The sequence below is a fragment of the Pontibacter sp. GD13 genome, assembly GCF_058216355.1.
Genome location: NZ_JBYZMQ010000001.1, coordinates 807,402 through 859,002, shown reverse-complemented (window position 1 = coordinate 859,002; position 51,601 = coordinate 807,402). Strand labels below are relative to the sequence as shown.

The 51,601-nt window shown below is 50.7% G+C and carries 47 protein-coding genes and 1 tRNA gene (1 of these 48 running past the window's edge); 26 read left to right on the top strand and 22 right to left on the bottom strand.

Features of this window, described 5'->3' with window-relative positions:
• The first annotated feature begins 436 nt into the window (after positions 1–436).
• From AC4BAN_RS03540 to AC4BAN_RS03525, 4 genes are all read left to right on the top strand, one after another.
• A complete protein-coding gene (locus AC4BAN_RS03540) occupies positions 437–2,479 on the top strand; it encodes an OmpA family protein (protein WP_490562978.1) in 2,043 nt (680 codons plus the stop codon).
• 146 nt (positions 2,480–2,625) lie between these two features.
• Entirely contained in the window at positions 2,626–3,348 is a 723-nt protein-coding gene (gene ubiE / locus AC4BAN_RS03535; protein ID WP_490562977.1) for a bifunctional demethylmenaquinone methyltransferase/2-methoxy-6-polyprenyl-1,4-benzoquinol methylase UbiE, read from the top strand.
• Positions 3,297–4,064, top strand: a complete 768-nt coding sequence (porT, locus tag AC4BAN_RS03530; protein ID WP_490562976.1) for a type IX secretion/gliding motility protein PorT/SprT — start codon at positions 3,297–3,299, stop codon at positions 4,062–4,064. Before ubiE ends, porT begins: the two co-directional genes overlap by 52 nt.
• 3 nt (positions 4,065–4,067) lie before the next feature.
• Complete coding sequence (locus tag AC4BAN_RS03525) at positions 4,068–4,817, top strand: SDR family NAD(P)-dependent oxidoreductase (RefSeq protein WP_490562975.1); 750 nt, start codon at positions 4,068–4,070, stop codon at positions 4,815–4,817.
• Between the two features lie 36 nt (positions 4,818–4,853).
• Here AC4BAN_RS03525 and AC4BAN_RS03520 read toward each other — a convergent pair whose 3' ends face one another.
• From AC4BAN_RS03520 to AC4BAN_RS03500, 5 genes are all read right to left on the bottom strand, one after another.
• Positions 4,854–6,482: a hypothetical protein gene (locus tag AC4BAN_RS03520; protein ID WP_490562974.1), complete on the bottom strand. Its 1,629-nt coding sequence runs from the start codon at positions 6,480–6,482 to the stop codon at positions 4,854–4,856.
• 71 nt (positions 6,483–6,553) lie between these two features.
• Positions 6,554–7,540 (bottom strand): hypothetical protein, encoded by a 987-nt coding sequence (locus tag AC4BAN_RS03515; protein WP_490562973.1) that lies wholly within the window; start codon positions 7,538–7,540, stop codon positions 6,554–6,556.
• Entirely contained in the window at positions 7,476–8,147 is a 672-nt protein-coding gene (locus AC4BAN_RS03510) for a hypothetical protein (protein WP_490562972.1), read from the bottom strand. The genes AC4BAN_RS03515 and AC4BAN_RS03510 overlap by 65 nt, the downstream gene beginning before the upstream one ends.
• A 213-nt stretch (positions 8,148–8,360) precedes the next feature.
• On the bottom strand, positions 8,361–9,464 hold the full coding sequence (locus tag AC4BAN_RS03505) for a PepSY-associated TM helix domain-containing protein (RefSeq protein ID WP_490562971.1): 1,104 nt from the start codon (positions 9,462–9,464) through the stop codon (positions 8,361–8,363).
• Between the two features lie 4 nt (positions 9,465–9,468).
• On the bottom strand, positions 9,469–11,811 hold the full coding sequence (locus AC4BAN_RS03500) for a TonB-dependent receptor (protein WP_490562970.1): 2,343 nt from the start codon (positions 11,809–11,811) through the stop codon (positions 9,469–9,471).
• Between the two features lie 231 nt (positions 11,812–12,042).
• On the opposite strand from AC4BAN_RS03500, the gene AC4BAN_RS03495 reads away from it, so the two are divergent.
• On the top strand, positions 12,043–13,086 hold the full coding sequence (locus tag AC4BAN_RS03495; protein ID WP_490562969.1) for a hypothetical protein: 1,044 nt from the start codon (positions 12,043–12,045) through the stop codon (positions 13,084–13,086).
• Positions 13,087–13,229: 143 nt separating this feature from the next.
• On the opposite strand, the gene typA is transcribed toward AC4BAN_RS03495, so the two are convergent.
• Positions 13,230–15,035 carry a translational GTPase TypA gene (gene typA, locus AC4BAN_RS03490; RefSeq protein WP_490562968.1) on the bottom strand — a complete coding sequence of 602 codons (1,806 nt, stop codon included), beginning with the start codon at positions 15,033–15,035 and terminating at the stop codon, positions 13,230–13,232.
• 212 nt (positions 15,036–15,247) lie between these two features.
• Here typA and msrB point away from each other — a divergent pair, with 212 nt between their 5' ends.
• The 4 genes from msrB (at position 15,248) to AC4BAN_RS03470 (ending at position 17,481) form a co-directional block, all read left to right on the top strand.
• Positions 15,248–15,796 carry a peptide-methionine (R)-S-oxide reductase MsrB gene (gene msrB, locus AC4BAN_RS03485; protein WP_490562967.1) on the top strand — a complete coding sequence of 183 codons (549 nt, stop codon included), beginning with the start codon at positions 15,248–15,250 and terminating at the stop codon, positions 15,794–15,796.
• 93 nt (positions 15,797–15,889) lie between these two features.
• Positions 15,890–16,666: a DUF3050 domain-containing protein gene (locus AC4BAN_RS03480; protein WP_490562966.1), complete on the top strand. Its 777-nt coding sequence runs from the start codon at positions 15,890–15,892 to the stop codon at positions 16,664–16,666.
• A gap of 96 nt (positions 16,667–16,762) precedes the next feature.
• Positions 16,763–17,026 (top strand): hypothetical protein, encoded by a 264-nt coding sequence (locus AC4BAN_RS03475; protein ID WP_490562965.1) that lies wholly within the window; start codon positions 16,763–16,765, stop codon positions 17,024–17,026.
• Positions 17,027–17,139: 113 nt separating this feature from the next.
• Positions 17,140–17,481, top strand: a complete 342-nt coding sequence (locus AC4BAN_RS03470; protein ID WP_490562964.1) for a hypothetical protein — start codon at positions 17,140–17,142, stop codon at positions 17,479–17,481.
• A 57-nt stretch (positions 17,482–17,538) separates the two neighbouring features.
• On the opposite strand, the gene AC4BAN_RS03465 is transcribed toward AC4BAN_RS03470, so the two are convergent.
• Positions 17,539–17,757, bottom strand: coding sequence for a hypothetical protein (locus AC4BAN_RS03465; protein WP_490562963.1), 219 nt, complete (start codon positions 17,755–17,757; stop codon positions 17,539–17,541).
• 140 nt (positions 17,758–17,897) lie between these two features.
• Between AC4BAN_RS03465 and metG the strand changes: the two genes are divergently transcribed.
• Positions 17,898–19,937, top strand: coding sequence for a methionine--tRNA ligase (metG, locus tag AC4BAN_RS03460; protein ID WP_490562962.1), 2,040 nt, complete (start codon positions 17,898–17,900; stop codon positions 19,935–19,937).
• Between the two features lie 158 nt (positions 19,938–20,095).
• Here the strand turns inward: metG and AC4BAN_RS03455 are convergent, their stop codons facing one another.
• Complete coding sequence (locus AC4BAN_RS03455; RefSeq protein ID WP_490562961.1) at positions 20,096–21,280, bottom strand: Pycsar system effector family protein; 1,185 nt, start codon at positions 21,278–21,280, stop codon at positions 20,096–20,098.
• 308 nt (positions 21,281–21,588) lie between these two features.
• On the opposite strand from AC4BAN_RS03455, the gene AC4BAN_RS03450 reads away from it, so the two are divergent.
• Positions 21,589–23,577 (top strand): adenylate/guanylate cyclase domain-containing protein, encoded by a 1,989-nt coding sequence (locus tag AC4BAN_RS03450; protein WP_490562960.1) that lies wholly within the window; start codon positions 21,589–21,591, stop codon positions 23,575–23,577.
• 125 nt (positions 23,578–23,702) lie between these two features.
• Here AC4BAN_RS03450 and AC4BAN_RS03445 read toward each other — a convergent pair whose 3' ends face one another.
• The 6 genes from AC4BAN_RS03445 to purL form a co-directional block, all read right to left on the bottom strand.
• Entirely contained in the window at positions 23,703–24,965 is a 1,263-nt protein-coding gene (locus tag AC4BAN_RS03445; RefSeq protein ID WP_490562959.1) for an MDR family MFS transporter, read from the bottom strand.
• Positions 24,966–25,002: 37 nt separating this feature from the next.
• Positions 25,003–25,566, bottom strand: a complete 564-nt coding sequence (gene pth, locus AC4BAN_RS03440; RefSeq protein ID WP_490562990.1) for an aminoacyl-tRNA hydrolase — start codon at positions 25,564–25,566, stop codon at positions 25,003–25,005.
• A gap of 197 nt (positions 25,567–25,763) precedes the next feature.
• Positions 25,764–26,351, bottom strand: a complete 588-nt coding sequence (locus AC4BAN_RS03435) for a 50S ribosomal protein L25/general stress protein Ctc (protein WP_490562958.1) — start codon at positions 26,349–26,351, stop codon at positions 25,764–25,766.
• A 142-nt stretch (positions 26,352–26,493) separates the two neighbouring features.
• Complete coding sequence (locus AC4BAN_RS03430; protein ID WP_490562957.1) at positions 26,494–27,423, bottom strand: ribose-phosphate pyrophosphokinase; 930 nt, start codon at positions 27,421–27,423, stop codon at positions 26,494–26,496.
• 169 nt (positions 27,424–27,592) lie between these two features.
• Positions 27,593–27,665 (bottom strand) — tRNA-Gln (locus tag AC4BAN_RS03425).
• Positions 27,666–27,763: 98 nt separating this feature from the next.
• The gene (gene purL, locus AC4BAN_RS03420; RefSeq protein ID WP_490562956.1) at positions 27,764–29,989 is read right to left on the bottom strand and encodes a phosphoribosylformylglycinamidine synthase subunit PurL; all 2,226 of its coding nucleotides are present in this window, start codon (positions 29,987–29,989) and stop codon (positions 27,764–27,766) included.
• A 205-nt stretch (positions 29,990–30,194) separates the two neighbouring features.
• Here purL and AC4BAN_RS03415 point away from each other — a divergent pair, with 205 nt between their 5' ends.
• The 4 genes from AC4BAN_RS03415 (at position 30,195) to AC4BAN_RS03400 (ending at position 33,907) form a co-directional block, all read left to right on the top strand.
• The gene (locus tag AC4BAN_RS03415) at positions 30,195–30,425 is read left to right on the top strand and encodes a hypothetical protein (protein WP_490562955.1); all 231 of its coding nucleotides are present in this window, start codon (positions 30,195–30,197) and stop codon (positions 30,423–30,425) included.
• 341 nt (positions 30,426–30,766) lie between these two features.
• Positions 30,767–32,278, top strand: a complete 1,512-nt coding sequence (gene atpD, locus AC4BAN_RS03410) for a F0F1 ATP synthase subunit beta (RefSeq protein WP_490562954.1) — start codon at positions 30,767–30,769, stop codon at positions 32,276–32,278.
• Positions 32,279–32,371: 93 nt separating this feature from the next.
• Entirely contained in the window at positions 32,372–32,617 is a 246-nt protein-coding gene (gene atpC / locus AC4BAN_RS03405) for an ATP synthase F1 subunit epsilon (protein ID WP_490562953.1), read from the top strand.
• 159 nt (positions 32,618–32,776) lie between these two features.
• Positions 32,777–33,907 (top strand): trans-sulfuration enzyme family protein, encoded by a 1,131-nt coding sequence (locus AC4BAN_RS03400; protein WP_490562952.1) that lies wholly within the window; start codon positions 32,777–32,779, stop codon positions 33,905–33,907.
• Between the two features lie 176 nt (positions 33,908–34,083).
• Here AC4BAN_RS03400 and AC4BAN_RS03395 read toward each other — a convergent pair whose 3' ends face one another.
• A complete protein-coding gene (locus AC4BAN_RS03395; protein WP_490562951.1) occupies positions 34,084–35,217 on the bottom strand; it encodes a DegT/DnrJ/EryC1/StrS family aminotransferase in 1,134 nt (377 codons plus the stop codon).
• Positions 35,218–35,227: 10 nt separating this feature from the next.
• Positions 35,228–35,473, bottom strand: a complete 246-nt coding sequence (locus AC4BAN_RS03390) for a hypothetical protein (protein WP_490562950.1) — start codon at positions 35,471–35,473, stop codon at positions 35,228–35,230.
• On the opposite strand from AC4BAN_RS03390, the gene ispE reads away from it, so the two are divergent.
• On the top strand, positions 35,472–36,281 hold the full coding sequence (gene ispE, locus AC4BAN_RS03385; protein WP_490562949.1) for a 4-(cytidine 5'-diphospho)-2-C-methyl-D-erythritol kinase: 810 nt from the start codon (positions 35,472–35,474) through the stop codon (positions 36,279–36,281). The genes AC4BAN_RS03390 and ispE overlap by 2 nt on opposite strands.
• Here ispE and AC4BAN_RS03380 read toward each other — a convergent pair.
• The 3 genes from AC4BAN_RS03380 to tgt all read right to left on the bottom strand — a co-directional run bounded on the left by AC4BAN_RS03380 (position 36,237) and on the right by tgt (position 39,492).
• Positions 36,237–37,178, bottom strand: coding sequence for a DMT family transporter (locus AC4BAN_RS03380; RefSeq protein WP_490562948.1), 942 nt, complete (start codon positions 37,176–37,178; stop codon positions 36,237–36,239). The genes ispE and AC4BAN_RS03380 overlap by 45 nt on opposite strands.
• Before the next feature lie 2 nt (positions 37,179–37,180).
• Positions 37,181–38,257, bottom strand: coding sequence for an LptF/LptG family permease (locus AC4BAN_RS03375; RefSeq protein WP_490562947.1), 1,077 nt, complete (start codon positions 38,255–38,257; stop codon positions 37,181–37,183).
• A gap of 104 nt (positions 38,258–38,361) precedes the next feature.
• On the bottom strand, positions 38,362–39,492 hold the full coding sequence (tgt, locus tag AC4BAN_RS03370; RefSeq protein ID WP_490562946.1) for a tRNA guanosine(34) transglycosylase Tgt: 1,131 nt from the start codon (positions 39,490–39,492) through the stop codon (positions 38,362–38,364).
• 237 nt (positions 39,493–39,729) lie between these two features.
• On the opposite strand from tgt, the gene AC4BAN_RS03365 reads away from it, so the two are divergent.
• The 3 genes from AC4BAN_RS03365 to rsmG all read left to right on the top strand — a co-directional run bounded on the left by AC4BAN_RS03365 (position 39,730) and on the right by rsmG (position 42,497).
• On the top strand, positions 39,730–40,833 hold the full coding sequence (locus AC4BAN_RS03365; RefSeq protein ID WP_490562945.1) for a glycosyltransferase: 1,104 nt from the start codon (positions 39,730–39,732) through the stop codon (positions 40,831–40,833).
• On the top strand, positions 40,824–41,432 hold the full coding sequence (locus tag AC4BAN_RS03360; protein ID WP_115567331.1) for an RNA polymerase sigma factor: 609 nt from the start codon (positions 40,824–40,826) through the stop codon (positions 41,430–41,432). The genes AC4BAN_RS03365 and AC4BAN_RS03360 overlap by 10 nt, the downstream gene beginning before the upstream one ends.
• Positions 41,433–41,858: 426 nt before the next feature.
• Positions 41,859–42,497 carry a 16S rRNA (guanine(527)-N(7))-methyltransferase RsmG gene (gene rsmG / locus AC4BAN_RS03355; protein WP_490562944.1) on the top strand — a complete coding sequence of 213 codons (639 nt, stop codon included), beginning with the start codon at positions 41,859–41,861 and terminating at the stop codon, positions 42,495–42,497.
• 55 nt (positions 42,498–42,552) lie between these two features.
• Here the strand turns inward: rsmG and AC4BAN_RS03350 are convergent, their stop codons facing one another.
• On the bottom strand, positions 42,553–43,506 hold the full coding sequence (locus AC4BAN_RS03350) for a YheT family hydrolase (protein ID WP_490562943.1): 954 nt from the start codon (positions 43,504–43,506) through the stop codon (positions 42,553–42,555).
• 130 nt (positions 43,507–43,636) lie between these two features.
• Between AC4BAN_RS03350 and AC4BAN_RS03345 the strand changes: the two genes are divergently transcribed.
• On the top strand, positions 43,637–44,056 hold the full coding sequence (locus AC4BAN_RS03345) for a hypothetical protein (protein ID WP_490562942.1): 420 nt from the start codon (positions 43,637–43,639) through the stop codon (positions 44,054–44,056).
• A gap of 250 nt (positions 44,057–44,306) precedes the next feature.
• Positions 44,307–44,573: a 30S ribosomal protein S20 gene (gene rpsT / locus AC4BAN_RS03340; RefSeq protein WP_490562941.1), complete on the top strand. Its 267-nt coding sequence runs from the start codon at positions 44,307–44,309 to the stop codon at positions 44,571–44,573.
• Between the two features lie 196 nt (positions 44,574–44,769).
• Here rpsT and pyk read toward each other — a convergent pair whose 3' ends face one another.
• Positions 44,770–46,197 (bottom strand): pyruvate kinase, encoded by a 1,428-nt coding sequence (gene pyk / locus AC4BAN_RS03335; RefSeq protein WP_490562940.1) that lies wholly within the window; start codon positions 46,195–46,197, stop codon positions 44,770–44,772.
• Between the two features lie 2 nt (positions 46,198–46,199).
• Entirely contained in the window at positions 46,200–46,628 is a 429-nt protein-coding gene (locus AC4BAN_RS03330; RefSeq protein WP_490562939.1) for an IPExxxVDY family protein, read from the bottom strand.
• Positions 46,629–46,781: 153 nt separating this feature from the next.
• On the opposite strand from AC4BAN_RS03330, the gene AC4BAN_RS03325 reads away from it, so the two are divergent.
• The 5 genes from AC4BAN_RS03325 to lgt all read left to right on the top strand — a co-directional run.
• Positions 46,782–47,018: an acyl carrier protein gene (locus tag AC4BAN_RS03325; RefSeq protein WP_018477241.1), complete on the top strand. Its 237-nt coding sequence runs from the start codon at positions 46,782–46,784 to the stop codon at positions 47,016–47,018.
• Between the two features lie 53 nt (positions 47,019–47,071).
• Positions 47,072–48,325, top strand: a complete 1,254-nt coding sequence (gene fabF, locus AC4BAN_RS03320; RefSeq protein ID WP_490562938.1) for a beta-ketoacyl-ACP synthase II — start codon at positions 47,072–47,074, stop codon at positions 48,323–48,325.
• Entirely contained in the window at positions 48,325–49,065 is a 741-nt protein-coding gene (rnc, locus tag AC4BAN_RS03315) for a ribonuclease III (RefSeq protein ID WP_490562937.1), read from the top strand. The genes fabF and rnc overlap by 1 nt, the downstream gene beginning before the upstream one ends.
• A 156-nt stretch (positions 49,066–49,221) precedes the next feature.
• Positions 49,222–51,114, top strand: a complete 1,893-nt coding sequence (gene nadE, locus AC4BAN_RS03310; protein ID WP_490562936.1) for an NAD(+) synthase — start codon at positions 49,222–49,224, stop codon at positions 51,112–51,114.
• 87 nt (positions 51,115–51,201) lie between these two features.
• Positions 51,202–51,601 carry the 5' portion of a prolipoprotein diacylglyceryl transferase gene (gene lgt, locus AC4BAN_RS03305; protein ID WP_490562935.1) on the top strand. 461 nt of this gene lie beyond the right edge of the window, so 400 of the gene's 861 nt are visible here — the first part of the coding sequence; its start codon is at positions 51,202–51,204; its stop codon lies beyond the right edge, outside the window.

The following is a 51,601-nucleotide window of genomic DNA, read 5'->3' as shown; positions in this document are numbered from 1 at the left end:
TCTGTTCTGTCATGGCTGTTGCATTTTGAAAGTGTCCAAACTTTAAAACGTACACAGCCCATTGGCAGAACAGATTTTTTGTTTTACAACGTGTGAAGTATCACGCAACTTGAGTTAATTAGTGCTGCTGATAATGTGCCGCTATGGTATATTAACCTATGTTTATATTTAGGAATCAGAGGTTTATATCTAAAGCATGATGTGTTATACTGCACTTTTCCTATCTTTGCGGTTGCGTAAAAGTGTCCAATTCAATTTAGCGACCACATAAGTTTTTCTTATAGCCGGCATTTAGTGTTAGCGCCTGAAAAAAGCCATTGTTTGCCATAATGCATTCTGCGGTTTATAGCCTTGGGCTACTTGTTTGATTAATTTTGGATTAAAGTTTTTACCTTAGATGTTACCAGCATTCAGTATTAAAGAATCATTCTACCCCATGCCTTATCTCACCAGTTTACACTCCAGGGTTTGCCTGTTGCTTGTATTTCTTTGCCTGCTGGCTATGCCTGTTTCGGCGCAAAGTACCCGCACGCACTTACGAACCGCCACCAAATACTTTAATAAGGAAAACTACAGGGAGGCGATCCCTTATTTTGAAAAGGTGCTGGCCAGGGACCCGAAAAATAAAAAGGCCCTGTACAAAGCCGGTATCAGCTACATGGCTTTTGATAAGGAGAAGTCCATTGATTACCTGGATCGGGTAATGGAGCTGCACCCGAAAATAGACCGTGAACTCAACTTCTGGCTTGGCCGTGTGTACCATATCAACTACCGCTTCGATGAGGCAATTAATTATTTTAATACGTACAAGCAGTTGCTCTCCAAAAGAGAAGAGGACAGAAAAAGTCAGGTTGATAACCTGATTGAGCATGCACAGAATGCCAAGAAGGAAATTGCCAGTCCGAAGGATGTGTTTGTTAAAAACCTGGGTGGCACCATTAACACCGCTTACTCTGAGCATAGCCCGGTCATCTCTTCTGATTACAACTACCTTTTGTTTACCTCGCGCGGCGAGAAAGCGACTGGCGGAAAAGAAGCTGCCGACGGCGAGTTTTACGAGGATATTTTTGAGACCCATCGGATTGCCGGCGATGAGTGGGAGCCTACAGCGGTAGTGCGGGGAGCCCTGAACAGCTCAGGCCATGATGCCTCTATTCAACTGTTTGAGAACGATACTAAAATGCTCCTGTATCGGGATGATAAAAAGAACAACCGCGATATTATGGTGGCAGAGCGCCAGCCAGACGGCAGCTGGGGAGCGCCTAAAAGTATAGGCGATAAGGTGAACACCCACGATTTTGAATCGGATGCTTACATTACCCCAGACGGGAAAACGCTTTTTTTCTCCACCAATCATTATTCTAAGAAAGGAGACCTCGATATATATGTGTCGCATCGCGAGGAAAATGGCAGTTGGGGCACCCCCGAAAGCATCGGGAACGTTATTAACACGCTTTTTGACGATGACAGTCCCTTTTTGGCAAAGGACGGTACGCTTTTTTTCTCTTCCAGAGGGCATAACACGATGGGCGGCTATGACATATTCTCGGCAAAGTATGATTCGGTTTCACAAGAGTGGAGCACCCCGGTTAATTTAGGCACGCCGATCAACACCCCCGACGATGACACCTACTATAGGATAAGCCCGGATGGGAGCTACGCCTACTTGTCCTCGTATCGCATTGGAGGTTATGGGGAAAAAGATATTTACACGATCAATTACATCCGGGAGGTTGACGTGAAGGGACAAATTTTCGCGCAGGCAGACAGTGCCCTCCTTCCCAACGTGGAGTTGGTGTTTAGGTCGACGCAGGCCGATAGAACGCCTTTGGTTTACATGGATGAGTCGAGTGCTGATTCTGCCGCTTATAGCGTAAACGTGCTTTCAGGGCGCGTGTATGAGGTGGAGGTCATGCAGAATGGGCAATTGCTGGCCACCCTGGAGCTGGAAGTGCCGATGGTGCTGAATGACACCACCGTGCTGCGGCATAATTTTTACCTGCCCCTGGAAAACGACCTGATAGCTGCTGCAGAACCTGCGCCAAATGCTCCAGAGCCAGCGGATGTTTTAAGTGCGGCAGGGTTGGAACTGGAGAACCTGTACTTTAAAACCGACTCGTATGCGCTTCGGCCAGAGTCTATGGAGAAGCTGGATATAGTGGCCCGCATTCTAAAGGAGCGGCCAGAGATGAAGATCATCCTGGAAGGACACACCGATTCCCGTGCCAGCAGCGACTATAACCTGTCGCTGAGTAGAAACAGGACAAGCGCCGCCTACAAGTACCTGTTAAAGCAGGGTATTGCGGCCGAACGGATGAGCAAAGCAGGCTATGGCAAAGACAAGCCTGCCGTACCGAACACTACTATAGATAACCGAAAGCTCAACCGGAGGGTAGAAATAAAAGTTATCTTCCCCGACGACGCACAAGAGCAGCTTACATCTGATAAGCCGAACCAGGCCGGCGAAGCCAGGAATTAGCGGAAAGGTTGAGGGCCTGGGTTGAGGACATAGAAAGCTGGCCGAATGTATACATCCGGCCAGCTTTTTTATATTTCGGAACATAATCTGCGGATTATAGTTTTATGAACAGTATTTTTGCCCGGATAATAACATTCAGATAACCCATGGCGGTAGTACCCTACAAAGACCAGAACGGAGATAAAAAGTCGCAGGTGGCCACTATGTTTAACAACATAGCGGGCAAGTATGATTTCCTGAACCACTTTCTGAGTGCTGGCATCGATATCGTGTGGCGGAAGAAAGCCGTTAACCTGCTGGCTCCCGAGAACCCGAAATACGTGCTCGATATTGCCACGGGTACGGCTGATTTCGCTATCGAGACCCTGCGCCTGAACCCCGATAAAATTGTGGGAGTAGACATCTCGGAGGGCATGTTAGCCGTAGGACGTGAGAAGTTGTCGAAAAAAGGACTTACAGATAAAATTGAACTTCTGTATGGCGACTCGGAAGATCTCCCTTTTGAAGACAATACCTTCGATGCCATTACGGTGGCCTTTGGCGTGCGTAACTTTGAGAACCTCAAAAAAGGGTTAGCCGAGATGAACCGTGTGCTGAAGCCCGGCGGCATGGCCGTTGTGTTGGAGTTCTCCAAACCGCGGAGCTTCCCGATGAAGCAGCTGTATCAATTTTATTTCAAGAATATACTACCAGTGGTAGGTAAACTCGTTTCAAAAGACAATGCCGCTTATACGTATCTGCCAGAATCGGTGCAGGCCTTTCCGGACGGGGAGGAATTTATAAGCATTTTTAAGGAAGTTGGATTTAAAACCACTAAATGGTATTCGCTCACATTCGGAATCAGCTCTATCTATACAGGCAAAAAATAATTTTCCTGGGGGTAACCCTCCTGTCATTCTTTGGAACTACAGCGGAGGCGCAAAAGAAGATATCGGGCCTAAATAAACCGGGCTACGATGATAAAACCGTGCATTACGGGTTTTACCTGGCCATGCCCCTAACCAAGTATAACATAGAGCACTCACAGGATTATGCCGACCAGGTTGCCGCAGATCCAGGTGGCGCGATGGCGGTGAATGCCAAGGTATCGCCGGGCTTTTACACAGGCCTGGTACTGGATGTGCGCATTTTCGAGTACCTCAATGCGCGTTTTGTGCCAGGTGTAGGCTTTTATGGGCGCACCACCGAGTTTGCCAACGCGCCCCAGTCCACGGGCGAAAGGCAGGACGTGCTTAAAACGATCAGTTCGACAGTAATTGAGATGCCGGTTTTGTTAAAGTATAAAGCCAAGCGCCGCAACAACAACGTGCGCATGTACATGGTGGGCGGCATAAAGCCCGGCATTGATCTCGGGAACGCCAAAAGCGGGGATGATAATGAGAACGAGTTAGTGGTAAACACCTTTGACCTGGCCCTGGAGTATGGCTTTGGCGTGGATATATTTTACCCGTTCTTTAAGTTTGCCCCTGAGATCCGTTTCTCCCACGGCCTGCTCAATCAGCATGTGTCAAACCCAAGCGTTTACAACAACAGTATCCAAAAGCTGACCAATCATAATATTTCATTTATACTTCATTTTGAGTAAAAAATGGCCAGAATAGCGTTTGTAACAGGTGCCACCTCCGGCATAGGCCGGGCTACGGCAATTGAGCTAGCCAGCAAAGGGTTCCATATAATAGCCACAGGGCGCCGCCTCGAGCGCCTGGAAGAAGTGAAACAGCTCATTACCGATGTACCCGTTTACACCCTGGCCTTTGATGTGCGTGACAAAGCTGCCGTGCAGCAGGCCATCAGCTCCCTGCCCGCGGAGTGGCAGCAGGTAGAGGTGCTGGTAAACAACGCGGGCAACGCCCATGGCCTGGCGTCTTTTCAGAACGGAGACGTGGGTGATTGGGATGCCATGATCGACATTAATGTAAAAGGACTGCTTTACGTTAGCCATGCCGTGCTGCCGCTCATGCTCAGGCAGGGCAAAGGGCATATTGTTAACATCGGGTCTATTGCCGGCAAGGAGGTATACCCGAACGGTAATGTGTATTGTGCTTCCAAGCATGCCGTGGATGCCATCTCGAAGGCCATGCGAATTGATCTGGTGCAGGAAGGCATCAAAGTTTCGGAGGTAAACCCCGGCCTTGTGGAGACAGAGTTCTCGGAAGTGCGCTTTAAGGGTGACTCAGACCGGGCCGCATCCGTTTATGCCGGCTACAAGGCACTGCAGGCACAGGATATTGCCGAGCTGATCAGCTTTATAGTTACAAGGCCTGCACACGTAAACCTGGCAGAAGTGCTGGTGCTTCCTGCGGCGCAGGCATCTTCCACGCTTGTTGTAAAAGCATAAACAGTCATGCCCAGGGTATGTACTGGGTGTGGCTGCTTAGTCAAGGTAGTAGCGCAACAGCCACCCCTCAGCGTCAAAGTCCTGCGCGGCAATGTCGTTCTTTATCTTGACAGACACCTGCTTGCCAACATCATACGTGTTGGTGTACTGTGTGTCTTCAATGTAAATTTTGCCGCCAAGTTTGCCCTTCCCGGATTTCAGCGTGTACGTATCGGCCCCGGCTCCGCCCCAAATGCGGATTTTAATGTTAGAGGGCGTGTCTCCTTCTATTTCAAAACGATCGTTCCCGTTTAGCCCATACAGCTTTAGCACAGCTGTGTTGTCGGCAGTTACGGTTCGTGTATACATCAGTTCCTTTACTTTTCCCTCCTTACCCTGTTTGTACACCTTTACCTGAACTTTATCAGGTGTAAGCACTCGTATGGCGAATAATTCATGTTTATCCGTGCCCACCAAGGTTACTTCTTTGGCCAAAACGTTAAAGTAACGGCGCGAGATATCGGGTAAATGATCGCGTCTGTTCTTTAGTTTAGCAAGCGTTTCAGCACCGGTTAACTTGTATACAGGGTCAGGCATAGCGCTAAGGGCCTCCTTAAGTACTTGGTCCGTAAGCTCGGACTTCACGCTGTCGGTTACCTCTTTCCAATCCTGCCACTCCAGTTCCGCTAAAATAAGGTCATCCAGGTTGCGTCCGCTCAGGTTTAGCTTTTCAACGTTGGTGAGGTCTTTTCGGAATGTCTGAAAATGGGGCTTAAAGCCCAGGTGTTGCAAAGTCCAGGGTATGATGCCGTCGTCAAATTTATAATAAACATTGTCACGGTCGCGGGGTACGGCGCGGTATAGATGATCTTTGTTAGCATCCTCTGCCTCGGCCCAGCGCCAGTTATCTTCGTGCCGGCTCCAATCACCAACCAGCATGTCCAGGAGGCGTGCCCGAAGATAAAAACGGGCATCAAAGTGGTTGTCATTGTCCATAAGCCGTTCTGTAAGGGCAGTGCGGGTGCTCTTCACACTTGTGGCATAGCCAATGGAAGGGTTGTCGGATTGGTCACCGTCCGGACGTCTTTCCAGCAGGGCCAGGGTGCCGCCAATGCTGTCGCGGAAAACGCCCAGGCGCGGATCGTGGGGCACATATACCAGTTCGGGGTTAACATGGTAAATGTGGATAGCCTTCGCCATGCGCGGAATCGTCAGGGCGCCATAAGGGTTAGAGGCCGTAGTGGCGTCCCGTACAATGTATGCGAGGTAACTCCGCTGCAGTTTTTCGGAGAACACGCTGGCGGGCTCTTTATCCAACGACCTGACGACATACTCAATTCCCTCGGGATTCTCCATCCGCAGGCTTATCGTTTGCCGGCTTCCACCCATTTGTTTAGGGGTTAACCCTCCTTTAGCCGAGCCAATATCCAGTACCCGTGCCTGCACGGGTGCCTTCCATACATCGCGGTAGTGTTTGCCATACAAAATTTCGTGGAGCCAGTTGCTGCTGTAGTGCTCTCCTGCAGGCAGTACAATGGTGCTATCGGCGTAATTGGGGGGAGTGCTGGTTATAGGCGTGGCGTGGGGCACCTGCCGGACGGTGTGGCTAAAGCGGTTGCTACAACTGTTTGTCACCAGAAAGCAAAGTAACACCAGGCATGAGCTATATAATTTGTTCTTTTTCATAGGTATTTCATCCATTCAGGCTTTTAAGCCGCTTATTGTATGCATCAGCGCAATAGTCCATATGCTGTATTTCAAAATCCTTCCCGGTCAAACGCGTGTACGCGTACATCATTGGTTCTTTTGTCTTTGGTGGTTGGGCCAGCCTCTAACTTGGTGCCTCCCTTGGTATCGTAAACCCATGTCTTGTTACCCCCGCCACGCACATCCGAGGTATCCGTTATTTCATCCTCCCCGCGCCCGCCAACAATTTTTACCTTTATCCCTTTACGTACTTTTCCGCTTACCTCAAATTCGTCATCCTCTGCCAAACCGTACAGCGTGATCAGTTCGGTTTCGGAGCGGAAGAACACGCGGTGGTAAGTTACTTTATCATCGGATTTGCGCCTAACCGTTACCTCTGTCTCCTGATCGTTCAGTCGCCTTACGGTAAATTTGTCTTCCTTGTCGGTTCCCACCACGATGACTTCCTTTGCCAGGATCTCATAAAACCGGTTGGCTGCTTCATCCAACTTATCCCTTCTGGACATCAGCTTTTGGCGGGTACGCTCGCCCTCTAACTGATACACCGTATCCGGGAAACGATGTACAGCCTCCCGTATCACACTGTCTGTAATGGCCCGTTGCAATTCAATGGCAATCGAATCGAAATCTTGCCGGCTTAGTGCCGATAAGGCCCTTTTGTCGATGAACTCAGAATTAATGGCCAGCGCCTTCACGTCTTTAAAATCTTCTGTAAAAGACTGAAACTTGCGGATGCCCCATTTACGGCTGAAAAGCCAAGGCACGATGCCATCCTGAAAGCGAAAGAAGACGTTATCGCGGTCTTTGGGGATGGGGCGGTACATTTTTTCACCATTCCGTTTGTATACTGCCCACTCCCATTGTCCCTCGTGCCTGTCCCAGTCGTGCACTAGCAGGTCGAAGAGGCGGGCTTTGGCAAAGGCGCGCTGGTCAATAAAATGATCGTCGTCGCTGTAGCGGCTATTCAGCATTTTACCGGAACTCACGATGCCTTGGGCTTTGCCCAGGGAGGGGGGGGGCGGGGCCGTCGTCGTCAAATTTTTCCTCGATCATGAAAAGCCGGTCACTGAACCTTTGCATGTGTGGCCCGAAGTCATCATCGTGTGGGCGCACGTACACCAGCCTGGGGCTGGAATGGGGAATGTCTGCAGCGGCCGCCATGGGTGGCAGAACAAAGGCACCATAGGGGTTGATGGCAGAAGTCTGGTCGCGCAGAATGTTCAGCACAAACGTATCGCGCCAGATTTTCGGTAATACCTTTTCCGGGTCTTTGTCAATGGAGCGAAGTGCATAGAGGTAGCCATCCCGGTCTTTCAACGTCATGCTGGTTGTCTGAAAACCTCCTCCCAGCTTCACAAAGCTGAGTCCGCCAAGGGTAGAGTCCATGTCAAAAACGGGCACCTTTACGGGCGCGTTCCATATCGGTCGGTAGTGTTGCCCCCAAATGACGCGGTGAAGGGGGCCTCGCTTGTAGTGTTTTCCGGCCTTAACAGTCACACTGTCCACAGCCGCGGGCTGCTCCTGCAATGTTTGGTACACGACAGTGTCAACCACGGGTGTTTTGGCAAAGAAGTTTTTGCGGACGCATCCGGAGGTTAGGGCAAAGAGCGCAACAAGTGTAATGTGCCGTAGGCGAGTGTTCATAAAATGGGTTGTGCCGTTTTAGTCAGCTCTATCTAACGTAAAAATTGTAGAATGTTTTCAGGTGAACGGACCCAAACATTTAGGAAAGGGCCGGTTTGGCTTAGTAGGGGAAAAAGGAACTGTGAGCAGGCAGCACAGCCAACTACGCAAAAGCCTGTGGCAGTTACTGTTTTAGCAGCTGCCACAGGCTTTCGCATGGAATAAAATTCAAAATTACTGCTGCACCTTTCTTGCGATTACACGCGGGTGCTTCTCAGGTTTTACGCTGCGGTTGCGGTAATGCCATATCCAAAAGCCAGAAATGGCTAGTATACCCGGCATCAAACCAAAGAAGCAGTACAAAAACTGCACGAACACACCAGCGTAATCACCGAAGTGCAGGGGATGCAGCACTGTCAGCAAGCGATCCGGCCAGGGTTTGTCGCGCAGGAAGTCGGCAGTCTCGATAGCCCCTGTCTGATAGTTTGCCTGCACGCTGCTGTACAACCTGCCATAATAAGCCGGGTCGCTGCGGAGGTGGCCCAGAAACTGCAGCTTGCCTTCCTGGTTTTTTGGAAACCGGATGCACACGATCTCAAAGGCAGGATAGGTAGTTTGCACCTGCTGCAAGGCCGCATCCACAGATATTGCAGTAGGCGGAGCGTTGCTTAGCCCACTGCCACCTTTCAAAGCGCTGCTCACCACTGAAACCGCCAGGGTGATGCCGGTAACACTCATCAGCAGGTTAAACGCCAGGGCCCACACCCCTACTATCCGGTGCAAGCCGGAGAAAAAGCTTTTGCGGGTTTTAGTAGAGATTTTTTGCTTAAATGTCAGTACTTTAATGATAGACCTGCGGTAAAGTATAAAACCAGTTACAGTAAGCAGCAGCAGTGCCACTCCCACAAACAGCACCACGATTCTGCCAGGGGTGCCCGACAAAAGATTATAGTGCAGGTTTAGCAGGAAATAGGTAAACCGGTTGTGAGCCTGGGCAACAGTGGTTTTTTCTAAGCCGGTTGCAGGGTGCACAAACACCCACTTGCGCTTCTGGCCCTGCCGGAGTTCGTAATGTAACGCTTGCCGGGTCGTGGCAGGCAAAGCAGGTATCCGAATCTCCCAGCCGGGGTGCTGCTCTCTCACCCAGCCGTAAGACTTGTCTATCCGCAGCTGATGCACCGGCCTGTCCAGGGTAGACGCTGTAGCAAACACAGCACTGTCTATTTCATCATCGAACACAAGTATGGCGCCTGAGAAGCTGATAACCAGGATAAAGACCCCAGCTATCAGCCCGCACCAATGGTGTACAGAAAAGTAGCGTTTTACAGGCTTTTTCAACTTATTACCACTTAAAAGACGCGCCTAGCTGGAAACGTGCCCCGTTTGCTCTTGTAAAATTATCATCGCGGCCATACCAGTAAGCTTGGGGCAGGTAATACGCTCTGTCCAGCAGGTTCTCTACACCCATTTGCAGGCTTAGCTTGTCGGATACCAGGTAAGAGCCGGCCAGGTTAAAGATGCTGAAAGACTGCACCGGCCCTTCGCCCGCATTATAGCCTCCTTTGGAGTTACGGTCAAATTTATCCCTCTCTCCGGAATAGATCCATTGCAGGTTCAGGTGCAGCTTTGTTACGGGTTTGAAGTTAACGTAGGCTGTGGATTTGAAAGGAGGGATGCGTGTGCCATTCAGGAAGCGGTCTTCAGTGTCGCTGAATTTATCATTGGCGTTTAGGTCTATCTTGCCTTCTGTATAGGCGGCGTTCGCCCCCACAGTAAGTTTCTCTGATACAAAGAAGTCTGCTACTGCTTCAAAACCTTGTACATGCTCCGGAGCACGCTCAATGGAGTATACGCCTGCTTCATTTGCTTTTAGGTTGGCTCCCAGCTCTGAGGTGCTGATAAAGTAGGCGCCACTGAAGGAGAGTTTACCCACCTGGCTATGGAAACCCGCCTCGTAGTTGTTCACGATCACAGGGTCTAGGTTCATCTGTGAGAGGTAGTTTTCTTTTGCGCCACGCACATAGCGGCCCACATCTATCATGGAAAAGCCCTGCGAGAAGCTTACAAAAGGTTTGAAGGCTTTGATGGCAGTGTAGCGCAAACCGGCATTGTAAGTGTGAGCGCCGAACTTAAGCGTGCCACCCTGTACGTAGTTGCCTCCTGCTCCACTCGCCAGTACTAATTGCTGAAAATCATCTACCCGGATGTTCACATTATCATAGCGATACCCGGCTTTTAAAATGAAATCGTTGAACAGGTTAAGCTGAAGCTGCGCGTATGGGGCCAGGTTTTTCAGGTCCATCTCCGGCACCCAGGTACGCCCGTCCACTAAGGGCTGCGAGGTAACATCATTCATGTAGTCCACGCCATAGGTAATGCTGGGCTGCAGGTAGCTGCTAAGCACAAGGGGAGTATAAAAGTTTACCCTCACACCTTTCTTGTTTGAAAGTATGGTTGATTGACCGCCGTTCTCAAAGTATGGCGTCCAGCCGTAGACAGTGGAGAAGCGCTGCAGGTAAGCACTTAGGTCTAAATCCGTGTGCAGGAACACACTTTTACCCGTGTAGCGGATCTGTGCGTTGTGGTTGTAGCGCGTACCCTCATCTTCGCCTTTCGTCTCGCCTTTCACGCCTGTGCTTGGCGCCTCGGCATATTTGCCTGTCTGAAGTACATAGTCAGAATGCTGGCGGCTGCCGAAGAAGTTATACATGGCTTCGAGGCGATGTTGCGGCGTGATGTTATAGCCTGCTTTTGCGAAGCCATTGTACATCCTCGTTTCTCCGAGGCCGTAAACCGGGCTAATTACCTTGCCTTCGCCATCTTTATACACGCCTGTTTTCTCGAAAGTGCCACTGGCTACATAATCTAACTTATTTACTGTGCCCGAAAACTGCTGTGAGATGCGCCCTCCTAAAGTCTTATCGCTGTGAAACGGCATTCCGGAGCCGGTTACCGAGGTATAAGCACTGAAAGGGGTAGTGGCAAGTGGCTTTTTGGTGATATAGTTAATCAGGCCACCGTCAGCGCCATTGCCATACACTGCTGTGGCTCCTTTTACGATCTCCACGCGTTCTATAGCCGCCGGATCTATAGTACGTACATCACGACTGCCGTTGCGAAGGGGAGTGGACTGCGGGATGCCGTCCACCATAACCAACACGTTTCGACCGCGGAGCGTCTGGCCCACATTGCTGGTGGTGTTGCTGTTTAGTGCCAGGCCGGGCACTGTGTAGGCAAGTATGTTCGCTAAGTTGGGGCTTATCTGCGACTGCAGCTCCAGTGCACGGGAGTCAAGCAGGTAAACAGAGGCAGGCGTCTCGTGCAAAGACTCCAGTTTGCGGCTCGCGGATACTATTACTTCCCCGAGCGCTTGATTTGTTGTAGCAACCTCAAAGTCGAGTGTCAGGTTTTGGGCTGCACCCAGGCTAACAGGTTTCTGCACTGTGCCATACCCTATACTGCCAACCCGAAGTGTATATCTGCCCGGTTGGATGTTTTCGAGTATGTATCGGCCATTTTTATCGGTATAAGTGCCAAGGGTAGTGCCCTCTAGGGCAACGGTGACCATTTCGGCAGGCTGATCCAGTTCGTTTTTAACGGTGCCCTGAACTGAGGCCGGTTGATCTTGCGCCTGTGTGAGCGTTGCCGTTATCAGTAAAACGAATAGGAGTATCAATTTTCTCATTAGAGTGTATATTTTTATTTAGACTAATTCTATGAAGGCAAAAGTATAGCCCAAGCCCGATGTATGCAAGCTTTATTTATACTAATTCTAAATAGCGTGGCTGCAAGAGTAACATTAAGTGTGCCCTTTCGCATTCAAGTCGTGTATATGTGCTGTGGTTGTGTAGTTTATAACCTGTTAAGGAATCGTACCGTTTAAATAACATCTTTATAAAATTATAAAAATAAAACTATGAACGACGATTTACACAACGAAGAAAGTTACACGAGAACGTATGTTGATACCATGCCCCCTGTTGGTTTCAGTGCGCTGAAGCGAATATCCTGGGGCGCCGTTTTTGCAGGCCTGGTGGTAGCGCTGGTGTTTCAGTTAACCCTAAGCCTGCTGGGGCTGGGAATAGGTATAGGTTCCATCGATCCTGTGGAGGAGCAGAACCCGATGGCTGGCCTTGGCACAGGTACTTTGATCTGGTGGGTGATCAGCATGCTGCTCTCCCTTTTTGCCGGGGGCTGGGTGGCAGGTCGTCTGGCGGGCATGCCCACCGGGTTCGACAGCATCCTGCATGGCATCCTGACCTGGAGCCTTTTCACGCTGGTATCTTTTTATCTGCTGACCAGTGCAGTAGGCAGTGTGATCAGTGGTGTGGGCAACGTGGTTGGCCGCACGCTATCACTTGCCGGCCAAGGCATCTCTGCTGTAGCCCCGCAGGCAGCGGAGGCCATACAAGCCAGGATGGAGGAGAGCGGAATCAATTTTGAGTCTGTGAAGCAGGAGGCGCGCCAGATCCTGCAACAAACAGGCAAGCCTGAGTTGCAGCCCGAGAATATAGAACAGCAGGCCCGCCAGACAGGCAATGAGGTACAGGGGCGTGCCGGTGAGGCGGCCGCAAACCCACAGGCAGCCGGCTCTACCTTCGATCAGGTGATGAACATCCTCTACAGCAGGGGTGCTGACATTGCCAGTGAGGCAGACCGGGAAGCAGCTGTGAATGTGGTGATGGAGCGCACCGGTAAGAGCAGGGCAGAGGCCAACCAGGTGGTAGACAGCTGGATCGCCACCTACGAGCAAGCCAAGACACAGTACAAGGAAACCAGGGCCCAGGTAGGGCAGCGCGCCCAGCAAATTAGTGGCAATGTGGCCTCAGCCGTTTCAAAAGCAGCTATCTATGCGTTTTTCGGGTTGCTGCTAGGGGCTATCGCAGCGGCCGTAGGAGGCAGGCTGGGCGAACCCAAAGACCTGGTAGCCACCGGCGAAGAAGCGGTGAGAAAAGTATAAAGCAATTAAAGCCTAAACAAGGTTAGCTGAAACAGTCGGCCTTGTTTTAATCTTTTCCTTCATACTTCCTTTCGGATGTTCCGCAACAAAAAAGCCTGTCATTTGAAAATGACAGGCTTTTTTGTTTTTATAGTTGCCGAAGCTTACGAATCCGCTCTTGACATGCGGTTACGCTCGTTCTCGTCAAGGTATATCTTACGCATGCGAATGCTCTTAGGCGTAACTTCTAGAAGCTCATCTTTCTGGATGTATTCCATGGCTTCTTCTAAAGAGAAGTTTTTGGCAGGCGCGATCTTCACGTTGTTATCAGAACCGGAAGCACGCATGTTGGTCAGCTTCTTGCCTTTCTGGATGTTAACCGTGATATCGTTCTGGCGGCTGTGCTCACCAATTACCTGGCCCATGTATACGTCAACTCCCGGGTCAACGAAAAACCCGCCGCGGTCCTGCAGCTTATCGATAGAGTACGCTGTGCCTGGGCCTGTTTCCATCGAAATGATAGATCCGTTGATACGGCCCGGGATATTGCCCTTGTATGCCTCGTAACGACTGAAGCGGTGGTTCATAATCGCCTCACCAGCCGTAGCGGTCAAAATGTTGTTACGCAAACCGATCAGGCCGCGCGCCGGAATATTAAACTCCAGGTGCTGCAGGTCGCCTTTCGGCTCCATGATCGTCAGTTCGCCTTTGCGCTGCGTAACCAGTTCAATTACCTTACCAGCAGTTTCTTCCGGAACGTCCACTACCATGTGCTCAATTGGCTCCTGGCGTACACCGTCAATCTCCTTGTAAATTACCTGTGGCTGTCCTACCTGCAACTCATACCCCTCGCGGCGCATGGTTTCAATCAGTACAGACAAGTGCAGGATACCGCGTCCAAACACCAGGAAGGTATCCTCCCGATCTGTTTCCTGCACGCGCAAGGCCAGGTTCTTCTCCGTTTCTTTAAAAAGACGATCGCGCAGGTGGCGTGATGTCACGAACTTACCCTCTTTACCGAAGAAAGGAGAGTTGTTGATCGTGAACAGCATGTTCATGGTTGGCTCATCGATAGAGATACGCTTTAACGGCTCCGGGTTATTCACGTCAGCAATCGTGTCGCCAATGTCAAAACCCTCGATTCCTGTTACAGCACAAATCTCACCTGCACTCACTTCCTGCACGCTCTTACGTCCGAGGCCTTCGAAAACCTGGATTTCAGCTATTTTACCCTTCTTGATGCTGCCATCGGCTTTGCACAAGCTGATCGGCATACCTTCTTTCAGGGTTCCGCGGTGCACACGGCCAATCGCGATACGTCCCACAAAGGAAGAGTAGTCGAGGGAAGTGATCTGCATCTGCGGCGTTCCCTCTAAATAAGGGGCAGGAGGAATTACGTCTATGATAGCATCCAGCAGTGGCGTGATGTTATCGGTAGGCTTTGTCCAGTCGGTGCTCATCCAGCCCTGCTTGGAAGAGCCATAAAGTGTCACGAAGTCAAGCTGATCTTCAGTGGCGTCCAGGTTAAACATAAGGTCGAAAACCTGCTCGTGCACCTCATCGGGACGGCAGTTCTCTTTGTCCACTTTGTTCACAACAACAATAGGCTTCAGGCCAAGCTGAATGGCTTTACCCAGCACAAAGCGTGTCTGCGGCATGGCGCCTTCAAAGGCATCCACCAAAAGGAGAACACCGTCGGCCATCTTCAGCACACGCTCCACCTCTCCACCGAAGTCGGCGTGACCAGGGGTGTCAATGATGTTGATCTTAACGTCTTTGTAACGAACAGACACGTTCTTTGAAACGATCGTGATGCCACGCTCGCGCTCCAGGTCGTTGTTGTCCAGAATCAGGTCGTCGAACTGCTGGTGCTCCGCGAATAGCTTGGAAGCATGGATGATCTTGTCCACGAGCGTTGTCTTGCCGTGGTCTACGTGTGCGATGATCGCGATATTTCGAATATTTTGCATTGAATTAGTTTTTCGAGCCGCAAAGGTACAAAAAAGCCTTTATATTTTTTAGTATTCTGCTTAAAATAAACAGGTTAGGGGGTTTTATTTGTCCGGCGGCCAGATAATGTAGCTTATGGGGCAAACATTATCCTGTTAGGGTTTGTTTCCTAAGCAGTTATATTTTTTTTGGCTATGAAAGCCAAGCACCCGTTTTGTTCGTATTTAAAAGCATGAAAGCATTATATTTTATTGCACTCGCAGGAGTGATGAACCTGGCTGCCTGTGCGCAACAGGAAAAAACAACTGAAATGGCCTACACTACCGCCACCGCCGGCGATGCGCCCTTACCGGACTATGTTGTAAAGGCCCTCAACAGCGAATCGTTGGCTGATACCGTGGTACACACCGAGCAGGAGTGGCGCAAGCTGCTCACAGAGGAGCAGTATTATGTGCTCCGCGAGGAAGGTACCGAACGTCCTTTCGACAATGCGTTTAACGGCAACAAAAAGGAAGGCATCTATTACTGTGCCGCCTGCCACAACCCTATGTTTTTGTCCGCTACAAAGTTTGAGTCCGGCACCGGCTGGCCAAGTTTTTACGCGCCTATCTCCAAAGAGCGTGTAAAGGAAGTAGACGACAGGGCCATGGGCATGCTGCGAACGGAAGTAGAATGCGCACGCTGCGGCTCACACATCGGGCACGTGTTTCCCGACGGGCCGGAGCCGACCGGCTTGCGCTACTGTCTGAACTCAGCCGCCTTATCGTTTGAGCAAAAGTAGCAGGGCGAATTTTAATGGCCTGTTTTATACCTTTGCTGCTGCCGGCCCGAATTTAATGGGTCGGCAGCAGCTTTTTTATTAATTTTTTATAACATGAATGACCGGATTAAAGCCTTACAAGAGGCCCTGCAGGGCCATCGGCAGCGCTTACTGAAGCATAATGTGTATCAAAGCCTGGAAACCATCGACGACCTGCGGCTCTTTATGCAGCACCATGTTTTTGCCGTTTGGGATTTTATGAGCCTGCTCAAAGGCCTGCAACGCGACCTCACCTGCGTTACCCTGCCATGGGTGCCCCAGGGTAGCCCCTCTACACGCCGGCTAATTAACGAAATAGTGCTGGAAGAGGAGACGGATGTCGACCAGGAGGGGCACCCCATCAGCCACTTTGAACTTTACCTGCGGGCAATGGATACCTGCGGCGCTGATCAAACACAGATCAACCACCTGCTGCAAAGTATACAGGAAGGCAAAAGCGTAGACGGCGCCCTGGACCTGGCACAGGTGGATGCATCGGTGAAGTACTTTGTGCGCAATACTTTCAGCATCATCCACTCAGGCAAAACGCATGCTTTGGCGGCAGCCTTCACCTTTGGCCGCGAAGACCTGATACCGGATATGTTCCGCCACCTGATTGCCGACCTGAGCAAGCGTTTCCCGGGCAAGCTCGACACCTTTATATATTACCTGGACCGCCACGTGCAGCTGGACGAGGAAGTGCACACCCCACTGGCCCTGCAAATGGTTAGTGAGCTGTGCGGCGACGATGAGGACAAATGGCAGGAAGCACTGGAGGTGTCTAAATTATGCATTGAGCAGCGCATAGCACTTTGGGACGGCATCCGCAGTCAGCTGGCTTTCGAGGTATAAGGGCCCTTCCGCGTTCCTTAAACCCACTATTGTAACTTACAATTAACAATCTGCTGTAGCCTGCCGTACTTTAAGCTCACACTAAAGATTAGAACCATGACAGAACTACACTCCGAAGCCGATAATATAGAGAATGCCGCCCAATGCATTATGGATGCCTTTAAAGAGTTTGAGGTGCAGGAAGGGGACGTGTTGTCTTATCAGCAGCTGTATCCTTTTCTGCAGGAGCGCTACCCGCTATACAAGGATGTTCAAAAAGAGGCGGAGCACCACCTGGCCAAGGAGGGGTACGTGAACCCGGCACCGGAAGGCCTGATGCTGACGCCGGTGGGGCAGGAACATGTTTGGGGGAAAGAATAAACGGCCTTACGTTAAGGTTTCAGGCTGCAATCCGGGCCATGTCGCCTCGCTTCCGTATACAAGGTAAGAAGGCACTGCCCTGGTGCAGGCACCTTATTAAACCCCAAAGAAGCATGAAAGCATACAAAGCATACATCGTTGCCCTGGGGGTGCTTGCCGTTACAGGCTGTACCTCGCTATCAGAAGGGCAAAGTAATTTGCCTCCTGGCCCGGCCGTTGACCAGCGGGTACGCTACCGGGGCAACGCGCAGGCTGGCTTACGCGAACGGATGGACCAGGAAGCCAGTGAGATTAACCGGAAGCGTAACATTGAGCAGTTTGACAGCAACAAGGCAGCCATGACGCCGCCCACCTTGCGGCCACAACAACTGCCCTACGCCCCCGTCGATTCCACGCGGCACAATATTTACTGGCCCATCCGACCTGTTATCCGGCCTATCCGGGTAAAGCAGTAACCAACCAAAAGCGCCAGGCACTGAAAACAGACCTGGCGCTTTTGGTTATACCCGAGCTTATTTTTTCTTCTTTCCAACCTCCTCGGCTTCTTCATCCCCCAGGTGCAGTTCATCGGGCTCCAGGTCTACATACACCTCATTTTCTTTCGGGGTCATCTCCGATTCCTTTTCTGATTCTCTTGGGGCGGGGTTTTTCCGGATTTTTTCCTTCGCATCGCTTTCGCCCAGGCTGTCTCCCTCGAGTTTAGTGGTTCGGAAGTTATCTTTTTGCTTCATCTCAAAGTATAGTTTAGGTGATGGTTTGTTTACGGAAAAAATGAAAAGAAGGAAGGGCCGGTGCTGTATTTTGCCACTTTCGGCGTAGAGGGCCATGCAATCCGTACGCTATTTGTATATTTGCTTTTTAAATACAAGACATGACAAACTTACCCAAACGCTATACTGTAACAGCCGCCCTGCCCTATGCCAACGGACCGGTACATATCGGGCATTTGGCGGGGGTATACCTGCCCGCCGATATCTATGTGCGCTACCTGCGCCTGCAGGGCCGCGACGTGAAATTTATCTGTGGCTCCGACGAGCACGGCGTGCCAATCACCATACGTGCTAAAAAGGAGGGCATCACGCCCCAGCAGGCAGTTGATAAATACCATGAGCTGATCAAAAAATCGTTCGCCGATTTCGACGTTTCCTTTGATGTGTATGACCGTACTTCCTCTGCCATCCACCACGAAACAGCCTCTGATTTCTTTAAAAAGCTGTATAAGGATGATAAGTTCATAGAGCAGACCTCGCAGCAATACTACGACGAGGAGGCGCAGCAATTCCTGGCCGACCGCTACATTGTGGGCACCTGCCCGAAATGTGGCCACGAAGGAGCCTACGGCGACCAGTGTGAGAACTGCGGCGCCTCCCTGAATGCTACTGACCTGATCAACCCGAAGAGCACCCTGAGTGGCGCCGTGCCGGTGATGCGCGAAACCAGGCACTGGTACCTGCCCCTGAACGAGTATGAACCCTGGCTGCGCGAGTGGATCGTGGAGGGCCATAAAAACGACTGGAAACCTAACGTATACGGCCAGTGCAAGAGCTGGATAGACCAGGGACTGCAACCGCGCGCCGTTACCCGCGACCTGGACTGGGGTGTGCCTGTGCCCGTGGAGGGAGCCGACGGCAAGGTGCTGTACGTGTGGTTCGATGCGCCTATCGGCTACATATCCGCCACTAAAGCCCTGACACCCGATTGGGAGAAATACTGGAAAGACAAAGATACCAAGCTGGTGCATTTCATTGGCAAGGATAACATTGTGTTCCATTGTATCATCTTCCCGAGCATGCTCAAAGCGCACGGCGACTTTATACTTCCGGATAATGTGCCCGCCAACGAGTTCCTTAATTTAGAAGGCGATAAGATCTCCACTTCGCGTAACTGGGCCGTGTGGCTGCACGAGTACCTGCAGGACTTTAACGGCAAGAGCGATGTGCTTCGCTATGTGCTTTGCGCAAACGCCCCCGAGTCCAAAGACAACGACTTTACCTGGAAAGATTACCAGGCCCGCAACAACAATGAGCTGCTGGCCATACTTGGTAACTTCATCAACCGCGCTGTGGTGCTTACCCAAAAGTACTACGAAGGAGCCGTGCCAGCCCCTAACGCACTCACCGACTTTGATAAGGAGGTGCTGGGCGTGCTGGAGGGAATGCCCATGGTAATTGCAACCTACATCGAGCGTTACCGCTTCAGAGATGCTTTGAGCGAACTGATGAACCTGGCGCGCCTGGGCAACAAATACCTGGCCGATACGGAGCCCTGGAAACTGATCAAGACAGATACGGAGCGGGTGAAGACCATCATGCACATTGCCCTGCAGATATCCGGTAGCCTGGCCATTCTTATGGAGCCTTTCCTGCCTGCCTCTGCCCGGAAGCTGCGCGAGATGCTGCAGATGAACCCTGGTATGTGGGCCGATGCAGGAGCAGCTGACCTGCTGGCCGCTGGCCATGTGATTGGAAAGCCCGAACTGCTTTTCGAGCGCGTGGAGGATGCCGCCGTGGAGGCACAGGTGCAAAAACTACTGAACACCAAGCAGGCCAATGTGCTGGCCAACGCCGTAGCAGCGCCAGCCAAAGACGATATCACGTTCGAGGAGTTCTCTAAAATGGACATCCGGGTGGGTACCATTCTGGAGGCTGAGAAAGTGGCCAAAACAAAAAAACTGCTGAAGCTTAAAATTGACACGGGCCTTGACCAGCGCACCGTGGTCAGCGGTATCGCGGAGTACTTCGATCCTGTTGATATCATCGGACAGCAAGTGAGCATACTGGTTAACCTGGCCCCGCGCGATATCAAGGGCATCACCAGTCAGGGCATGATCCTGATGGCTGAAGATGCGGACGGAACGCTGACATTTGTGCAGCCCGGCAAACAGATCGTAAACGGCGGCGGAGTAAGCTAGGGCACCTTTAGCCGGAAACCAGCAAAGCCTCACCCACCAGAAAAGGAAGGTGAGGCTTTGCTATTTTATAAGTACTAGCAGCAGTCCTTTCGGCTCGGGCTCAAGATTACCCCTTTGCTGAAGTTTTGTCTCTAAAGAGTATGGCTTACGGCAAGTCCTTACACAGGATTGAAAAACAGCCAGGCAATGATGTAGCTCACCAGCACAACGCCAAGCCCGATGGCGAAAACCGTGTAGGAAAGCTTGAGTAAGCGGTATTTTCGGGAGAGTACCTGCCCGTGTAGATAAATGTTGTCCGCCATGCTGTTATACAGCAGGTTATGGTCGCGCATAATATTCCGGATGCCTTCTCTATAGCTATCCGAGTTAAGTTGAACAAAATCTCCGAAGAATAAAAAATCTAGCTTATTCGCTGATATGGCCGTGTTCCTGATATTGGGACGCGTGGAGAGAATGGCGCAAATTACAGTGATCAGGCATACGGTGGTCAGCAGGATGGAAGGGAGCAGCAGATGCGGCACGTTTTTAAAATTATTAAAGAACGAAGAGATCATGATGGATGCGATAATGGCGTTGACCGAAATCATCATGTTGGCCTTATTGTCTGCTATCACGCTTAGTTGCAGGTGGCTTGCCATGGTTGTCCTGAACATGGTCTCAATGCCCTTGCTTACCTTTTGCTCTTTTTCTTTTCTTAAACTCCTTTTTAAACTTTTGTTTTCCTCCCACATAGCCTCCAGTTCGGCGTTCTCCTTACTTAGCTCCTTCCTTCGTTTCTTCAGTTGTTTCAGGTTGCGCTCTTTCCCGCTTGAAAAGGCCCGCTTGGCGTATTTAGTAAAGAAATAGTGAGCCTTCAGTAGCGCAATGTGCTTGTCAATCCAGGCATATTGTTCCACCATTGTATTCGGGTTGCCAGCGCTTGTCTCGGCCTTCGTTACATACACATCCGAAGCCAGGAAACTGGCAACGGAATCGCAGAGTGCTTCTTCCAGTAAATCCTGTGGCTGCTGGGGGTACTGGGTGGAAGCCATCCGCTGCTGCATTTTTAGGATCTCAGCTTGGTTAAGCCCGCAACTTGCTAAAAACTCTGTGATAAGTAAGGTTTTGTGTGTTTCTAAAAGCTCGTTCGGTGCATTACAATAAAGGCCATGGAGCCAGGCTGCCAGCAAGAGTGTTCTGGTATCTGCGTCGTTGAAGTCGCAGAATTTACTGATGGCTTGTGCTACCCTAACAACATCTTTTGTTTGCTGCAGCTCGATGGCTGCCGCTTTGCCTGCTTCGCTCACAGACAGCTGATGCTCTACGAAGGCATCCACTTTCTCCAGAACTTCATCATCCATCATAGTTTAAGGCTTGTGTGTTTGGCTATGGGCGTATTACTCTAAAGAGAAAAATTTAAAGTATATTTTTATATACTCTCAGTGTTCATATAGGTTATTATCTGGTAATCAATATATTACATACAAAAATATGCTCATCTGCCTTTTTTGAAAGACCACGCACCAGGGTAACAATCTCTGAAAGCACGCACCGAATTAAAAAGATCTTACCGGCCAATAACTGGCGCTATTCATTTTGAAGCCATTATCGTAAATAATAAACACACAGGAAAAATATGAGGTAATTTTTAGGCAAGTAAAATTTCAGGAAAATGACACAGCATCGTCAGCTTGCGGCTATTATGTTCACAGATATCGAAGGGTATACGGCTGTTATGCAGCAGAGTGAGCAGCAGGCACTAACGCTTAAAAACCGGCATCGCGAAGTTTTGCAGCAGGGGCATGAACAATTCAATGGCCGTATCGTGCAGTATTACGGTGACGGCACCCTGAGCATTTTTCCCAGTGTGGTGGAGGCAGTAGAGTGCGCGTTGGCCATGCAACTGGAGTTTGTTCAATCGCCGCAGGTGCCCGTACGGATGGGCCTCCACATGGGCGATGTCATTTTTGATGAGGGGCAGCTGTTCGGAGATGGGGTAAACCTGGCCTCCCGAATCGAATCTTTAGGAGTGGCAGGAAGTGTGCTGCTGTCAGACAAAATTCAGGACGAAATTAAAAACCATCCCGACCTTAAGTCTTACTCTGTCGGGAGGTATCAGTTTAAGAACATTGGGCGCGAAGTAGAGGTATTTGCCCTGGATCATGCCAACTTAGTAAAACCCGCGCCTGATACTTTAAAAGGCAAAACGGAAGATAAAAAGAAAACCGGCCTCAGGACATCTAAAAAGCCCCCCGCTAAAAGCATTGCCGTGCTACCGCTGGTAAACATGAGCAACGACCCGGAGCAGCAGTATTTCAGCGACGGTGTGACAGAGGAGATCATCAACTCCCTGTCTAACCTGAAAGACCTGAAAGTGGCAGGCCGCACCTCTTCCTTCCAATTCGATAAAAAGAACGGCGACTTGCACGAGGTAGCCGATAAGCTGGGCGTGAGCACCGTGTTGGAAGGCAGTGTGCGCAAACAGGGTAACCGTTTGAGAATTACCGTAAACCTCATAAAAGCGGATGATGGCTTCCATTTATGGTCCGAACGCTACGATGGCAGTATGGATGATATCTTTGCTATTCAGGAGGAGATCGCTTCAGCCATCCGGGAGAAAATGAAGGTAACCTTGTTGGTGAAAAGTCGGAACAAACACAGGGAAAGCTCCACCAAGAATACCGATGCGTATGAACTATACCTGAAAGGGCGTTTTTATTTAAACAGGAGGGGTGCCTATATCGTAACCGCCATAAAATTTCTGCGGCAGGCAATTGAAACAGACCCCGATTTTGCCCTGGCCCATGCAGGATATGCAGACGCAAACTTACTGGCTGGGCTGTATGGCCTGTTGCCACCCAACCAAGTCATGCACAAAGCAAAGCAATCTGCTGAGAAAGCCCTGGCCCTGAACCCAACCCTGGCGGAGGCCTTTTTCTCGCTTGGAACCTACTACTGCTACGTCTGGAACCTGGTGGAGGCAGAAAAGAACTTTCAGAAGTCACTGGAACTGAACCCGCGTTCCGCACAAACGCATCTTGGGTACGCTTTGAACTGTTTGGCCTGGATGAAAGGGGATTTTGCCGCAGCGGAGGAGCACGGGAGGATCGCAATAAAACTAGAACCGCTGAGCGCCATCTGTTTTGGTATATATGCACAGGTTCTGCACGCGGGTGGTAAATTTTCAGAAGCTCTGCAAGCGTGTAAAACAGGCCTGGACCTGGATTCCAGCTCTTTCCTGTGTTTTTTATACGAAGGTTACTCTTACCTTTTTTTAGAGAAATACCAGGAGGCGGTAAGCGTGTTTGTCCAGTTGATGAAGCTTACCAACAAACACAGTTTCACGCAGGGCGGCCTGATCATGACGCTTTGTAAAATGGGCGACACTGACAGAGCCCGCAGCGAGTTAGCCGATTTAAAGGAAAGGGCAAAAAGCGAGTACATCGTGTGCACTGTAATTGGCATTGCCGCCGGCTGGGTAAACGATGACCTGGACGAAGCTTTCCATTACCTGGAGAAAGGCCTACAGGAACATGATCCATTTCTGATCTCCATCAAGCACGAGCACTGGGTGCCGGCAGAGCTGAGGGCTGACCCACGGTACCAGCAGCTGCTTCAGGCAATGGATTCCCCTAACAAGAAGCTAATTCAGCGTGCTTGATTACCGGCAACTAGCACCTGATAATCATTAAGAGGCAGCAGCAAAGGTAGAAACGTTACAACGTGAAATGGAATACAGTTTAGCCCCCTGAGCTGCAAAAAGTAGCATTGCGCTTTTCAATCAGCCTAGCCTGGCACCGCATTATCCCCTGCCAGCACGATCGGAAGCGGCTGTTTCCTGTTAAATTCAAGCTTGCCGATTACCCAGTACATACCCAGTGCTGTCAGCACTGCCCAAACCCCGGAAGCCCACCACAGGGTAATAAAACCGTAGGCAGCGATGATGGTAGTCCCCAGAAAGGGGGCTACTACGTGTGCCACAGAGTAGGAGATGGTGTATAAGCCAATGTAGGCGCCACGGTTACTGGCACCTGCGCGCTCCACTGTGATCGTCGTCATAAATGGCATGGCCAGAATTTCGGCAACGCTGAGTAGCAGCATCGATATGTAAAGCACTCCCGGGTGCTGCACCAGGTTCAGGAGCACAAAGGAGGCGCCCAGCAGCAAAATGCCTGTAGTCACCAGCACCGATTTGCTTATTTTCTCACCCACCAGGTACACGATGATCATCTCAAGCAAAAAAACGATGAGTCCGTTTAAGGCCATCAAAGCCCCAATACTACTTTCTGACAACACATAGGCCTGCCTGTAATAGAGCGGTAAGGTGCTAAAGAGCTGAAAGAAGATAATGGCAAAGCAGCTGCACAGCGCCGCGAAAAGCATAAAGTAGCCATCGCGGTAGGGGGACCGTACAGGAGCAGAGGCTTCTGCATCCAGCTTACCTGGCCGCTCCGGACGATGCCCCTGCCGGCTGCGAAAGTATAAGAAGAAAAAGATGCCCGCCGCAATGCAGGTAGCGCCGTCGGCAATGAAGAGCCACCGGTAAGAAACGGCTGCCAGGAAACCGCCCACCGCAGGCCCAACCGAAAAGCCCAGGTTAATGGCCATGCGGTTAAGCGAAAAAGCGCGCGTCATGTTCTCCGGTTTGGCGTAGTGGGCTATGGAGGCAGAATTTGCAGGACGCAGCGTGTCGTTAACCAGGCTAAGTATAAAAACACCCAGCGCCAGGTACTCGAACTGCCGGAGGTTGAGGAGCGCAAAATATAAAAGGCCACCCAGCGTTAGCGCCACGAACTGTACCCTGAAATGTCCGATCCTGTCGGTTAGCCAGCCACCCAAAAAAGAGCCAAACACAGAGCCCAGGCCGTAGATGCTCAGGACAATGCCCGCCTCTTTCAGGCTGTAGCCCAGCATGTCGGTTACGTACAGGCTCAGGAAAGGGGTAACCATGGAGCCGCTCCGGTTGATCAGCATCACCAGCGACATCATCCAGGCAGGCTTGGAGAGGCCGCCGAAGGCATTACGGTAGAGCAGCAGTATCCTTTTCATTTCGTTTCCCGGGCAGTATGGTACGAGGTGGTAGCTGTTATTTGGTGTTAAACTGGTTCATGGTTCTTTCCAGACCAATAGTACCGAAAGAAATGATAGCCTCAGCGGATTTTTCTATCAGCGTTTGTAATTCTATCTGCTCGTCTTCGCTGAACTTGTTGAGCACGTAATCCACCTGTTTGCCTTTATGAAAATTATCACCCACCCCAAAGCGCAGGCGCGGGTAGTTATTGTGGCCCAGTGTCTGCTCGATGTGCTTTAAGCCGTTGTGGCCGCCGGCACTCCCTTTTGCCCGGATACGGAGCTTGCCAAACGGAAGCGCCAGATCATCAGTGATCACAAGCATCTGTTCCGGCGGAAGTTTCAGGGAGTTCAGGTAATGCCCCGCGGCCTTTCCGCTCAGGTTCATGTAAGTGGTAGGCTTCACGAGCACGAACGTGCGCCCCTTGGTTTTTATCTCTGCCACAAAGGCATGGCGGCTTACTTCAAAACTCCCGTCATACTTTTTGGCCAGGTGATCGAGTACCATAAAACCAATGTTGTGGCGGGTTTCTGCATATTCAGGGCCTATGTTACCGAGGCCCACGATCAGGTATTTCATACGAATAGCTTCATCGGGAATGGCCGGGGCAAAGCCCAGCCACTGTTTAACAGTTTGCAACATATTTTTAAGTGGCCGTCATCCAGCCATGTCAGCGAACGAACGGTAAGTTCTGTTGCTTGCGTGTGGAAAGAAACAAAAAATCCTGCCCCGCTTGTAGGCAGGACAGGACTTGATGCGTTAAAGCTAGCTTTAGCTTATTTCTTGCCGCCACGGGCTTCTTCCATCTGAGCACTCTTAAGCGCACGAGGAATAGTAACGGTTGCTACCGGAGCCAGCGAGTTGGTCAGGATCTCGTAATCTCCTGTTTTAATCTTGCTTACTTTGATAGACTTACCAAGCTCCAATTCAGAGATATCGATCTCGATATAATCCGGAAGGTTAGCAGGAAGCGCTTTAACTTTAAGTTTACGCAGCTTTGTAACCAGCTTACCGCCCAGCATAACACCAGGAGATTTGCCTACCATCTTCACCGGTATATCTATTTTAACAGGCTTTTCTTCGTTCAGCTCCAAAAAGTCGACGTGCAAAAGCATTTCGTTAACCGGGTGGAACTGCACATCCTGCATGATGGCTCTGTAATGCGAGCCTTCTATGTTCAAGTCTACCTCGTATACTTCCGGAGAATAAACTAAGTCTCTGAACAGGATAGCCGGTGCATAGAAGTGAACTTGCTCAGCACCGCCATAAAGTACACCTGGTACAAAAGACTCATTGCGCAGGTCTTTCGACTGCTGCTTGCCGAGATTTGCTCTTTTAAACCCTATAATCTCTAAAGTTTTCATAAAAAGAATTTGTTAAAATTTTTAGGCCACAAAGGTATGGCTTTTTTTTTAGGAATGAATTTTATAGTCAAACAAATTGAGCCGTCAGCAGGCCACCCCTTATAGCATGAAAAGCAGGGCGAATTGCCTGCACTATGCTGCTTTAAATAAACAGGGAGCTGATGGATTCGTGGGTGACCACGTTGTTGATGGCACGGGCAAACAGATCGGAGAAAGTAAGCACCTTTATTTTGGAGCATTCCTGCTTCAGCGGAATGGTATCAGACACGACAAGCTCCTCCAGTACGGAGTTTTCAATGCGCTCATAGGCCGGGCCCGAAAGTACCGGGTGAGTGGCAATGGCGCGAACAGTTTTGGCTCCTTTGTCTTTTAAAAGCGCCGCTGCCTTTGTAATAGTGCCTGCAGTGTCTACCATGTCATCCACGAGTACCACGTCCATGCCCTCCACATCGCCGATCACCTGCATCGAGGCGATCTCGTTGGCGCGTTTCCGGTGCTTGTCGCACACAACCATCTCGGCGCCAAAGTTCTTTGCAAAGGCCCTGGTTCTAACCACACCGCCAACATCGGGCGATGCGAACAGCAGGTCGCTGCCCAGGTTCAGGCTTCTCAGGTAAGGGACAAAAATTGCGGACCCATCCAGATGATCAACCGGAATATCGAAGAAGCCCTGGATCTGGCCGGCGTGCAGGTCGCAGGTCATCAGGCGATCTGTGCCAACGGCCTGTATCGCGTTGGCCACCACCTTAGACCCAATGGATACGCGGGGCTTGTCTTTTCTGTCCTGGCGGGCGTAGCCGTAGTAGGGCATCACCACGATCACTTTGTGTGCCGAGGCGCGCTTGGCAGCGTCAACCAGCAGCATGAGCTCCATCAGGTTATCTGCTGGCGGAAACGTGGACTGAATGATGAAAACCTCTGCGCCACGAACCGACTCATTGATGTGCACCCCTATCTCCCCGTCGCTAAAACGGGATACGGTTAAGTCGCCGAGCTTGGTGCCGTAAGCAGCAGCAATCTTTTCGGCCAAATAATTGGAGGCAGTACCGGAAAATATCTTTACCTGTGGCATAAGGATGCTAAATGCTAAAGTGTTGCTGTTTAGGTTTAGGTTATTATGCCTGCAAAGCTACCAAAAATTACTGACACTTAATGGTATATATTTCTGATTTTAAATTACTTAGCACGGCGTATAAGCAAAAAAGAGCAACTCTCTTGTCGGGAGTTGCTCTTTTAATACGTTGTCCGACCAGGGCTCGAACCTGGACTCTTCTGAACCAAAATCAGACGTGTTGCCAGTTACACCATCGGACAATCTTCCTACTAAACTACAGGGTGGAAGCCCCTTCGTCGTTTGGTGATGCAAATATAGAGAGACGATTTTAAACTGCAAACATTTGCGCTTAATTTTTTTAGAAACTCTCGTCTAAAATATGCTCTAGCGCTGTGTCGTAGTGCTTTTTGGCTACTGTAATACCTCCAAAAAGGTCGCCGTCGATATGGCAGTCGTGGGCGGTTACCTTGCCTAATGCCGTGAAATTCACTCCTTTGTTTTGCAGGGATTTTTCAAAAGCGGCCTGCTGGTCTGCTCTTACCGAAACAACCACACGGCTTTGGCTCTCGCCAAACAGGTAGGCATCTTTTCTGAAATTTTTATCTGTTTCGATATCAAAACCCAGTTTATTAGGCATGGCAGACTCCAACAGCGTAATGTACAAGCCGCCATCCGACACATCGTGCGCCGAGGTGATGCGTTTGTCGATAATCAGCTCTTTCAGGGCATGTTGTAACTTGACTTCTGCATCCAGGTCGAAGTGTGGGGCCGGGGAAAGTTTTACGTTATGGTAGGAGTACAGGTACTCGGAAGAAGCGATGTCGTTTTGCGCATCTCCTATCAGGTAAATCAGGTCGCCGGCCTGCTGAAAAGCCAGCGTCATCTTGTTGTCTTTGTTCTCCATCAGGCCCAGCATGCCGATGGTCGGGGTTGGGAAAACGGGGCCCTCGTCAGAGGACTGGTTGTAAAAACTCACGTTGCCGCCGGTAACCGGGGTGCCCAGGGCCTCGCAGGCTTTTTTCATGCCGTTAATAGCGCCTACAAACTGCCAGTACACTTCCGGCACGTACGGGTTCCCGAAATTAAGGCAGTTGGTGATGGCTACGGGCTCGGCGCCGGAGCAAACAATGTTGCGGGCCGCTTCGGCCACAGCAATGGCACAGCCTGTTTCCGGATCGGCGTGCACGTAGCGGCTATTGCAGTCCACGGTAACGGCGATGGATTTATTGGTGCCCTTTACCTTTACCAGGGCGGCATCAGAGGGCATGTTCGTGGTAACGGTGGCCGTCCCGATCATGGAGTCGTACTGGCGGTACACCCAGCGCCTGGAGGCAATGTTAGGGTGCGTGGTCAGGAATTCGGCTGCTGCCTGGTAATCCGTTGGCTCTGCTACCTGGTCAATTCTAAATTTCTTGGCTTCCTGAAAGTAGGCTGGCTCGCGGTACTCGCGGTGATAAACGGGGGCGCCGCCACCTAGTACCAAGTCTTCAGCTGGCACTTCGGCCACTAGCTCTCCTGCCTGGTAGTAGCGCAGCTGTCCGCCTTTGGTCACCACGCCAATCTGCTCGCAGTAAAGGTCCCACTTGTCGCAGATATCCTTAATGCTCTGCTCATGGCCTTTTTGCATCACGATCAGCATGCGTTCCTGGCTTTCGGAGAGCAGGATCTCGAAAGGCACCATGTTGGCCTGGCGGGTGGGCACTTTATCAAGCCAGATATCCATGCCATGCTCGCCTTTGGCGCTCATCTCGGAGGTGGAGCAGGTGATGCCGGCGGCACCCATGTCCTGCATGCCAATCACGTGGCCCGTCCGGATGATCTCCAGGGTGGCCTCCAACAGCAGTTTCTCCTGAAACGGGTCGCCTACCTGCACCGATGGCAGGTCCTTGGCCGAATCTTCGGTAATGTCTTTCGAAGCGAAGGCAGCGCCGTGTATGCCGTCTTTTCCGGTGGCGGAGCCCACAATGAATACCGGGTTGCCCACGCCGTAAGAGGTGGCAGAGGCTGTTTCGCCTACTTTCACGATGCCAGCCGAGAAGGCGTTCACCAGTGGGTTAATGGTGTAGCATTCATCAAAAAAGAGCTCGCCGCCTACTGTCGGAATGCCGAAAGCGTTGCCGTAATCGCCGATTCCTTTCACCACGCCGCGTAACAGGCGCTGTGTCTTTTCTGATCGCGGGTTACCGAAACGCAGCGAGTTGAGCTGCGCGATGGGGCGGGCGCCCATGGTGAATATATCCCGGTTGATGCCTCCCACACCGGTGGCCGCTCCCTGGTAGGGCTCAATGGCGGAGGGGTGGTTATGCGATTCTATCTTAAAGCTGCAGGCATAGCCGTCGCCGATGTCCACGAGGCCTGCGTTTTCTTCGCCGGCCTTTGCCAGCATGCGCGGGGAGTCCTTGGGCAGGGTTTTAAGCCACACAATTGAGTTTTTGTAGGAGCAGTGCTCCGACCACATTACCGAGAAGATGCTTAGTTCGGTAAAGTTTGGCGTGCGCCCCAGGATAAGCTTTATCTTTTCAAACTCCTCTTCCAGAAGGCCTAGTTTCTGGGCTGTTTCCAGTGTTGTCAGTTGTTGTTCCACGTTTGTCTGGCTTTAGTAAACGGTTTAACAAAAGTAGGAACTTATACTTTAAGAGTACAGCAGAACTTGTCCTTTTTGATGCGCAGTAGCAAGCCCCGGTTTGCAGACGCGCCAGCTGTGGATAATTAATTCGATTTTCTGCTTACCGAACGACACTTGAAACGCGAACATGCGTAAGGATAGGCCAAGACTTTAGCTACTTTTTATGCCAATCATCATTACCAACCCCAACATGATCACCACCACCTGTGGCCTGGAACTGGATTTGAGCACAACAGAGCGTATTATTGAGCGTTCGAACAGCCTGTTCAGCTATAATATACACAAGCTCAAAACAGGGGAGTACGTGATCTGCGAGCATTTCTACGCCAACCCTTTTAACAACAGGTACATCCTTTTAAACGACGAGCAAATAGAGTTATTAAAGACGCTATAAGTCTACGTCGTCAGGAGCCATAGCTGGCTTTTTAGGTTAATTTACTTTGTTGCATGTGCCGGGTAACCTTCGTAAAAACAAGATCTTAGCAGGTCCGGTGCGTGCCTGGGCGTACCAGAAAGCGGTTTCTCTGTGTCTGTTCCACAACTGTTTAGCGGCTTCCTGAATATTGGGCTGCTTTTGTCGGGCTAGCGCTAGGGCCAGCCTGCGCCGCTGTGAGCTACAAATGGATGCAGGGGTTAAAACTTTTTAAACTCTTGTAAGGATATAAGAGATTTATCCCTTAGTTTTGCACCCTGAAATAACTCCGTAACACTAGTTAATCAATATAATAAAGTCAGATGGCAAATATTGGCAGAATTACCCAGGTTATCGGTCCGGTGGTGGACGTTAGCTTTGTGGGTGAAAACTCTAAGCTACCAAATATCTTGGATGCCCTTCAAGTGACGAAAGACAACGGCCAGGTAGTAGTACTGGAGTGTCAGCAGCACCTTGGAGAGGACCGCGTACGCACCATTGCGATGGACTCGACTGAGGGCCTTAGCCGTGGAGTTGAAGTGATTGACCTGGAAGGCCCTATCAAAATGCCGACAGGCGAAGGCATTAAAGGCCGTCTCTTTAACGTGATCGGTGAGGCTATTGACGGTATTCCGCAGCCTGTGAGCACGGGTGGTCTGCCGATTCACAGATCTGCCCCTCGTTTCGAGGATCTGGCTACTTCTTCTGAAATCCTTTTTACAGGTATCAAAGTGATCGACCTGATCGAACCTTACTCCAAAGGTGGTAAGATCGGATTGTTCGGCGGTGCCGGTGTAGGTAAAACCGTATTGATCCAGGAACTGATCAATAACATCGCAAAAGCACACGGCGGTCTATCTGTATTTGCCGGTGTGGGCGAGCGTACCCGTGAAGGAAACGACTTACTTCGTGAAATGATCGAAGCAGGTATCGTGCGTTACGGAGATGCCTTCCTGGAGTCGCTGGAGCACGGCGGATGGGATCTTTCCAAAGTAGACTTAGAAGAACTGAAGGAGTCTAAGGCGACCTTCGTGTTCGGACAGATGAACGAGCCTCCTGGGGCGCGTGCACGTGTGGCGCTTTCTGGTCTTACAATGGCGGAGTACTACCGCGATGGTGAGCCTGGTTCAAGCGACGCCGGACGAGACATTCTGTTCTTCGTTGATAATATCTTCCGTTTCACGCAGGCGGGTTCCGAGGTATCGGCCCTTTTGGGTCGTATGCCATCTGCGGTAGGTTATCAGCCAACGCTGGCCACTGAAATGGGTGCCATGCAGGAGCGTATCACGTCTACAAAGCGTGGTTCCATTACATCGGTACAGGCCGTTTACGTACCTGCCGATGACTTAACTGACCCGGCCCCGGCCACAACGTTTGCTCACCTGGATGCGACCACGGTACTTTCCCGTAAGATCTCTGAGCTTGGTATCTACCCTGCGGTAGACCCGCTGGATTCTACGTCGCGTATTCTAACGCCAGATGTGGTAGGCGCAGAGCACTACAACACGGCACAGCGTGTAAAGGAGATCCTGCAGCGTTACAAAGAACTTCAGGATATCATCGCCATCCTGGGTATGGACGAGCTTTCTGATGAGGACAAGCAGGTTGTGCACAGAGCGCGCCGCGTACAGCGTTTCCTGTCGCAGCCGTTCCACGTGGCAGAGCAGTTTACTGGCCTGAAAGGTGTTTTGGTTGATATCAAGGATACCATCAAAGGTTTTAACGAGATCATGGACGGCAAGTATGACCACCTTCCTGAAGCAGCCTTTAACCTGGTAGGTACTATTGAAGACGCTGTTGCCAAAGGTGAGAAAATGCTTGCTGAGGCAAAATAGGTTTGAATAAGTTAAGAGTTAAAAGTTTAAAGTTATGAGTTGTATACCAATTCAAACTCTGAACTTTTAACTCTAAACTCTTAACTAACAAAGATGTATTTAGAGATAATCACACCTGATAAAAAAGTATTTGCCGGTGAGGTGGTAGCGGCACAGTTTCCGGGAGCCAACGGTTCTTTTGAGGTACTGGACTCGCACGCCCCACTTATCAGTACATTGGATAAAGGGCAGATACGAATCACTACAGGCAAAGGCCAGAACTATTATACCGTTGACGGTGGTGTGGTGGAAGTGCTAAACAACAAGATCATCGTGCTGGCTGAGTCGGTGATCGCGTAGTTGATACTTAAGACATCTAAACGCCTCCTGTTCGTAAAGAGCAGGAGGCGTTTTTTTTAACAGTCATTTTACCTGTTAATTTTATGGGATCCAAACGCGGTGCTATTTTCACAGCTTAACATTATAGCTATCTTAGAGGAAATTTAAAGCGCTTCCGAAATGCCACGTATTCAACCTAAAGTAACCCCGATCTACCAGACCTCTGTTTTTGCTTTCGACGATCTGAATGCGTTGGAGCAGTATTTCAGTGAGCCGGGGCAGAGCTATATGTACACCCGCTACGGCAACCCGAATACCGATGAGCTGGCCCGGGAAATTAATGCGATGGAGGGCGGGGCAGGTGCTGTTGTCACCTCTTCGGGTATGTCGGCGATACTGGCGGGCGTGCTGGCCCTTTGCAAGGCCGGTGACCACATACTTTGTGTCGAGGAGATTTATGGTGGTTCGTCCGTGCTGCTGAGTCAGGAACTGACGCGCATCGGCCTGGAAGTGACGTATGTGCCCCTGGATGCCATCTATACCTTAAAGGACTATGTGCGGCCCAACACCAGGCTGCTGCTGGCAGAAACCATGAGCAACCCCCTCCTGCAAGTGCTCGATATTGCACGCCTGACCAAAAATGCCAGGCTGCACGGTATCAAAACCCTGATTGATAATACCTTTGCCACGCCTGTTCTTACCCAGCCTTTAACCTTAGGGGCCGACATCGTGCTGCACAGCGTTACCAAATACCTGTCGGGCCACAGCGACGTAACAGCCGGGGTAGTAGTGTGCCAGGCACCTGACGATCTGAAGCGGGTGCAGCAGGTGATGATGACCTATGGTCTGAACCTGAGTCCGTTTGAGGGATGGCTGGCCGCAAGGGGGTTGAAAACACTGCGCCTGCGCATGCAGCAGCACAGCAGCAACGCCCTGACCATTGCCAACTACCTGCAGGGGCACCCGAAAGTAGAGCAAGTATGGTATCCGGGTCTGGCAGAACACCCGCAGCACGCGCTGGCAAAGCAGCAGGGCATGGGCATGTTTGGAGGCATGCTTAGTTTCCGCATCAAAGATGAGGAGGATGCCGTGAACCGTTTTATGCACGCCCTGCAGCACATCCCGTTCGCTCCGTCGCTGGCCGGCGTCGACTCTTCTATTTCGTATCCGGCAGGCACCTCGCATCGGTCCCTGAACCCGGAAAAACAGCGGAAGCAGGGGATAAGCATTGGCGTTGTTCGCTTTTCGGTTGGCATTGAGGAGCCGGAGGTGATAATTGCGGATTTGCAACAGGCACTGGAAGCCATCTAAGCGCACCTGAAATTTGCGAGGTTTTCGGGGTGCGGTTTAGCTTGCCAGCTAACAGTACATTAGCTGCTCCCGGTACTATTATAATGAGTCGGTGATTGCATGCTTCAAATGGCAGCTAACAGTACATTAGCTGCTCCCGGTACGCTTTTGCGTGTTGCTGTATAAAGAGTAGGCTTCTATACTTCCTCGAGTAGCAGGTGCAGGTGCCTCACTACTTTTTCCTGGTCTTCTTCGGTTAAGCTACTGCTGCTGGGCAAGCAGAGGCCACGTTTAAAGAGCTCCTCACTCAGGCCATCGCCGTAGTAGGCGCAGCCCTTGAAAAGCGGCTGCAGGTGCAGGGGTTTCCAGAGCAGTTGTGTTTCAATGTTCTCCTGTTCCAGTGCCTGGCGTATGCCTTCCGGCGTATGGCCGGCGGGTAGCAGCAGGGTGCTGAGCCAGCGGTTGGAAAAGCTTTTGTGCTCATCAGGCAAAAACACGATCCCATCCACATGCTGCAGCCGGTTGCGGTAATAATTGTAGACTTCGCGGCGCTGTTTTACGCGGGTCTCCAGCACTTCTATCTGGCCGCGGCCAATGCCTGCGCTGATGTTGCTCATGAGGTAGCTATACCCGAGTTGGGAATGCTGGTAAAAAGAGGCTGGGTCTTTGGCGTGGTTAGCCAGAAAGCGCGCTTGTTCTGCCAGCTTTTCATCTGCTGTGATCAGCGCACCGCCGCCCGAAGTGGTGATGATCTTATTGCCATGGAATGAAAAAAAACCGGCCGCCCCAAAAGTGCCCACCTGGTGGCCGCCATATCTGGAGCCCAACGCCGAGGAGGCGTCCTCTACCACCGGAATGGCGAACTCATCGGCAATGGCCATGATCTTTTTGAGTTTTGCCGGCATGCCGTATACGTGCACCAGCAAGATGGCCGCAGGCTTTTTGCCTGCTTTGATCCGGTCTGTTATGGCAGTGCGCAGCGTATCGGGGCACATGTTCCAGGTGTCGGGTTCGCTTTCTACAAACACCGGGGTGGCACCCAGGTATAGGATGGGGTTAGCAGAGGCAACAAACGTGAAGGTGGAGCACAGCACCTCGTCTCCGGTGCTTACGCCTATTACCCGCAGCGCCATATGGAGGGCCGCCGTGCCAGAGCTCAGGGCTACGGCATGGCGTGCATTGGTGTGCTGGCAAATGTCATGCTCAAAACCAGGCAGGTTGGGGCCTGCGGTTGTTACCCAATTATCCTCTATCGCTTTCTGTACATAGTTTTTCTCATGGCCTCCCATCTGGGGTACCGATAGGAAAATCCGTCCTGGCTTGTGCATCATGACGTGTCTTTTATTTTTGCTGCTTTATCTGCTGCGGGGCAGCTAACTGAAAAAACGTATAAGCGGTACCGGTAAAAACCTGGGTTAAACCTTCCATACGAAATTTTACAACCAGCGACTGCTCTGGTTCAAGATAAATAATTTTGCCGTAACCATGATAGTTTAACCCCGGTGCAACTTTAGATTTAATTGCAGGAGTATAAAGTTTGAGGTCATTTTTATAGATTGCAGTTTTAAACCGTTCCGAAACCAACATGCTCGATTTTCCAAACGCAAAGATCAACCTGGGCTTATTTGTCACCTCTAAAAGAGCGGACGGATTTCATAACCTGCAGTCCTGCTTTTACCCGGTGCAATGGACGGACGCCCTGGAGATACTGCCTGCCGATCAGGAGAAATTCGGGATGACGGGGCTTGCCGTCCCCGGCGATCCGGCTACCAATCTCTGCCTGAAAGCCTACCAGCTGCTGCAGCAGGATTTCAACCTGCCTCCCATACACATGCACCTGCACAAGGTCATTCCGATGGGCGCGGGCCTGGGGGGAGGGTCATCTGACGCAGCCTTTACCCTGCGTATTCTGAACAAGCTTTTCGAGCTGAACTTAGCCGCCAGCGCTCTCGAGGATTACGCCCGGCAGCTGGGGAGCGACTGTGCTTTCTTTATCCGGAACAAGCCGGTTATCGCCACCGAGAAAGGCGACGCGTTTTCGGCAACTGAGCTGAGCTTGAAGGGATATAAATGTGTGATCGTGTACCCGGGCATCCACATCACCACGGCAGAAGCATACGGGAGTATTGTACCCTCACAGCCGGACTGTGGCATAGAAATGTTACTGAAACAGGACCTGAAAGTATGGAAAGATGTGCTTCGGAATGATTTTGAGGATGCACTGTTTCCGAAGTACCCGGAACTGCCCCAGATCAAGAACAAGCTGTACGAGGCTGGCGCCATTTACGCGTCCATGACTGGTTCGGGCTCTGCTATTTACGGTTTGTTCGAAGCGGATGTGGCCGAAAGCCTAGTCTTCCCCAACCATTATTTTGTCTGGCAGGGGCTGCTTTAATTTTTGGCGGCGCTTCTCATAGTACTCCAGCACAGGGTAAATGAACACGCTTAAAAGTATAATGCCGGCACCCAGGTAAAAACCAGAGGACATCTGCTCCTCTTCCTTAAAAATCAGAAGCGCCAGGATGATCCCATAGATCGGTTCCAGGTTCACGGTCAGGTTAACGGTATAGGCCGAGATGCGCTGCATCAGGCGAACCGAGGCAGTATAGGCATACACGGTGCAGGCCAGGGCCAGCACCAGCAAATACATCCAGTCGAGGGGCGTAAGGCTGAAGTTCAGTGTGCCTCCGGTTGCAAAATAAGTGGTGTAGACGGGAAAGAAAAGCACCGTGCCCAGACAAGCGCCCGTCATCTCGTAGGCAGTGATGGTGGTGGAGGGTATCTTCTTGACAAACCGGGCATTCAGAATCGTGAAAATCGAGCCGAACAAGGCCGATGTGATGGCCATGCTGATGCCCAGTACGCTGTCGAAGCTGGTTTCGTGCTGAAAGATGATGTAGAGGCCAAAAATAACGAGCAGGGCCAGCAGTATTTCATGCGGCTTGATCCGGGTCTTGCTGAAAAAGGGGTCCAGCAGGGCCGTCCAGAGGCTGCAGGTGGCAATGCCCACCAGGCAGATGGAAACGGAGGAAACCCGGGCCGCCGCGAAGAACAGCATCCAGTGCGCCGCAATAATAAACCCGACCCCCAGTAGCTTAAGCGCCTGCTGCCAACCCATCCAGAACGGCGTGCCTCTTTTGTACACGATGGCCCCGATAGCCAGGGCCGTGATAAGGGTGCGCAGCGAAACGATCTCTACCGCCGGGATGGAGATCAGCTTGCCAAGTATAGCGGTGAAGCCCCAAAGGAAAACGATGAAGTGGAGCTCAAAAAAGTCTTTGATACGAGGCATGACTAGCGCGGAACGTAGCGGTAAAGTAAAAACCCGATGCCCGTGAAAACAAGCGTCGGAATCCAGGCAGCGAACTGAGGTTCAATGTCGCCTACCTGGGCCAGGCTTCGGCTCGTGATCACGAATATGATGAACACGAAGGCCAGGAAAAAGCCCAGGGCGATCTGGATGCCCACGCCACCGCGCGCTTTCCGGGCGCTCACGATCACCCCGATCACGGTAAGTATGATAATGGCAAACGGATAGCTGAACCGCTCGTACTTCTCAATCAGGTAGACCTCAATGTCATCGGCGCCGCGTGCTTTTTTCTCGTTAATATACTTATTTAACTCCGTCAACGTCATGGTTTGCTCCAGCTTATAGGTGCTCTCAAAGTCTTTGGGGGTCAGGTTTAGGGTCGTGTCCAGCGAGCTGCCCTTATACAGGGTTTCCTGCTCGCCGTTAAACGTGCGCAGCACATAGTTATCCATGTGCCATTTCTGCTTGTCGGCATTCCATTGCACGTTGCTGGAGGTAAGCTTGCTTTTGAGTTTTGTTTCGTCAATAGACTCCAGGGCAAAATTGTACCCGATGTTTGCCGTGTTGTTGTAACTCTCCATGTACACATACGATTCGGGGGCTATTTTCACATGGATGTTGCGGCTATCGTAAGTAAAAGGGCTTTTCACATATTTCACCTGAAAAGCCACGCTCTCTTTGTTCGCGTTCGGGATTACCCAGCCGATGAGCACAAAAATGATGGCGCCGATAATGCTGGAACCGATCAGGTAAGGCACCAGCAGCCTTCTGAAGCTGACACCGCTGCTCAGAATAGCCACGATCTCGGTATGCGAGGCCAGCTTTGCCGTTACAAACACCGTGGCGATAAACACCGTGATCGGGCTGAGCATATTGGCGTAAAAGGGGATCAGGTTCAGGTAGTAATCGAACAGGATCTCGCTGATAGCCACATTGTGCTTGATAAAGTCGTCGTTCTTCTCGGTAAAGTCGATCACCAGTATCACCGACACCAAAATCAATACCGTGAACACAAAAGTGGTCAGGAATTTCTTCAGTATGTATTTGTCGAGTAGCTTCAAGCTATAATTAGTTAAGAGTTAAAAGTTATGCGTTAAGAGTGGTTGTTTCAGGTGTGCCATGGCACATACTTTTAACTTTCAACTCTTAACTTTTAACTTGCTCGCTAGAGCCTTGTCATCAGTTTCTTTACCATCACATCTTTCCAGTCCCGGAAAGTTCCGTCAATTATTTTCTCGCGCGCCTGCCTTACCAACCATAAATAGAAAGTAAGGTTATGGATGCTGGCGATCTGGCCAGCCAGGTATTCGCCGCTGTGTATCAGGTGGCGCAGGTAAGCTTTGTTGTAAAAGGTACTCACATAACCCCCTAGCTCCGCATCTATCGGGCTGTGGTCGTTGGCCCATTTCAGGTTGCGGATATTGATAATGCCCTGCGTGGTGAACAGCATGCCGTTGCGGGCGTTGCGGGTTGGCAGCACGCAATCGAACATGTCTACGCCCAGGGCTATGTTCTCGAGTATGTTGGCAGGCGTGCCCACGCCCATCAGGTAACGTGGCTTGTCGGCGGGCAGTATGTCGCACACCAGTTCTGTCATCTCATACATCATATCGGCCGGTTCTCCCACCGACAGTCCGCCAATGGCATTGCCTGCGCGCCCGAAACCGGCAATGGTTTCGGCAGACTGGATGCGCAGGTCTTTGTAGGTGCTGCCCTGCACGATCGGGAAAAGCGTCTGGTCGAAACCATACTTGGGCCCGGTGCCGTCGAAGCGGTCTACGCAGCGTTGCAGCCATCGGTGCGTGCGCTCCATAGAGTACTTGGCGTACGTATGGTCGCAGGGGTAGGGGGTGCACTCGTCGAAGGCCATGATGATGTCGGCGCCAATGGTGCGCTGGGTGTCCATCACGTTCTCGGGTGTGAAATTGAGGGTGGAGCCGTCGATGTGCGACTTGAACTTAACGCCCTCCTCCTTGATCTTACGCGTGCCGGCCAGTGAGAAAACCTGGTAACCACCGCTGTCAGTGAGGATGGGGCGGTCCCAGCCGTTGAACTTATGCAGGCCGCCGGCCTGCTCCAGCACGTGCAGGCCCGGGCGCAGAAACAAATGGTAGGTATTGCCCAGTATGATCTGCGCCTGAATGTCGTCTTTTAGCTCGCGCTGGTGAACGGCTTTCACGGTGCCGGCGGTGCCCACCGGCATGAAAATGGGTGTTTCAATGGCCCCGTGCGCCGTTTGCACCACGCCGGCGCGGGCTTTTGACTGAATGTCTTTGGCTACTAATGAAAATTGCATAATGCTAGTTATCGGCCCGGACCCCTAAAGGCACCTGGCCTGCCGTGGCCGCCACAAATTGCCAGCCAGCAGCGTGATTTATACTTCTAAAACAACCGGCAAAGATACAAAGTGTAGCACCACAAACCACACAATTTTATTAAATAGAGCAGGTGTTCGGAAATGGGTATTTAATAGCTATTTTTGGGGTATGAAGTGTTCCGGCATTTATAGACCCATACATCAAAATACACCCTCTTGATTACAATTATACTGTTGGCGCTGCTGGCGCTTTGCGTGCTGGTGCAGCTATTTTTTGCCCTGTTCTACTTTCTGCCCCTCACCCGGCACCAGGATCCGGAGCAGGCCGCCCCGCGCCCCGTATCGGTGATTGTGGCGGCGCACGACGAGCAGGACAACCTGTATGAGCTGCTGCCCATGCTGCTTGATCAGGCGTACCCTGAGTTTGAAATAATCGTGGTGAACGATCGTTCGGAAGACGACACGGAATTTTACCTGCACGAGCTGGAGCAACAGTTCCCGCATTTCAGGGTAGTAACTGTTAAACGGACCCCGGATTACCTGAACCCAAAGAAATATGCCGTTGCGCTCGGCATCAGGGCCGCCAGGTATGAATGCCTGCTGTTTACCGATGCGGATTGCCGCCCGTGTAGCGCCACCTGGATCGAAAAGATGCAGCAGGGGTACGCCACCGGAGCTGAAGTAGTACTTGGCTACTCTCCTTATGTACAATTAAAAGGTTTTTTAAATCACTTGATTCGATATGAAACCTTGCTTACCGGAATTCAGTATCTGTCTCATGCAAACCTACGAAAACCATATATGGGCGTAGGCAGAAACTTATCCTATACAAAATCTTGTTTCTTTAAAAACAAAGGGTTTGCATCTCACATCAAAACAATGGGCGGCGACGACGATCTTTTTGTTCGTGATGCCGCCAACAATAGTAAAGTTAGCATTGTTATCAACAAGGAGGCGCAAACGATAAGCATTCCCAAAAAGACGTTTCGGGAGTGGATTGTGCAAAAACGCAGGCACATGTCCGTCGGAGGGCGCTATAAAGCAGCAGACCGGAGAAGAATAGGAGTATTTGTAGCATCAAACGTTTTTTTCTACATTCTTTTAATCATTCTGCTGGTTTTACATAGTCATTTAGCTATATTAGGCCTATTGGTTGCCTTGCGCTACCTATCGGTTTTCCCGATTTATGTGCTGGCTGCAAAAAGACTCGACGAAAAGGTATCCCTGCCGCTGTTGCCTGTGCTCGACATAGTGTATTTTGTGAACTATGTTTTTCTTGGGGTATCTGTATTAATGTATAAAAGACTCAGATGGAAGTAAATAAACAATTCTCTGCGAAAGCGAAGCACGATTTCAAACTCATCCAGGCCGCGGTAGAAGAAAATGACGAGAAAGCGTATGCCGAGCTGATGAGCATTTACAAGAAACCCGTTTACCATGTGGTTTTGAAGATGGTGCGAAACGCTGACGATGCAGAGGACTTAACGATAGAGGCTTTTGCGAAGGCTTTCCGTAACCTGCACAAGTTTAATCCGGAGTACGCCTTCAGTACCTGGCTCTTCCGTATCGCCACCAACAACTGTATCGACTTTATCCGTAAGAACAGGATCAAGACGATGTCCATCGACTCAGCCATTAAAATCGACAATGGGGACGAGATCACCATTGATTTTAAAGACAAGAACTTGAATCCGCAGGAAGAGGCGATCAAGAACCAGAAGATTGAGATCATGCAGTACGTGGTGGCCAAGCTGCCCGATAAATACCAGCGCCTGGTAACCCTGCGTTACTTCAACGAGCTTAGCTACGAAGAAATAGCCACCGAGCTGAACGCGCCACTGGGAACTGTTAAAGCACAGCTGCACCGCGCACGCGAGTTGCTCTATGACATGGTTAAAAACAAGAAGCACCTGATCTAACAAGCGCTAAGGCTACATACCCTGCTGCTTTTAAGATTGCCAAACTATATTAAGCCCCTGTTGCCTGAATGCAGCAGGGGCTTTAGTTTTGTACCATTTCACATACAAATTTCATACTTTTGCATGAGCCCTAATGGCTCTGTCAGATATTCAGAAAATAACACACTGTGGGTGAGTACGTGCTGTCTGTTTTAGGCAAATGCTATCTATACCTTCGCTTTAGGGATGCCGATAGGGTGATGCGTGAACTGAACCGAAAGTATGAAGGGCAATTCAGGAACGTCGGGACCATGCTGTTAGCCGATATTTTAATGGCCTTTGTTGTAGTGACCCTAGTATGTTTGATAGCTGCTGCTTTATATGCGGCAATAGTATGAGCTTATGCTTCAGGCAGTAAACCTTTAATTTTCAACTCTTAACTACACCATGCTGCATTCAACCGCCATCCGAACACTGCTTTCGGGTTATTTTCCGGAGCTTTCAGAAGATCAACTGCAAAAGTTTGAGCGAATGGGAGAACTCTACCAGCAGTGGAACCAGAAGATCAACGTGATCTCCAGAAAAGACATGGACATGCTGGGGTTGCATCATATCCTGCACTCGCTGGGCATTGCCAAGGTGGTGCAGTTTCCGGCGCATACCACGGTGATGGATGTGGGAACGGGAGGCGGCTTGCCGGGCCTGCCCCTGGCCCTGATGTTTCCGGATGTAAAGTTCCACCTCGTGGACTCGATTGGCAAGAAGATACACGTAGTGGAGGAGATAGCCCGCGAACTGCACCTGCGCAACGTAACCGCCAGCCACACGCGGGCAGAGCAGGTGCGCGACAAGTTCGATTTCATCGTGAGCCGCGCCGTAACCAGGCTTGCCAACTTCTACCCCTGGATCGCCAACAGCTTTAAGCACACCGATGCACCCGAAAAGGGCCTGTACTACCTGAAGGGTGGCGACTTAAGCGAGGAGATCGCAGAATCGGGGCTTATAGCTGAAACTTACAACCTGTCGGATTACTTTACCGAAGATTTCTTTGAGACCAAAAAAGTCGTGTTCGTTCCTTTTACGTAAAAGCGTTCTTTAAAGTACGAATAGCGGCGCGCGATGGGGCAGGCGAAGCTGCAGTTTATGAGTCGCCCAGGATAAAGCTGATCGCCCTTGACTCAGAGTAGTAGGTATCTTTCCGGAAATCCTCGGTAAACCCTACATGGCCGCCTTCTGCCGGCACTTCGAGGAACAAGCAGGGGTTTTGCTGCGCCTCCGCCACGGGGAAGCACGAGGGGCCTAAAAAAGGGTCGTTTTTTGCGTTAACTACCAGGGTGGGCACCTGGATATTGGTCAGAAACTGCTTGGAGCTAACGCGGGCGTAATAGTCTTCTGCATTCTTAAACCCGTGCAAAGGCGCCGTATACCGGTCATCAAATTCCGGAAACGTCCACAGTATACTATAATCTGTCAGGTCAACAGCATCGGGGTACATCTGCCTTTTTTGCTCCAGTTTCTCTCCTAGGGTCCTAAGGAACCGCTGGGTATAAATGCGAGAGATCTGCTGGGCAGACGACTTCAGGTCTACGGGTACAGAAAAAACCGTGGCCCGCTTTACCTGCTGCGGCACCAGGTCGGGGGCCTCGCCTAAATATTTCAGGCTGATGTTGCCCCCGGCGCTAAAACCCACCAGGTATACTTTTTCATAGTTCCCGGAATCAAGGGCATGGCGCACGATAAAGTCCAGGTCGTCGGAGGCACCCAGGTGGTAGGAGCGCAGGAGCTTGTTGGGCTCTCCGCTACAACTCCGGTAATTCCAGGCCAGTGCATCTACGCCACGCTGGTTAAAGGCCTTCACCATGCCCAATATGTAAGGCCGGCCCGAGTCTCCCTCCAGCCCGTGCGAAAGTATGACCAGCTCGTTGGAGCCCACCCGCGACCAGTCGATGTCAATGAAGTCATCGTCGGGGGTAATCAGGCGTTCCCGGGCATACATCACGCCGTCTACTTGCCTGAATAGCGCAGGCACAATGGTTTGTAAGTGGCCGTTAAACAGGTAAAAAGGGGACCTATGTTTAGAATTGACAACAGGCATGGTAAATTTTTTGCTGCTATTGTTATATTTATTAATACGATAACTTTACAAAGTTAAGCTATCTAAAGTGGCTTATATATCATTATTGCTTTTTTCGCGTAAGCATAGCCTATAACCAAAGAACACAACTATGAAATTCCAATCAAAGATCAAATCAATAGGACTGGCTTTAACGATTTGTGCATTTACTTTTGGGTGCTCGCAGGAAGCACAGCGTGAGACCAACGAGGTAGTGGATGAAACACAAGCTGAGATTACTAACGAGAACATGGAGGCCAGACGCGGCTACGATGATTTTGCCATGTGGGTAAATACCAACGCTGAACGCGCTGAAACCGTTACCGCAGATGAGTACCGGGAGATGCGCGCCGAATATAGACGCCGTGAGGCAGAGTTAGAGGCAGAAAGCAGCACCTGGGATGACGAGACAAGAAGAGAGTGGGAAGCCACCAAAGCAGACTGGAACGCCTTTGAGAACAAAGTTCAGGCCCGGCTTGGTAACATTGATGATGTGGATGTAGATGTTGATGTGCAGCGTAAAAGACAGTAATCCGATGGAATAATCAGCTTTGCACTATAAAAAAGGCTGCCGCATTTTTTAATTGCGACAGCCTTTTTTGTTAATTCAGGCGCTAGAGCTAAAATTTAGGAAAACCTAGCATACAAAAGTTGAATTCCTTATGTTTGTAGTTCTGAAGGCAAACATTTTTTTAAAGGTGCTTTGGAATTTAATAGTAAAGGATTTACCTTTGCAAACCCATTTAACTACGGATTGTAAGAATTAATTATCATAAAATAATATGGCTAACCACAAGTCGGCATTAAAGAGAATCAGAGCGAATAACGCTAAACGTCTTCGTAACAGATACCAAGCAAAAACTACTCGTACTTTCATCAAGAAATTGGAGAATACAACTGATCAAGCCGAGGCGCAAGAGCTTTACAAGACAGTATCTTCTATGCTTGACCGTCTGGCTAAGAAAAACATCATCCACAAGAACAAAGCAGCTAACAACAAGTCAAGACTGGCTAAATTTGTTAACGGCTTAGAAGCTACAGCAGCTTAATTTGTCGGGGAAAAATAGCTTAGGGCCTTACACGCACTGTGTAAGGCTCTTTGTGTTTAAATGGTTTTTTGAAATAAGCTGTTAAAGGAAAAAACTCCAGGCTTATAGTAGAAAAAATGTAACAAAAAGGCCCCGCGTCAAATCTTACGCGGGGCCTTTTGTGTGCAAGCCGGATTGCAATAGCCAGAAAATGATTTTAAGCGATGCTTAACTTAATCATGTTGGTGCGCTTTTGCTCATTAATAGGCATGCTAGTGGTATTGATGAAAACATCCCCTTTCTGAATGTACCCTCCGTCAATCAGTGTGTGCTTAATGTCGGCAATGGTTGCATCAGTCGATTCAAACTTATCATAATAGAAGCCCCTTACGCCCCAAACCAGGTTGAGGGTAGTCAGGAGGCGGTGATTTTCAGTGAAGATGAAGATATCAGCCTTCGGGCGGTACTTGGCCAGCTGAAAGGCAGTATACCCAGATTTTGTCATGCCGATAATCGCACGCGCATTGGTGTCGCGGGCAAGGTTACAGGCATTGGCTACCAGGCTGTCGTTAAAGAAAGTATCGGAGTGCGGGTTCAGAATATAGGATTTATTGAAAATGTCAGAGTGCGTCTCTACCGTTTTGATCGTCAGGCTCATGCTCCGGATGGTTTCGATCGGGTAAGCGCCCACGGCGGTCTCCGCGCTCAGCATTAGGGCGTCCGCGCCGTCTATCACTGCATTGGCCACATCATTGGTCTCGGCTCTGGTTGGGCGGGGGTTCTCGATCATGCTCTCCATCATTTGCGTGGCAATAATCACCGGCTTGGCAGCTTTGTTCGATTTCTCAACAAGCATTTTCTGGATCATCGGTACTTTCTCCATGCCTACCTCAACGCCCAGGTCGCCACGTGCCACCATCAGGGCATCGGCGGCCTGAATGATCTCGTCGATGTTGGTGATCGCTTCAGGCTTCTCGATTTTTGCGATAACGCGCGTATCCTTGCCGCGCTCTTTAATGATGCGTTTGATCTCATGAATATCCTCCACACGGCGCACAAAGGAGAGGGCTACCCACTCCACATCGTTGTCTAGCCCGAAGTGCAGGTCGCGCAGGTCTTTTTCTGTAAGCGAAGGAGCCGAAACAGGGGTGTCGGGCAGGTTAATGCCTTTGCGCGGTTTTACCACCCCGCCATACCTCACGCGGGCCTGAATTTCGCAAACCTGATCCGTTCCGGTTACGATAAGCTCAATCTTGCCGTCGTCAATTAAAATCGCGTCTCCGATGCGGGCATCTTTCGCCAGTTCGGTGTAGCTGGTGGCTAACTGGTGCTTGGTGCTAAGCGAGCCATCGCACATCAGTTTTACAATCTGCCCTTCCTTGATCTCCACCCCACCGTTCTCTACTTCGCCAACACGAATCTTGGGGCCTTGCAAATCCTGCACCAGGCAAACCGAGGTGCCATGCTGCCGGTTAATTTCACGCACGTGGTCGATCACCTCCTGGTGGGCGGCATACTCGCCATGCGAAAAATTTAAGCGGAAGGCATCCACGCCCTCTTTTACAAGTGCGAGCAGCCGTTCGTAAGAATTACTGGCCGGGCCAACGGTGGCAAGGATTTTAGTTTTGTTGAAATAAATTTCCATAATCAGAAAATCAGATTTTCTTTAAATTTAAGTGTCAGCGGATCAAACTGCTTCACATACTGCACCACAGAGGAATCAAGTATCGTTCGAATAAACTCCAGTGGGTTTAGCTGATGCATTGCGCCAGTTATCTGCAAAATATAATCATACTCCTTTTTGTCGGGTAACAGAAAAGGTTTCTTTAAGGTAGAAGGGCTTAAGGCCTTGTTCTTAAACAGGCGAATACTGCTATGGTCGGTAATGTAGTGATAATTTGAAATAATGAGGAGGTCTTTCTCCAGCAAATCATAACACAGGTCCTTTTGTTTGGTCAGGCGAAAATTAAAAATGTTATTTAATTCCCAGGCCATCTTGTATTCTTTAACAGGAGACACCACGCCGAAGAGTTCAAAATCATACGCATATTCTATCTCAAAACGCAGGGTTCTCATATTATCTGGCTAATTCTCAAATTTAACAAGCTCTGCAGCAATTCGCATACTTTTTTTAAAACTTTTGATAAATAGCGAATAGAGTAATTTTTTTTGACATTGTCTGCCTAATTATATTTCTTTGCACAGTGTTTTAATAAACTATAAGAAAAAATGTCAGAAATCGCAGAAAAAGTAAAAGCTATCATCATCGATAAGCTTGGTGTAGAAGAGTCAGAGGTTACTCCAGAGGCTAGCTTCACTAATGACCTTGGCGCTGATTCATTAGATACAGTTGAGCTGATCATGGAATTTGAGAAAGAATTCAACGTGTCTATCCCAGATGATCAGGCAGAGAACATCGCTACTGTAGGGCAAGCTGTAAGCTACCTGGAAGAGCACGCAAAGTAATATCCTTCTATTTTTAGTATAAATTTCTACTATCTGTCCGCTACGAACAGCTTATGGAGCTTAAGAGAGTTGTAGTTACTGGGTTGGGCGCACTCACGCCGCTTGGAAATACCGTTCCGGAGTTTTGGAACGGTCTGATCAATGGCGTGAGTGGCGCTGCGCCTATTACACGCTTCGACGCGAGTAAGTTTAAGACGCAGTTTGCCTGTGAAGTAAAAGGATACGACGCAGAAAAGTACTTTGACCGGAAAGAAGCCCGCAAAATGGACTTGTTTTCGCAGTTCGCCATGGTGGTAGCCGAAGAGGCTGTTAACGATGCGAACCTGGTAGAAGGAAACTATGACCCCGATCGCGTGGGCGTGATCTGGGGTTCGGGAATCGGCGGTTTACGCACGTTTCAGGAGGAATGTGTGAATTTTGCCAACGGAGACGGAACTCCCCGCTTCAACCCTTTCTTTATCCCTAAGATGATTGCCGACATCAGTGCAGGCCATATTTCTATTAAGTATGGTTTCAGAGGGCCTAACTTTGTTACGGTTTCTGCCTGTGCGTCTGCCACCAACGCCATCCTGGACTCTTACAACTACATCCGCCTGAACATGGCAGATGTGATTGTGACGGGTGGCTCGGAGGCAGCTGTTACAGAGGCTGGTATCGGCGGATTCAACGCGCTGAAAGCCCTTTCAGAGCGTAACGATTCCCCGGAAACCGCTTCCCGCCCTTTTGACAAAGACCGAGACGGCTTTGTGTTAGGCGAAGGGGCCGGCGCCCTGATCCTGGAAGAGTACGAGCATGCCAAGGCCCGTGGCGCCAAGATCTACGCCGAGGTAATCGGTGGCGGCATGTCCGCGGATGCGTACCACATTACGGCACCGCACCCCGAGGGGCTGGGTGCTTTAAACGTGATGAAGAACGTGCTGCGCGATGCTAACATTAAACCCGAGGATGTGGATTATATCAACGTGCACGGCACTTCTACGCCACTCGGCGATGTAAGCGAGGTAAAGGCCATCCAGACCGTGTTTGGGGAGCATGCCTACAAGCTGAACATCAGCTCCACCAAGTCCATGACCGGGCACTTACTGGGTGCTGCAGGTGCCATTGAGGCAATCGCCTCGATCCTGGCTATTCAAAACAACATCGTACCCCCCACCATCAACCACTTCACCGACGATGAAGCGTTCGACTCTAGTTTGAACTTTACGTTTAACAAGGCGCAGGAACGCGAAGTAAAGGTTGCTTTGAGCAATACCTTTGGCTTTGGAGGGCACAATACTTCTGTTTTATTCCGTCAATTTGAAGATTAGTGTTTGGGCCTATAAAACCAGTTCGGCGCGTCTATCATAAGTTATTTACCAGAGACAGAGAGCTAATACGCGCAGTAGCAGGTATTATTGGAGCCACGCCTGATAACATCCGGCTGTATAAACTTGCCCTTACGCACACTTCCTTTGCCCGCCAGAATGCGGCAGAGAAGCATGAGACGAATGAGCGGCTTGAGTTTTTGGGCGATGCCATACTTGGCGCAGTGGTAGCGGAGCACCTTTTCAACAAATTTCCTTACGAAGACGAGGGTTTCCTGACCGAGATCCGCTCACGAATCGTGAACCGGGAGTCGCTGAACCAGCTTGCCCTGAAGATCGGGTTGAACCTGTTGGTGAAGATCGACAGCACAAACCACCCCATGCGCTACAAGTCAGTGAACGGCAATGCTTTGGAGGCTCTGGTAGGCGCTGTTTACCTGGATAAAGGGTATGATAAGACCCGCCAGTTTATTTTCAGGAAACTCCTCCGGCCACACGTAGACCTGCATAACCTGGTAAACACCACCGCCAATTTCAAGAGCAAGCTTATTGAGTGGGCGCAAAGCCAGAACCTGGATATTCGCTTTGAGATCGTAAAGATAAAGCAGCAGGGCAATTCCACGGAGTTCACTTCCGAAGTATACATAGACGACAAGCCGATTGCCGTAGGCGTTGGCCTCTCCAAAAAGAAAGCCGACCAGTCTGCCGCCGAAAAAAGTCTGGGCTTGCTGCAAGTTGGCTAATTATAGTTTTCTCCCTTCCTGTACCGGTATCTAAAATCGGTTTCCTGTCCTCCAACCGTTTATCTTTTAACCTTCCCTGTCAGGGAGTGCTGCCGGTATAAGGTAAAATTGCTTTACAACGCTTAACTTGCCTGCAAACAGTTGCGTTATAATTTGATGGAAGAAGTTAAACTCATGCTGGCCGCCGCCGCCCTGAACCAAACCCCCCTGGACTGGGATGGCAACCTGCATAACATAAAATGCGCCATTGACGAGGCGAAAGTTAACAACACGCATTTGCTGCTGTTGCCGGAGCTCTGTATAACCGGTTACGGCTGCGAAGACATGTTCCTGAGCCCCTGGCTTTCGGAAGCGGCCTTCCGGAAACTGCTGCAGGTAAAGGACTGGTGCGAAGGTATAACCGTGGCGGTTGGCTTGCCCATTTTCCTGAACAAGTGCGTGTACAACACAGCCTGCGTAATCAAAAACAAAGAGATCATCGGCTTCACGGCCAAGCAGTTTCTGGCCAACGACGGTGTGCACTACGAGCCCCGCTGGTTTACGCCCTGGCCAGCCAACGAGGTCCAGGCCTTTGAAATGCTGGGGCAGCAATACCAGATCGGCGACATCATATATGAGGAGCAGGGGGTAAAGTATGCCTTCGAGATATGTGAGGACGCCTGGCGCCCCAACCGTCCCGCCGAACGGCACATGCCCAAGGGTGTGCAGCTCATCCTGAACCCCAGCGCCAGCCATTTCGCCCTGAGTAAAACCGATGTCAGGCACAGGTTGGTGGTTGATGCCTCCAAAAAATACCAGTGCGCCTATGTATATGCCAACCTGCTTGGCAACGAGTCGGGCCGTATGATCTACGATGGCGAGGTGCTGATTGCTCAAAACGGGAAACTGATCCGCAGAAATGAGCTGCTCTGCTTTAAGGATGTGGACATGGAGTGCGCGGAGGTATGTTTCTCTGATAACCCTGAAATAGCCGAAGTCATTGAGTACCTGCCCCCGATCGATGAGAACAAAGAGCTGATCGCGGCACTCAGCCTTGCCTTGTTCGACTACATGCGCAAGAGCCACAGCCACGGCTTTGTGCTCTCGCTAAGCGGTGGTGCCGATTCCGCGCTCTGTGCCGTGGCGGTTGCTGAGATGGTGCGCAGGGGCATCGAAAGCCTGGGGGTGCTGTTGTTCGTTGGCAAAACCAGGGTATTCTCTTTGCGCGACACCGCTGCCTTCGAGGACATGCCAGCCGACCAGGTGCAGCAGGCGCTGGTTAACAGGCTGCTCACCTGCGCCTACCAGGGCACCGTTAACTCCTCTGACGACACTTTTAACTCAGCCAAAGGACTTGCGGACTCAATAGGGGCAAAGTTCTATGCCTGGACCATAGATGACGAAGTTAAAGGCTATGTCTCCAAAATAGAGCAGGCCCTGGAGCGCCCGCTTACCTGGGAGCAGGACGATATTACCCTGCAAAACATACAGGCACGGGTGCGCGCCCCGGGTATCTGGATGCTGGCAAACATCAACAATGCGTTGCTCATGGCCACCTCTAACCGCAGCGAGGCCTCGGTGGGCTACACCACGATGGACGGCGACACGGCCGGCAGCATTTCCCCGATAGCAGGCATTGACAAGGCCTTTATCCGGCAGTTTCTGGTGTGGGCGCAGCAGGCACTGGGCTACCAGGGCCTGCAGTATGTCAATAACCTGCAGCCAACCGCAGAGCTGCGGCCAGCAGAGCAGGCCCAGACGGATGAAAAGGACCTGATGCCCTACGAGGTGCTGAACCAGATAGAGCGCCTGGCGTTCCACGACCGTTTTTCACCACAGGAAGTTTTCAGGATATTGAACGAGCAACAACTGGCCGCCCCGGATGTCCTGCAAAGCTGGATCACGAAGTTCTATAGCCTTTGGTCTCGGAACCAGTGGAAGCGGGAGCGTTTTGCACCCTCCTTCCATCTCGACGACTATAATGTGGACCCGCGCAGCTGGCTCCGCTTCCCGATTCTGAGTGGCGGCTTTCGGGAGGAGCTTCTGCAAATGCAGCAAATGGACAAATAAAGCCGGCATGCTAATCAGCCTCCGTGGCGTCTAATGTTTTTTCCGTTCCTGAATTATTGTAACTTTGGCTATACTACTAGCGCCCTTATGAGCATATTGACCTACATTACCTGGAACGTTGACCCTGAGATCTTCAGTTTAGGCCCTTTGAGCATCCGTTGGTACGGGTTGCTATTTGCCCTGGGCTTTGTGATCGGTCAGCGTATTCTTACCAAGATATATGTGGCAGAAGGCCGCACTGAAGGCGACGTGGACGTAATCACGCTGTATATGATTATCGGTACGGTGGTTGGGGCCCGTTTGGGGCACACGCTCTTCTATGCCCCGGATTATTACCTGAGCCACCCTATCGAGATCCTGAAAATTTGGGAGGGCGGCCTTGCCAGCCACGGTGCCACTATCGGCATTCTGTTTGCCTTGTGGTTGTTTAGCCGCCGCTATAAGTTTGATTACCTGTGGGTGCTCGATCGGATTGTGATCGTGGTGG

Coding starts and splice junctions, on each gene's coding strand:
- pyk (WP_490562940.1), bottom strand. CDS start 46,197: ATGGAAATTTATTTCAACAAAACTAAAATCCTTGCCACCGTTGGCCCG.
- AC4BAN_RS03360 (WP_115567331.1), top strand. CDS start 40,824: ATGGAAGTAAATAAACAATTCTCTGCGAAAGCGAAGCACGATTTCAAA.
- AC4BAN_RS03520 (WP_490562974.1), bottom strand. CDS start 6,482: ATGAAAAAGAACAAATTATATAGCTCATGCCTGGTGTTACTTTGCTTT.
- AC4BAN_RS03525 (WP_490562975.1), top strand. CDS start 4,068: ATGGCCAGAATAGCGTTTGTAACAGGTGCCACCTCCGGCATAGGCCGG.
- AC4BAN_RS03330 (WP_490562939.1), bottom strand. CDS start 46,628: ATGAGAACCCTGCGTTTTGAGATAGAATATGCGTATGATTTTGAACTC.
- AC4BAN_RS03500 (WP_490562970.1), bottom strand. CDS start 11,811: ATGAGAAAATTGATACTCCTATTCGTTTTACTGATAACGGCAACGCTC.
- AC4BAN_RS03380 (WP_490562948.1), bottom strand. CDS start 37,178: ATGCCTCGTATCAAAGACTTTTTTGAGCTCCACTTCATCGTTTTCCTT.
- ispE (WP_490562949.1), top strand. CDS start 35,472: ATGCTCGATTTTCCAAACGCAAAGATCAACCTGGGCTTATTTGTCACC.
- AC4BAN_RS03435 (WP_490562958.1), bottom strand. CDS start 26,351: ATGAAAACTTTAGAGATTATAGGGTTTAAAAGAGCAAATCTCGGCAAG.
- fabF (WP_490562938.1), top strand. CDS start 47,072: ATGGAGCTTAAGAGAGTTGTAGTTACTGGGTTGGGCGCACTCACGCCG.
- AC4BAN_RS03415 (WP_490562955.1), top strand. CDS start 30,195: ATGCCAATCATCATTACCAACCCCAACATGATCACCACCACCTGTGGC.
- AC4BAN_RS03430 (WP_490562957.1), bottom strand. CDS start 27,423: ATGCCACAGGTAAAGATATTTTCCGGTACTGCCTCCAATTATTTGGCC.
- typA (WP_490562968.1), bottom strand. CDS start 15,035: ATGCAAAATATTCGAAATATCGCGATCATCGCACACGTAGACCACGGC.
- porT (WP_490562976.1), top strand. CDS start 3,297: ATGGTATTCGCTCACATTCGGAATCAGCTCTATCTATACAGGCAAAAA.
- AC4BAN_RS03470 (WP_490562964.1), top strand. CDS start 17,140: ATGAAAGCATACAAAGCATACATCGTTGCCCTGGGGGTGCTTGCCGTT.
- AC4BAN_RS03395 (WP_490562951.1), bottom strand. CDS start 35,217: ATGATGCACAAGCCAGGACGGATTTTCCTATCGGTACCCCAGATGGGA.
- AC4BAN_RS03390 (WP_490562950.1), bottom strand. CDS start 35,473: ATGTTGGTTTCGGAACGGTTTAAAACTGCAATCTATAAAAATGACCTC.
- nadE (WP_490562936.1), top strand. CDS start 49,222: ATGGAAGAAGTTAAACTCATGCTGGCCGCCGCCGCCCTGAACCAAACC.
- AC4BAN_RS03540 (WP_490562978.1), top strand. CDS start 437: ATGCCTTATCTCACCAGTTTACACTCCAGGGTTTGCCTGTTGCTTGTA.
- AC4BAN_RS03350 (WP_490562943.1), bottom strand. CDS start 43,506: ATGCCTGTTGTCAATTCTAAACATAGGTCCCCTTTTTACCTGTTTAAC.
- rpsT (WP_490562941.1), top strand. CDS start 44,307: ATGGCTAACCACAAGTCGGCATTAAAGAGAATCAGAGCGAATAACGCT.
- atpD (WP_490562954.1), top strand. CDS start 30,767: ATGGCAAATATTGGCAGAATTACCCAGGTTATCGGTCCGGTGGTGGAC.
- AC4BAN_RS03465 (WP_490562963.1), bottom strand. CDS start 17,757: ATGAAGCAAAAAGATAACTTCCGAACCACTAAACTCGAGGGAGACAGC.
- ubiE (WP_490562977.1), top strand. CDS start 2,626: ATGGCGGTAGTACCCTACAAAGACCAGAACGGAGATAAAAAGTCGCAG.
- AC4BAN_RS03450 (WP_490562960.1), top strand. CDS start 21,589: ATGACACAGCATCGTCAGCTTGCGGCTATTATGTTCACAGATATCGAA.
- tgt (WP_490562946.1), bottom strand. CDS start 39,492: ATGCAATTTTCATTAGTAGCCAAAGACATTCAGTCAAAAGCCCGCGCC.
- AC4BAN_RS03400 (WP_490562952.1), top strand. CDS start 32,777: ATGCCACGTATTCAACCTAAAGTAACCCCGATCTACCAGACCTCTGTT.
- rsmG (WP_490562944.1), top strand. CDS start 41,859: ATGCTGCATTCAACCGCCATCCGAACACTGCTTTCGGGTTATTTTCCG.
- AC4BAN_RS03455 (WP_490562961.1), bottom strand. CDS start 21,280: ATGATGGATGATGAAGTTCTGGAGAAAGTGGATGCCTTCGTAGAGCAT.
- AC4BAN_RS03495 (WP_490562969.1), top strand. CDS start 12,043: ATGAACGACGATTTACACAACGAAGAAAGTTACACGAGAACGTATGTT.
- AC4BAN_RS03475 (WP_490562965.1), top strand. CDS start 16,763: ATGACAGAACTACACTCCGAAGCCGATAATATAGAGAATGCCGCCCAA.
- msrB (WP_490562967.1), top strand. CDS start 15,248: ATGAAAGCATTATATTTTATTGCACTCGCAGGAGTGATGAACCTGGCT.
- atpC (WP_490562953.1), top strand. CDS start 32,372: ATGTATTTAGAGATAATCACACCTGATAAAAAAGTATTTGCCGGTGAG.
- AC4BAN_RS03445 (WP_490562959.1), bottom strand. CDS start 24,965: ATGAAAAGGATACTGCTGCTCTACCGTAATGCCTTCGGCGGCCTCTCC.
- metG (WP_490562962.1), top strand. CDS start 17,898: ATGACAAACTTACCCAAACGCTATACTGTAACAGCCGCCCTGCCCTAT.
- pth (WP_490562990.1), bottom strand. CDS start 25,566: ATGAAATACCTGATCGTGGGCCTCGGTAACATAGGCCCTGAATATGCA.
- AC4BAN_RS03325 (WP_018477241.1), top strand. CDS start 46,782: ATGTCAGAAATCGCAGAAAAAGTAAAAGCTATCATCATCGATAAGCTT.
- AC4BAN_RS03345 (WP_490562942.1), top strand. CDS start 43,637: ATGAAATTCCAATCAAAGATCAAATCAATAGGACTGGCTTTAACGATT.
- AC4BAN_RS03480 (WP_490562966.1), top strand. CDS start 15,890: ATGAATGACCGGATTAAAGCCTTACAAGAGGCCCTGCAGGGCCATCGG.
- AC4BAN_RS03510 (WP_490562972.1), bottom strand. CDS start 8,147: ATGAACACTCGCCTACGGCACATTACACTTGTTGCGCTCTTTGCCCTA.